The sequence below is a fragment of the Phytobacter sp. genome (assembly GCF_059074235.1).
Genome location: NZ_JCACPZ010000007.1, coordinates 57,672 through 115,342 on the forward strand (window position 1 = coordinate 57,672; position 57,671 = coordinate 115,342).

Annotated in this window: 49 protein-coding genes (2 of these 49 cut by a window edge); 29 read left to right on the plus strand and 20 right to left on the minus strand. The window is 53.0% G+C overall.

The annotated features are described in order from the left end of the window. The 3 genes from AC5JPW_RS17705 to AC5JPW_RS17715 form a co-directional block, all read right to left on the minus strand. Positions 1-1,588 carry the 5' portion of a membrane-bound PQQ-dependent dehydrogenase, glucose/quinate/shikimate family gene (locus AC5JPW_RS17705; protein WP_494242437.1) on the minus strand. The gene continues 794 nt to the left of window position 1, outside the view, so 1,588 of the gene's 2,382 nt are visible here — the first part of the coding sequence; it begins with the start codon at positions 1,586-1,588; its stop codon lies beyond the left edge, outside the window. A gap of 265 nt (positions 1,589-1,853) precedes the next feature. After that, positions 1,854-4,151, minus strand: a complete 2,298-nt coding sequence (locus tag AC5JPW_RS17710; protein ID WP_494242438.1) for an FdhF/YdeP family oxidoreductase — start codon at positions 4,149-4,151, stop codon at positions 1,854-1,856. A gap of 130 nt (positions 4,152-4,281) precedes the next feature. Then, positions 4,282-5,205, minus strand: a complete 924-nt coding sequence (locus AC5JPW_RS17715) for a LysR substrate-binding domain-containing protein (RefSeq protein ID WP_494242439.1) — start codon at positions 5,203-5,205, stop codon at positions 4,282-4,284. Between the two features lie 291 nt (positions 5,206-5,496). Here AC5JPW_RS17715 and hglS point away from each other — a divergent pair, with 291 nt between their 5' ends. Next, positions 5,497-6,840 (plus strand): 2-oxoadipate dioxygenase/decarboxylase HglS, encoded by a 1,344-nt coding sequence (gene hglS / locus AC5JPW_RS17720; RefSeq protein WP_494242440.1) that lies wholly within the window; start codon positions 5,497-5,499, stop codon positions 6,838-6,840. Positions 6,841-6,881: 41 nt separating this feature from the next. Then, the gene (locus AC5JPW_RS17725) at positions 6,882-8,390 is read left to right on the plus strand and encodes a carboxylesterase/lipase family protein (protein ID WP_494242441.1); all 1,509 of its coding nucleotides are present in this window, start codon (positions 6,882-6,884) and stop codon (positions 8,388-8,390) included. Here AC5JPW_RS17725 and AC5JPW_RS17730 read toward each other — a convergent pair. Further along, the gene (locus AC5JPW_RS17730; protein ID WP_494242442.1) at positions 8,387-9,229 is read right to left on the minus strand and encodes a LysR family transcriptional regulator; all 843 of its coding nucleotides are present in this window, start codon (positions 9,227-9,229) and stop codon (positions 8,387-8,389) included. The two genes, AC5JPW_RS17725 and AC5JPW_RS17730, sit on opposite strands and share 4 nt — an antisense overlap. Positions 9,230-9,340: 111 nt before the next feature. Between AC5JPW_RS17730 and AC5JPW_RS17735 the strand changes: the two genes are divergently transcribed. The 4 genes from AC5JPW_RS17735 (at position 9,341) to rimL (ending at position 13,807) form a co-directional block, all read left to right on the plus strand. Next, a complete protein-coding gene (locus tag AC5JPW_RS17735) occupies positions 9,341-10,510 on the plus strand; it encodes a pyridoxal phosphate-dependent aminotransferase (protein ID WP_494242443.1) in 1,170 nt (389 codons plus the stop codon). A 12-nt stretch (positions 10,511-10,522) separates the two neighbouring features. Further along, complete coding sequence (locus AC5JPW_RS17740) at positions 10,523-11,302, plus strand: transporter substrate-binding domain-containing protein (protein ID WP_494242444.1); 780 nt, start codon at positions 10,523-10,525, stop codon at positions 11,300-11,302. Between the two features lie 246 nt (positions 11,303-11,548). Continuing rightward, positions 11,549-13,204, plus strand: coding sequence for a glucan biosynthesis protein D (locus AC5JPW_RS17745; RefSeq protein WP_494242445.1), 1,656 nt, complete (start codon positions 11,549-11,551; stop codon positions 13,202-13,204). A gap of 48 nt (positions 13,205-13,252) precedes the next feature. Next, the gene (rimL, locus tag AC5JPW_RS17750; protein ID WP_494242446.1) at positions 13,253-13,807 is read left to right on the plus strand and encodes a 50S ribosomal protein L7/L12-serine acetyltransferase; all 555 of its coding nucleotides are present in this window, start codon (positions 13,253-13,255) and stop codon (positions 13,805-13,807) included. Here the strand turns inward: rimL and ydcK are convergent. Next, positions 13,799-14,779: a YdcK family protein gene (ydcK, locus tag AC5JPW_RS17755; RefSeq protein WP_494242447.1), complete on the minus strand. Its 981-nt coding sequence runs from the start codon at positions 14,777-14,779 to the stop codon at positions 13,799-13,801. The genes rimL and ydcK overlap by 9 nt on opposite strands. Positions 14,780-14,917: 138 nt before the next feature. On the opposite strand from ydcK, the gene tehB reads away from it, so the two are divergent. Continuing rightward, positions 14,918-15,511, plus strand: a complete 594-nt coding sequence (tehB, locus tag AC5JPW_RS17760; protein ID WP_494242448.1) for a tellurite resistance methyltransferase TehB — start codon at positions 14,918-14,920, stop codon at positions 15,509-15,511. Here the strand turns inward: tehB and pepT are convergent. Further along, positions 15,508-16,737, minus strand: coding sequence for a peptidase T (pepT, locus tag AC5JPW_RS17765; RefSeq protein WP_494242449.1), 1,230 nt, complete (start codon positions 16,735-16,737; stop codon positions 15,508-15,510). The genes tehB and pepT overlap by 4 nt on opposite strands. 118 nt (positions 16,738-16,855) lie before the next feature. On the opposite strand from pepT, the gene AC5JPW_RS17770 reads away from it, so the two are divergent. Continuing rightward, on the plus strand, positions 16,856-18,451 hold the full coding sequence (locus AC5JPW_RS17770; RefSeq protein WP_494242450.1) for an ABC transporter substrate-binding protein: 1,596 nt from the start codon (positions 16,856-16,858) through the stop codon (positions 18,449-18,451). A 172-nt stretch (positions 18,452-18,623) separates the two neighbouring features. Then, on the plus strand, positions 18,624-19,286 hold the full coding sequence (locus AC5JPW_RS17775; protein ID WP_494242451.1) for a DUF3313 domain-containing protein: 663 nt from the start codon (positions 18,624-18,626) through the stop codon (positions 19,284-19,286). Positions 19,287-19,333: 47 nt separating this feature from the next. Here the strand turns inward: AC5JPW_RS17775 and AC5JPW_RS17780 are convergent, their stop codons facing one another. Further along, positions 19,334-20,230 (minus strand): DMT family transporter, encoded by an 897-nt coding sequence (locus AC5JPW_RS17780; RefSeq protein WP_494242452.1) that lies wholly within the window; start codon positions 20,228-20,230, stop codon positions 19,334-19,336. A gap of 172 nt (positions 20,231-20,402) precedes the next feature. Between AC5JPW_RS17780 and AC5JPW_RS17785 the strand changes: the two genes are divergently transcribed. Further along, a complete protein-coding gene (locus tag AC5JPW_RS17785; protein WP_494242453.1) occupies positions 20,403-21,275 on the plus strand; it encodes a helix-turn-helix domain-containing protein in 873 nt (290 codons plus the stop codon). Here the strand turns inward: AC5JPW_RS17785 and AC5JPW_RS17790 are convergent. Then, positions 21,255-22,421: a benzoate/H(+) symporter BenE family transporter gene (locus tag AC5JPW_RS17790; protein WP_494242454.1), complete on the minus strand. Its 1,167-nt coding sequence runs from the start codon at positions 22,419-22,421 to the stop codon at positions 21,255-21,257. The genes AC5JPW_RS17785 and AC5JPW_RS17790 overlap by 21 nt on opposite strands. Before the next feature lie 82 nt (positions 22,422-22,503). Between AC5JPW_RS17790 and AC5JPW_RS17795 the strand changes: the two genes are divergently transcribed. Both AC5JPW_RS17795 and AC5JPW_RS17800 read left to right on the plus strand, forming a co-directional pair. Beyond that, positions 22,504-23,049: a helix-turn-helix domain-containing protein gene (locus tag AC5JPW_RS17795; RefSeq protein ID WP_494242455.1), complete on the plus strand. Its 546-nt coding sequence runs from the start codon at positions 22,504-22,506 to the stop codon at positions 23,047-23,049. 341 nt (positions 23,050-23,390) lie between these two features. After that, a complete protein-coding gene (locus AC5JPW_RS17800) occupies positions 23,391-25,355 on the plus strand; it encodes a peptidase U32 family protein (RefSeq protein WP_494242456.1) in 1,965 nt (654 codons plus the stop codon). Positions 25,356-25,397: 42 nt separating this feature from the next. On the opposite strand, the gene AC5JPW_RS17805 is transcribed toward AC5JPW_RS17800, so the two are convergent. The 4 genes from AC5JPW_RS17805 to AC5JPW_RS17820 form a co-directional block, all read right to left on the minus strand. Further along, the gene (locus AC5JPW_RS17805; protein WP_494242457.1) at positions 25,398-25,664 is read right to left on the minus strand and encodes a hypothetical protein; all 267 of its coding nucleotides are present in this window, start codon (positions 25,662-25,664) and stop codon (positions 25,398-25,400) included. Between the two features lie 102 nt (positions 25,665-25,766). Further along, positions 25,767-25,895 carry a DUF2474 domain-containing protein gene (locus AC5JPW_RS17810; protein WP_494242458.1) on the minus strand — a complete coding sequence of 43 codons (129 nt, stop codon included), beginning with the start codon at positions 25,893-25,895 and terminating at the stop codon, positions 25,767-25,769. Further along, positions 25,895-26,905 carry a cytochrome d ubiquinol oxidase subunit II gene (cydB, locus tag AC5JPW_RS17815; protein WP_494242459.1) on the minus strand — a complete coding sequence of 337 codons (1,011 nt, stop codon included), beginning with the start codon at positions 26,903-26,905 and terminating at the stop codon, positions 25,895-25,897. Before cydB ends, AC5JPW_RS17810 begins: the two co-directional genes overlap by 1 nt. Next, a complete protein-coding gene (locus tag AC5JPW_RS17820) occupies positions 26,905-28,311 on the minus strand; it encodes a cytochrome ubiquinol oxidase subunit I (protein ID WP_494242460.1) in 1,407 nt (468 codons plus the stop codon). Before AC5JPW_RS17820 ends, cydB begins: the two co-directional genes overlap by 1 nt. A 153-nt stretch (positions 28,312-28,464) precedes the next feature. Between AC5JPW_RS17820 and AC5JPW_RS17825 the strand changes: the two genes are divergently transcribed. From AC5JPW_RS17825 to AC5JPW_RS17855, 7 genes are all read left to right on the plus strand, one after another. Beyond that, a complete protein-coding gene (locus tag AC5JPW_RS17825; RefSeq protein ID WP_494242461.1) occupies positions 28,465-29,874 on the plus strand; it encodes an aminotransferase-like domain-containing protein in 1,410 nt (469 codons plus the stop codon). 345 nt (positions 29,875-30,219) lie between these two features. Beyond that, positions 30,220-31,362 carry a putative ABC transporter substrate-binding protein YdcS gene (ydcS, locus tag AC5JPW_RS17830; protein WP_494242462.1) on the plus strand — a complete coding sequence of 381 codons (1,143 nt, stop codon included), beginning with the start codon at positions 30,220-30,222 and terminating at the stop codon, positions 31,360-31,362. A 17-nt stretch (positions 31,363-31,379) separates the two neighbouring features. Then, complete coding sequence (locus AC5JPW_RS17835) at positions 31,380-32,393, plus strand: ABC transporter ATP-binding protein (protein WP_494242463.1); 1,014 nt, start codon at positions 31,380-31,382, stop codon at positions 32,391-32,393. A 1-nt stretch (position 32,394) separates the two neighbouring features. Then, entirely contained in the window at positions 32,395-33,327 is a 933-nt protein-coding gene (locus AC5JPW_RS17840; RefSeq protein WP_494242464.1) for an ABC transporter permease, read from the plus strand. Further along, a complete protein-coding gene (locus AC5JPW_RS17845) occupies positions 33,317-34,123 on the plus strand; it encodes an ABC transporter permease (protein ID WP_494242465.1) in 807 nt (268 codons plus the stop codon). The genes AC5JPW_RS17840 and AC5JPW_RS17845 overlap by 11 nt, the downstream gene beginning before the upstream one ends. A 25-nt stretch (positions 34,124-34,148) precedes the next feature. After that, positions 34,149-35,573: an aminobutyraldehyde dehydrogenase gene (gene patD / locus AC5JPW_RS17850; RefSeq protein ID WP_494242466.1), complete on the plus strand. Its 1,425-nt coding sequence runs from the start codon at positions 34,149-34,151 to the stop codon at positions 35,571-35,573. A 460-nt stretch (positions 35,574-36,033) separates the two neighbouring features. Further along, complete coding sequence (locus AC5JPW_RS17855) at positions 36,034-36,369, plus strand: hypothetical protein (RefSeq protein WP_494242467.1); 336 nt, start codon at positions 36,034-36,036, stop codon at positions 36,367-36,369. A gap of 27 nt (positions 36,370-36,396) precedes the next feature. Here AC5JPW_RS17855 and AC5JPW_RS17860 read toward each other — a convergent pair whose 3' ends face one another. Next, a complete protein-coding gene (locus tag AC5JPW_RS17860) occupies positions 36,397-36,837 on the minus strand; it encodes an ECs1072 family phage-associated protein (RefSeq protein WP_494242468.1) in 441 nt (146 codons plus the stop codon). A gap of 288 nt (positions 36,838-37,125) precedes the next feature. On the opposite strand from AC5JPW_RS17860, the gene AC5JPW_RS17865 reads away from it, so the two are divergent. The 3 genes from AC5JPW_RS17865 to AC5JPW_RS17875 all read left to right on the plus strand — a co-directional run bounded on the left by AC5JPW_RS17865 (position 37,126) and on the right by AC5JPW_RS17875 (position 38,151). Continuing rightward, the gene (locus tag AC5JPW_RS17865; RefSeq protein WP_494242469.1) at positions 37,126-37,416 is read left to right on the plus strand and encodes a hypothetical protein; all 291 of its coding nucleotides are present in this window, start codon (positions 37,126-37,128) and stop codon (positions 37,414-37,416) included. A 283-nt stretch (positions 37,417-37,699) separates the two neighbouring features. Next, a complete protein-coding gene (locus AC5JPW_RS17870) occupies positions 37,700-37,873 on the plus strand; it encodes a GhoT/OrtT family toxin (RefSeq protein ID WP_494242470.1) in 174 nt (57 codons plus the stop codon). 104 nt (positions 37,874-37,977) lie between these two features. Beyond that, positions 37,978-38,151, plus strand: coding sequence for a GhoT/OrtT family toxin (locus tag AC5JPW_RS17875; RefSeq protein ID WP_494242490.1), 174 nt, complete (start codon positions 37,978-37,980; stop codon positions 38,149-38,151). Between the two features lie 52 nt (positions 38,152-38,203). Here AC5JPW_RS17875 and AC5JPW_RS17880 read toward each other — a convergent pair whose 3' ends face one another. From AC5JPW_RS17880 to AC5JPW_RS17890, 3 genes are read right to left on the minus strand one after another with little or no spacing between them, the layout of a single operon-like run. Then, positions 38,204-40,372: a virulence factor SrfC family protein gene (locus AC5JPW_RS17880; protein ID WP_494242471.1), complete on the minus strand. Its 2,169-nt coding sequence runs from the start codon at positions 40,370-40,372 to the stop codon at positions 38,204-38,206. Then, a complete protein-coding gene (locus AC5JPW_RS17885; RefSeq protein ID WP_494242472.1) occupies positions 40,369-43,350 on the minus strand; it encodes a virulence factor SrfB in 2,982 nt (993 codons plus the stop codon). The genes AC5JPW_RS17880 and AC5JPW_RS17885 overlap by 4 nt, the downstream gene beginning before the upstream one ends. Positions 43,351-43,354: 4 nt before the next feature. Beyond that, entirely contained in the window at positions 43,355-44,722 is a 1,368-nt protein-coding gene (locus AC5JPW_RS17890) for an SrfA family protein (protein ID WP_494242473.1), read from the minus strand. A 278-nt stretch (positions 44,723-45,000) separates the two neighbouring features. Here AC5JPW_RS17890 and AC5JPW_RS17895 point away from each other — a divergent pair, with 278 nt between their 5' ends. Continuing rightward, positions 45,001-46,599, plus strand: a complete 1,599-nt coding sequence (locus AC5JPW_RS17895; protein WP_494242474.1) for an ABC transporter substrate-binding protein — start codon at positions 45,001-45,003, stop codon at positions 46,597-46,599. A gap of 11 nt (positions 46,600-46,610) precedes the next feature. Then, positions 46,611-46,844 carry a DUF2526 family protein gene (locus tag AC5JPW_RS17900; RefSeq protein WP_494242475.1) on the plus strand — a complete coding sequence of 78 codons (234 nt, stop codon included), beginning with the start codon at positions 46,611-46,613 and terminating at the stop codon, positions 46,842-46,844. 2 nt (positions 46,845-46,846) lie between these two features. Here the strand turns inward: AC5JPW_RS17900 and AC5JPW_RS17905 are convergent, their stop codons facing one another. Then, on the minus strand, positions 46,847-47,296 hold the full coding sequence (locus AC5JPW_RS17905; RefSeq protein WP_494242476.1) for a DMT family transporter: 450 nt from the start codon (positions 47,294-47,296) through the stop codon (positions 46,847-46,849). Further along, positions 47,296-47,811 (minus strand): GNAT family N-acetyltransferase, encoded by a 516-nt coding sequence (locus tag AC5JPW_RS17910; RefSeq protein ID WP_494242477.1) that lies wholly within the window; start codon positions 47,809-47,811, stop codon positions 47,296-47,298. Before AC5JPW_RS17910 ends, AC5JPW_RS17905 begins: the two co-directional genes overlap by 1 nt. Positions 47,812-47,849: 38 nt before the next feature. Here AC5JPW_RS17910 and AC5JPW_RS17915 point away from each other — a divergent pair, with 38 nt between their 5' ends. From AC5JPW_RS17915 to AC5JPW_RS17930, 4 genes are all read left to right on the plus strand, one after another. Then, positions 47,850-48,425 (plus strand): helix-turn-helix domain-containing protein, encoded by a 576-nt coding sequence (locus tag AC5JPW_RS17915; RefSeq protein ID WP_494242478.1) that lies wholly within the window; start codon positions 47,850-47,852, stop codon positions 48,423-48,425. 127 nt (positions 48,426-48,552) lie between these two features. Continuing rightward, positions 48,553-49,590, plus strand: a complete 1,038-nt coding sequence (gene curA / locus AC5JPW_RS17920) for an NADPH-dependent curcumin/dihydrocurcumin reductase (RefSeq protein WP_494242479.1) — start codon at positions 48,553-48,555, stop codon at positions 49,588-49,590. Between the two features lie 257 nt (positions 49,591-49,847). After that, positions 49,848-50,504 (plus strand): GntR family transcriptional regulator, encoded by a 657-nt coding sequence (locus AC5JPW_RS17925; protein ID WP_494242480.1) that lies wholly within the window; start codon positions 49,848-49,850, stop codon positions 50,502-50,504. Positions 50,505-50,704: 200 nt separating this feature from the next. Next, positions 50,705-52,636, plus strand: a complete 1,932-nt coding sequence (locus AC5JPW_RS17930; RefSeq protein ID WP_494242481.1) for a methyl-accepting chemotaxis protein — start codon at positions 50,705-50,707, stop codon at positions 52,634-52,636. Between the two features lie 791 nt (positions 52,637-53,427). Here AC5JPW_RS17930 and pqqU read toward each other — a convergent pair. Continuing rightward, positions 53,428-55,536 carry a TonB-dependent receptor PqqU gene (gene pqqU, locus AC5JPW_RS17935; RefSeq protein WP_494242482.1) on the minus strand — a complete coding sequence of 703 codons (2,109 nt, stop codon included), beginning with the start codon at positions 55,534-55,536 and terminating at the stop codon, positions 53,428-53,430. 258 nt (positions 55,537-55,794) lie between these two features. On the opposite strand from pqqU, the gene yncE reads away from it, so the two are divergent. Beyond that, the gene (yncE, locus tag AC5JPW_RS17940) at positions 55,795-56,856 is read left to right on the plus strand and encodes a 7-bladed beta-propeller protein YncE (protein WP_494242483.1); all 1,062 of its coding nucleotides are present in this window, start codon (positions 55,795-55,797) and stop codon (positions 56,854-56,856) included. Positions 56,857-56,923: 67 nt separating this feature from the next. On the opposite strand, the gene ansP is transcribed toward yncE, so the two are convergent. Continuing rightward, positions 56,924-57,671: the 3' end of an L-asparagine permease gene (gene ansP, locus AC5JPW_RS17945; protein ID WP_494242484.1), read on the minus strand. The gene runs 749 nt beyond the window's last position; only the last 748 of its 1,497 coding nucleotides appear in the window; its start codon lies beyond the right edge, outside the window; the stop codon is at positions 56,924-56,926.

Below are 57,671 nucleotides of genomic sequence, written 5' to 3' on the forward strand. Positions count from 1 at the left end.
AGTAACGCTCGCCTTTAATATCACCCGCCGGAACCGGGCGCTCTTCGACCTTCGCTACCGGCTCGCCTGTTTCTCGGTTTAGCATAAAGATCATGCCCTGCTTGCTGGTCTGAACCAGAACCGGCGTGGTGCCGCCTTTACCGTTTGGCAGGTCGTACAGCAGCGGTTGCGAAGGTAAGTCAAAGTCCCACAAATCGTGGTGGGTGGTCTGGAAGTGCCAGCGCACATCGCCCGTTGTCGCATCGACTGCAACGATAGAAGAGCTGTATTTATCGTCCAGTGCAGTACGTTCACCCGCATAGAAGTCAGGGGTCGCGTTACCGGTTGGCAGGTAAATCAGGTTCAGTTTGGCGTCATAAGACATCGCGGACCACACGTTAGGCGTGCCGCGCGTGTAAGTTTGTCCTTCCGGTGGCAGGCCTTTGAGATCAGGATTGCCCGGGTCCCACGCCCACGCCAGTTTCCCGGTGTGTACATCGTAAGCACGTACGACCCCCGGAGGCTCGCCGGTGGAGAAGTTATCCGCCACGCGGCCACCGACCACTACCACATTCCCTGCAACAAGCGGAGTCGAGGTTTGCTGGTAGTAGCCCGGTTTGATGTCGCCCATGCCCACGCCCAGATCAACGGTACCGTTGTCACCGAAATCGGCACACAGCTGACCATTATCGGCATTGATGGCAATCAGACGTGCATCGGTGGTCGGCAGGAACAAACGGCGCGGGCAGGCGGCAGGCTGTACGTCAGCGACAGGCGTAGTGACAGCCTGGCTCTCTTCGTAATAGCCGAGGCCACGGCAACGTTGCCAGTTAGGCGCGGTTGCTTTCGCATCGTAACGCCATTTCTCTTTACCGGAATCAACATCCAGTGCCAGCACTTTGCTGTAAGGGGTACAGACGTAAAGCGTGTCGCCAATTTGCAGCGGAGTGTTCTGGTCTTCAGCACCGGAACCGTTGCTCTGCGGGATATCTCCCGTGTGTGCAACCCAGGCAACCTGAAGCTGATTGATGTTGTCTTTATTGATCTGATCAAGTGCGGCAAAACGATCGCCGTGAGTGGTATTGCCCCAGTGCTTCCAGTCCTGCTGCTTATCCGTCGGCGCAACCGGCTTCACGGAGACCGATTCGGTTGGGGCAATCACGTTCCAGGTATGGAACATGCCGCCTGCGCTTGTCAGCAGCAAAACAGCCAGAACGGCAGCGACGCCAAACACCGACTTATTGACCGGTTTCGCCTGATGCTGTGCACGCATGAACGGCCAGACAACGGCAGCCAGGAAGGCCAGCACACCAAAGGTAAACAAACGGGAGAACAGAGGCCAGAATGACCAGCCTGCGTCAGAGACGGCCCAGATAATGGAGCCAATAAATGCCAACGCATAAAGCAGAATGCCGCTGGTTTTATTTCTGATGATGAGCAGCGAGGCAATGAGCATGATAACGCCCATTACCGTAAAGTATGCGCTGCCGCCAAGTGAAATGAGTTTGATGCCAGGAATACCGATTGCCAACCCGATGACTACCATCAGAACGGCGAGAAGCCACCGCAGGACAGTAATTATCCTGGGTGGTGTGTTGCCAGATGCCATGTCCATCTCCTTTAAACCCCTCTCTGATTCGATAAATACATGCGAACCAAATGGATAATATCTGTCGGGGTGAATAGTTATGATGCAGACCTTTTGGTCTGAAATTGATCATTCAGGCTATTATCCCAATGAGGATGCGAACCATTTGGTGAATGTCACGGCTATGATAAAACTGTTAAATTGTTTAACGCAATTGTTAATAAATAATATCGCATTATTTGAGAAGGGCCCGCATTTCGCGGGCTTTTCTCATCGTGTGCGGGTATCAGGCGATACGCAGAGAGTCAGACTGACGTGACGGTGTCACAATGACGGGGATAGATTTTGACGTTGGCGTACCGGTGCCATCACCAAAGCGGGTCAGGGGAACCAGCGGGTTCGTTTCAGGGTAATAGGCTGCCAGGTTGCCGCGAGGAATGGCGTAAGCCACCAGACGGAAGCCTTCAACACGACGTTCAATACCATCGGTGGAGAGCGTTGTGATATCGACGCGATCGCCATCACTGAGGCCTAATGCCTGGATATCGGCTTCATGCATAAAGAGTACATCACGCTGACCGTAAACCCCCCGATAACGATCGTCGAGGCCGTAAATTGTGGTGTTGTATTGATCGTGTGAACGCAGGGTTTGCAGGACAAACGGGGCATCAGCTTCCGGGCAGACGGCAACCGGCAGTGGCGCCGGACTGAATTCCGCTTTGCCCGATGGCGTCGTGAATTTCAGCGCTGCGGCGCTGTTACCCAGCCAGAATCCGCCCGGTTCATCACAACGGACGTTGAAGTTCTGAAAACCGGGAATAGTGGCCGCAATATGATCGCGAATGAGATCGTAATCATCTGCCAGGGCCAGCCAGTCGAGCTGCGTTTTACCGAGCGTTGCGTCGGCAATGCCCGCCACAATGGCGGTTTCTGAGCGTTGTAATTCTGAAAGTGGCTTGCCGATGCCCTCGGAGGCATGAACCATGCTGAAGGAGTCTTCTACCGTCACATACTGGCGACCGCTCGCCTGCATATCTTCTTCCGTACGACCGAGTGTGGGCAGGATTAGTGATTCAGACCCAGGCATCAAGTGGCTACGGTTGAGTTTGGTACTGATATAGACCGTCAGACCGCAGCGGGTCAGGGCTTCACAGGTGAGCGGGGTGTCGGGTGCGGCAGCCGCGAGGTTGCCACCGAGAGCGATGAGCACTTTGACCTCATCACGCAGCATAGCCTGAATGGCTTCAACGGTGTGATGTCCGTGCTCGCGAGGCGGATCGAATTTAAAGTGGCGTGCCAGGCTATCAAGCAGTGCAACAGGCGGTTTCTCATCAATACCCATCGTGCGGTTGCCCTGCACATTACTGTGACCGCGCACCGGGCACAGACCCGCGCCGGGTTTACCTAAATGGCCACCAAGCAGTTGCAGGTTAACAATTTCTCGCACGGTATCGAGCGAATGCTTGTGCTGGGTAATCCCCATCGCCCAGGTAATGATGACCCGTTTGGCGTGCTGCCAGACTTGTGCCGCATCGCGCAGTTGTTGTTCGCGTAATCCCGATTGTGTTTCGATGGTTTCCCAGTCGGTCGCATCGATTTGCGCGAACCAGCCTTCGATACCGTTGGTGTGTTCGGCAATGAAGGCATCATCAAAAATGCCCGGCTCGCCGTTCGCCAGCTTCTGACGCTGGGTTTCCAGCAGTGCCTTTGCCATACCGCGCACAGCGGCCATATCCCCACCGAGATTGGGTTGGTAATAATCCGTACTGATAGTGCCCGCCATCGGGGTAACCACTTCCAGCGGTTTTTGTGGATCGGCAAAACGTTCCAGCCCACGTTCGCGCAGCGTGTTAAAGGTGACGATGCGCGCACCGTGATCGGCTGCGTGACGCAGGCTATGCAGCATACGTGGGTGATTCGTTCCCGGATTTTGACCGAAGACGAAAATGGCATCGGCTTTATCAAAATCGTTAAGATGAATCGTCCCTTTACCGACGCCAATGCTACGCTTCAGACCCGCGCCGCTGGCTTCGTGGCACATGTTGGAACAGTCCGGGAAATTGTTTGTCCCCATCATGCGGCCAAAAAGCTGATAGAGGTAAGAAGATTCGTTACTGGCGCGACCGGAGGTGTAGAGTTCGAGTTGGTTCGGGTTATCCATTGCGTGCAGATGTTGCGCAATCATCGCAAAAGCATCTGACCAGCTAATCGGTTCATAGTGGTCGGTTTGCGGGTTATAGCGTAGCGGTTCGGTCAGACGTCCCTGGTATTCAAGGAAGTAGTCGCTTTGGTGATTTAAAGCTTCCACACTATGTTGCGCAAAGAATTCGGCACCAATCTGGCGGCGTGTCGCCTCCCATGTCACGGCTTTCGCGCCGTTTTCGCAGAAACTGAAGGTGCTTTTATTGTCATCACCCCATGCACAGCCTGGGCAATCGAAGCCACGGGCTTTGTTCATACGCATCAGGTTGCGCATGTTTTTGAGGGCATTCTTACTGTCGATGACGAAACGAGTAGTGGCTTCCAGTGACCCCAGTCCGCCGGCTGCGGCGTGATAAGGTTTGATGGCAGTTTTGAATTTCATGTGGTTTTCCGAACAGCGGATTGCTTACCGTTAAGTGTACGCTTCTTAACAACAACCGTTTATCAATAACCAACATTTATCACACGATTAACAAATTACTTGCGTGTTGCGCAAAGAACGTAGCCGGAGATTAATCCGGCACAGTTTTACGAATGGCGTTAATTAAAGACTGCACGCCAGCAGATAGCGGGGCGTCGACGCGGGTAATAATACCAATAGGATCGCCCACGCCGATGGGCATAATCGGCAATGCGACCAGTGAACCCTGGCGAAGATCGTTTTTTACTGCACCTGAAGGGACAAACCAGACGTAGTCGAAATTAGCGGTCAACTGACGGGACAGCGAGGCGGACAGCGTCTCGATGCACCCTGTTGGCAGCGTACAGCCGTGGCTGTGCAGCAGATCTTCAGCATTCTGGCGCGGCACGGTACCGGTAGGAAGAACCACCACCGGCCATTCCAGCACGCGGCTCAGAGTGATAGTGGTTTGCAATAACGGATGATCCGGGCGCACCACCAGCTTAAGCGACTCAAGGAACAGCATTTCGTAGTTCAGACCACTCATCATTTCCGGGTCAGACATACGACCAATGCCGACATCAAGCTCCCCGGATTTAAGCCCCGCCAGCAACATCGGGTTATTGGTGGTGGCAACCTGAAGCGTCAGGTCGGGTTGTAATTTATGCACCTGGCCAATAACTTCGGGCAAAATTCCGAGTGCCGCCGTCGGCAGAGCACCAATACGAATCACCGCATTGTTTTGCTCGGGCTGATAATTTAGTGACTGACCGGCCGTGTTCAATGCGTCCAGGACCCGAATGGCGTGGGTCAGAAATTGCTCACCGACGAGGGTTAGTTGAGCCCCCAGACGCCCACGGTCGAGAAGGCGGGTCCCCGTTAATTGTTCTAGTTCATTCAGTGTCTTGGACAGAGCTGGTTGACTGAGATTAAGGGTTTCAGCCGCACGCCCCAGGGTACCTTGTTGGGCGACGGCGACAAATGTATGCAGGTGGCGCAAGCGAATGCGCTGAGAGAACAGACCGTTTTTTTCCATAAGATGATGTAAAACGAAGCGATGCCTGTGACAAGTAAAGTTGTTTAATTTTGATAACTTGATAGCAAAATATTTTTAACATTTAATCTTCTTAAGTTACAAACACATTTTGCATGCAGTGTGACCTTACCCGCATCTTTATCAGGGATTATCCATAATTTTTCGTTATGCAAGGCACTGGAATAACCTGCTTTTTTTGATTTACACCGCGATCACAATTTGTAAATTCTCCCTCACGGGCATAGCCGGGCTTTTCTACACTCCTGGTAATACCAACGGAGGCAAAACAACATGGCGAACCCCATCACGGCTGATGATATTCGGGAACAGTTTTCGCAGGCGATGTCGGCGATGTATCAGAAAGAAGTCCCACAGTACGGCACATTGCTGGAGCTGGTAGCGGACGTGAATTTATCAGTGCTGGAGAACAATCCTCGCCTGCACGAACAGCTTGCTAACGCCGATGAGCTGGCGCGTCTGAACGTAGAGCGTCATGGCGCGATTCGTGTGGGTACAGCTGAAGAACTTTCTACATTACGACGTATGTTTGCCATTATGGGGATGTTCCCCGTGAGCTATTACGATCTCTCGCAGGCGGGCGTTCCAGTCCACTCCACTGCGTTTCGCCCTACAGATGACGCTGCGCTGGCGCGCAATCCGTTTCGTATCTTTACCTCCCTGTTGCGCCTTGAGCTGATTGAGGATGCGTCGTTACGCAATAAAGCCGCGTCCATACTGCAACAGCGCGACATCTTTACCCCGATGTGTCGGGAACTGATTGCCTTGTGGGAGCGGGAGGGCGCTTTCACCGGGAAGCAGGCCGCCGATTTCGTCCGTGAAGCGCTGGAAACCTTCCGCTGGCACCGCCAGGCGACAGTGGATGAAGAGACGTATCATGCGCTGCATAATGAGCACCGTCTGATTGCCGATGTTGTCTGCTTCCCTGGCTGTCATATCAACCATCTGACGCCTCGCACGCTGGATATCGACCGGGTACAGGCGCTGATGCCGGAGTACGGTATCGAACCCAAAATCGTGATTGAAGGTCCGCCGCGCCGGGATGTGCCAATTTTATTACGCCAGACCAGTTTTAAAGCGCTGGATGAACCGGTGCAGTTTAAAGGCGAGCACACGGGAACCCATACCGCGCGTTTTGGTGAGATTGAGCAGCGCGGAGTCGCCCTCACGCCCAAAGGGCGGGCACTCTATGACAAGCTACTCACTGCTGCTGGCACCGGTAAAGACAACCTGACGCACCAGTTACATCTTCAGGAAGTTTTCCATGTTTTCCCCGACAGCGAAATGCTGCTCCGCCACCAGCAACTGGCGTATTTCCGCTATCGCTTGACGCCTGCCGGTGATGCTCATCGTCACGCGATTCGACCTGGCGACGATCCGCAGACGTTAATTGAACGCGGGTGGGTGACGGCACAACCGATCATCTACGAGGATTTTCTGCCGGTGAGTGCTGCGGGTATCTTCCAGTCCAATCTGGGCAATGAAACTCAACAGCGTAGCCACGGTAATGCCAGCAAAACACAGTTTGAAACCGCACTGGGATGTCAGGTTCTGGACGAGTTCGACCTGTATCAGCAAGCCGAAACGCGCAGCAAACGACGTTGCGGTCTGTTGTAAAAACGGTACTCTGCACGGATGCTCATCAACAGGACGTTGTTATGGAAAACCCTTGTACGCCGCTCGCTGAAACCCGGCAGGGCACCGTTATTGGTGTCACTGACGCCGGATGTCATGTCTGGTGTGGTCTCCCTTATGCCGAACCGCCTGTCGGCCAGTTGCGCTGGCGTGCGCCACAGCCTGCCAGCACCTGGACGGGCGTTCGCGTTGCCGATACGTTTTCACCTTCAAGCTGGCAAAACAGCGAGATCTGCTCTGAGATCGCTGGCGGCGATCCGGGTCGGTTGTCAGAAGATTGCCTCTATTTAAATATCTGGTCGCCTGCGGATCGTTCTGAACCATTACCGGTGATGGTCTGGATACATGGCGGCGGATTTACCATGGGAGCAGGGGATTTACCGCCTTATGACGGTAAGGCCCTTGCCGCCCGTAAAGTCGTGCTGGTCACGCTCAATTACCGTCTCGGCCACCTGGGATTTTTTGCCCATCCAGCGCTGGAAGCGGAGGCGGGCGAGACAGTCTGTAACTTTGGTTTACTTGATCAAATGGCCGCTTTGCAGTGGGTTCAGGAGAATATTTCTGCCTTCGGTGGTGATGCTGGCAACGTGACGCTGTTTGGGGAGTCTGCTGGCGGGCGCAGCGTGATGTCATTAATGGCCTCGCCGCTCGCGAAAGGACTGTTCCATAAGGGCATTATTCAGAGCAGCTACACTTTACCGGACACCCCTCTCGCAGCGGCCCTGAAAAAAGGCGTTGCGGTGGCCCGCCATTTGGGCCTGGAAAATGCCACGGCGGACGAACTGCGCTCGCTTCCCGCTGAGGCCTTTTGGCCGCTGGTATCGCCGCTGAAAATCGCACCGGCACCGATCAGTGGCGACAGCGTATTACCGCATCCGGTGATGGACGTTTTTTTTGCCGGGCGTCAGCATCCGATACCGGTCATTGTCGGTTCGAACAGTGACGAAGCCAGCGTCATGGCCGAGTTTGGCGTCGATCTGGCCGGGGAAATAGATAAACTGCGGCGTGAACAGCGGCTGGGACTGGGGGTAATCAAACTCCTCTACCATGGCGTAAAAGGGGATCTGGAACTGGGGCGACAGGTTTGCCGCGATATGGCCTTCACCGCGCTGGGTCTGGTGGTGATGCAGGCGCAGCAGCGCGTCGGGCAACCCTGCTGGCGCTACTGGTTCGATTATGTGGCTGAAGCGGAACATGATACCTATGCCAACGGCGCCTGGCACGGTAACGAAGTGCCTTATGTGTTTGACAATCTCATGCTCGCCGAGCCTTCCCGCCAGTATGTTAATGAGCGTGATCGGGCGTTTGCTGCCACGGTTGCCGATTACTGGGCCGGGTTTGCCCACTATGCCAGTTCAACCACGCTTTCACTTGCCGGACCGGTTCAGTGGCAAGCGAGTGCAAACGGACGTGACCGACTGCTGCGGATAGGATTGAATAAACATGCAGGATTCCGCATGGTTAATCGTTTTATGCGGGCGCGATTGAGCTTCTTTAAGCGGGTTATGCGCCACCATGTGAAGCTTGACTAGCGCGTAAGCAAGCCATCGCGGAAGGTTGCCAGTGTAGCGGCATTATTGCGGGATTCACGCATTACCAGTCGGTAGCTGGCGCCTGTCTTCACGCTCTGTTTCCAGGGCCTGAACAGCCTTCCTGCCCGGATATCTTCTTCAACCAGCGTCTCATCGGCAATGGCTACACCCAACCCCTGTATTGCAGCGGTGATGGCCAGATCCATGGTGTCGAAGTGTTGATTTTTTTTCATAACAAGTCGCGCAGACTCTGGCTTAGCAAGCCATAGAGACCAGTCAGTTTTGTCACGGGTCGGATGGAGCAGGGTTAAGTTGTCCAGCGACGTTAATCCTGCAAACATCCCTCCCACGACCGGCGTCAGGGCTTCGTCAAACAGCAGGTCACCCGCGTTGAAATGCGTGCCGAAAACAATGGCTGCATCAAAGGGTTCTGTTTTGAAGTTAACACCATGATCGGTAGTGGTGGTTAACGCTATTTCTAAATCAGGATGGTCACGCTCAAGATCAATCAGGCGTGGGACCAGCCAGCGCATGGCGCAGGTCGGGGCCTTCAGGCGTACCACGGTTTGTTGCGCACGAGCCTGGCTGGCAACTGTCAGTAAATGTTCAAACGCGGTTCGCAGTTCGGGCAACAAAGCGCTGCCCTGAGGTGATAATCGCAGACCGCGGGCATGGCGTTCAAAAAGCGGAAAACCAAACCAGGTTTCCAGACTGGCAATTTTACGGCTGACTGCCCCCTGGGTCAGACAAAGTTCTTTTGCTGCATGGGTCAGATTCAGGTGACGGGCGGTCACCAGAAATGCGTCGATAGCGTTAAGGGGCAGGGTTCGAGGGGACATGAGGGCTCCGGTATGCATTTTTGTCATGGCTATTATGACAACAATTCGATTGTCCACTCAACGCACTTTTGGTTTGAATGGTTATGCACTTTTATTGAGAAAGGAATAAGCATGACTCTGCGTACCCCGGTGAAATCCCGCTCCAAATTGCCTGATGTGGGCACGACCATCTTTACCGTGATTGGGCAGCTTTCCGCACAGCACAATGCCATTAACCTTTCTCAGGGCGCCCCCAATTTCCCCTGTGATCCGCAACTGGTCGCCGCCGTCACCCGCGCTATGCAGGCAGATCACAATCAGTACGCGCCGATGACAGGCCTGCGCCCACTGAAAGAACGTATTGCGCAGAAAATCGAGGAGTTGTACGGCACGCATTACGACGTGGATAACGAAATACTGGTCACCGCCAGCGCCAGTCAGGGACTCTATTCCGCCATCGGTGGTCTGGTGCACCCGGGCGATGAAGTTATCTATTTCGAACCGTCGTTTGACAGCTATGCACCCATTGTGCGACTGCAGGGGGCAACCCCGGTTGCCATTAAACTGACGGTGCCGGATTTTGCAGTCAACTGGGACGAAGTACGCGCGGCTATAACCCCACGCACGCGGATGATCATCATCAATACACCGCATAACCCGAGTGGACAGGTCTTCTCTGCCAGTGATTTAGAGCAGCTTGTTCAAATCACACGCAATACGGACATCGTGATTTTGTCCGATGAAGTTTACGAACATGTGGTGTTCGACGGGCAGCCACATCACGGCATGGCAACCCATCCGCAACTGGCAGAGCGTAGCGTTATCGTCTCGTCGTTCGGCAAGACCTACCATGTGACCGGCTGGCGCGTAGGCTATTGCGTGGCACCCTCTGAGCTGATGGATGAGATAGTCAAAGTCCATCAGTTTTTAATGTTTTCCGCCGACACACCGATGCAGTACGCTTTTGCCGAGCACATGAACGACGAACAAACCTGGCTTTCGCTGGCGGGCTTATACCAGCGTAAGCGCGATTTGATGCAAACACTGCTGGCGGATTCACCGTTCCGTTTATTGCCCAGCGCAGGCTCTTTCTTCCTGCTGGCGGACTACAGTCACTTTAGTGATGAAAGCGACAGTGAGATGGTGAAAAGACTCATTACTGATTACGGCGTGGCGACCATTCCGTTGTCTGCGTTTTACACTGACGGGACCGATAACAAACTGATACGCCTCTCTTTTGCCAAAGATGAGGTCACTTTAAGAGCAGGCGCGCAGGCCCTGTGTCGTGTTAAACCACGCTGAGGAGCGTTTATTGTGAAATTGAAAGCACTCTGTCTGGGCATGGGCATGCTTTGCTCATTATCGTCATTCGCCGCCACGCAACTGCGTTATGGGCTGGAAGCGGAGTATCCGCCGTTTGAAAGCCGCAATGCGTCCGGCGAACTGGAAGGTTTTGATATCGATCTCGGCAATGCCATATGTAAAGCGGCCGAACTGAAGTGCAGTTGGGTCGAGACTTCGTTCGATGCGCTGATTCCGGGGCTGACGGCCAAAAAATATGACGCCATTAACTCGGCAATGAACATTACCGAGCAGCGTCGTCAAAGCATTGACTTTACTCAGCCTATCTACCGCATTCCATCACAACTGGTGGGCAAAGCAGGTGATGGTATGGAAGCGACGGCGGAAGGGCTGAAAGGCAAAACCATCGGCGTGTTACAGGGTTCCATTCAGGAAACCTATGCAAAAGAGCACTGGGAAAAGCACGGTGTCACCGTGGTGTCTTATAAAGATCAGAATATGGCATGGAGCGATCTGCTGAATGGCCGTATTGATGCCTCGCTGGTTATGTCTGCGGCAGGACAGGCGGGTTTCCTCAGTAAGCCGCAGGGCAAAGGATTTGGCTTTATCGGCAAACCGGTATCGGACGATACCATCCTCGGCAGCGGGATCGGTTTTGGACTGCGTAAAGGTGATGAGGCCACCAAAAAGCAGCTTGATGCTGCGATTGATAAAGTACGTGCTGACGGCACCATCAAAACGCTGGCGGAGAAGTACTTCCCTGGCATCGATGTTAGTGTCAGCGCAAAATAATCTGCCTTAATTTTATGGCCCCAGCCGTCGATGTCCGGTTGGGGTCTTTTTATACCAAACTTTACCTTCGATTCAGCCTCATCCCATCGACAAAAATATTTCCCACTTTGCGCAGATAATCGCCATCCAACAATTGGATTCTTAACTGAATTTGTCTACAGTGTGCGGTCATAAAAGTTCAGGTTTGTCGCTGTTTCGCGATGGCGCGAAATGTCATCTCACGACCAAAAGGATATCTTCCAGGGCATGAATCGCAGACGTTTTATTAAATCATCAATGGCGCTGGCAGCCGTGTGCGGAACGACCGGTATCGCTTCTCTCTTCTCCCGCGAAGCCTTTGCTGCGGACTCCAGTATCGCCGATGGTCAGAGTCGTCGTTTTGATTTTTCCGTGTTGCAATCAATGGCACACGATCTTGCACAACAGCCCTGGGGCGGTGCACCGCGTCCGTTACCTGACACCCTCGCTAACCTGACGCCGCAGGCCTATAACAGCATTCAGTACGATGCTGCGCATTCGCTGTGGAACAACGTCGAAGGTCGCCAACTGGATGTGCAGTTCTTCCACGTGGGTATGGGCTTTCGCCGCCGCGTACGCATGTTCTCCCTGGACCCGGCCAGCCACCAGGCGCGTGAAATTCACTTCCGCCCGGAATTGTTCAATTACCACGATGCCGGTGTCGATACGAAGCAACTGGAAGGGCAAAGCGATCTGGGCTTCGCCGGGTTCCGTGCTTTCAAAGCCCCTGAGCTTGCGCGCCGCGATATCGTCTCTTTCCTTGGGGCGAGCTACTTCCGCGCCGTAGACAGCACTTACCAGTACGGGCTTTCTGCCCGCGGTGCGGCGATTGACACCTTTACCGATACGCCGGAAGAGTTCCCGGACTTCACCTCATTCTGGTTTGAAACTGCCAAGGAAACGGACACCAGCTTTACGGTTTACACCCTGCTGGACAGCCCGAGCCTGACCGGTGCCTATAAGTTCGTTATCCACTGCGAGAAGAGCCAGGTGATTATGGAGGTGGATAACCACCTGTATGCCCGTAAAGACATCAAACAGTTGGGTATCGCGCCGATGACCAGCATGTTCAGCTGTGGCAACAACGAGCGCCGCGTCTGCGACACCATTCACCCGCAGATCCACGACTCCGATCGTCTGGCGATGTGGCGGGGTAACGGTGAGTGGATTTGCCGTCCGCTGAACAACCCGCAGAAATTGCAGTTTAATGCTTACCAGGACAACAACCCGAAAGGTTTCGGCTTGCTTCAACTTGACCGCGACTTCACCCACTATCAGGATATTATGGGCTGGTACAACAAGCGCCCAAGCCTGTGGGTTGAGCCGCGTAACAATTGGGGTAAAGGGGCAGTTGGTCTGATGGAAATCCCGACCACCGGTGAAACCCTGGATAACATCGTCTGCTTCTGGCAGCCGGAAAAACCGGTACGTGCTGGCGATGACCTGGCCTTCCAGTACCGTTTGTACTGGAGTGCAATGCCGCCGGTGCGTTCACCCGTCGCCCGTGTTTATGCCACCCGTACAGGGATGGGCGGATTCCCGGAAGGCTGGGCACCGGGCGAGCACTATCCGGAAAAATGGGCGCGCCGTTTTGCCATTGATTTCGTCGGTGGCGACCTGAAAGGGGCAGCGCCACGCGGTATTGAGCCTGTGATCACGCTTTCAAGCGGTGAAGCGAAGCAAATTGAGATCCTGTACGTCGAGCCGTTTGATGGTTACCGTATCCAGTTTGACTGGTACCCGACATCCGCCTCCACAGACACGGTTGATATGCGCATGTTCCTGCGCTGTCAGGGCGAAGCGATCAGCGAAACCTGGCTGTATCATTACTTCCCGCCAGCAGCGGACAAGCGCAATTACGTCGACGATCGTATTATGCGCTAAACCTGAGCCCTCCCTCGGCAGAGGGAGGGCCTGATACACGGAGAGATCATGACATTCACCGACAGTTTGATCGTGGTCGACGAGCACATTGAGTTACAGGCCATTGATGAGCACTTTGTTCACGACCTGCATCAGCTGGTCATCAAGAATAAAGAGTGGCTGCAGCACTTTCTCGACTGGCCCCAGTACGTCACTTCCATTGAACAGAGCCGTCAGACGGCGCAAAGCAATATGATGTTGCACCAGCGCGGCTACGCCAAAATGTTCGTTATTCTCAAAGACAATGTGCTGGTGGGCGTGCTCTCATTTAACTCTATTGAGCCGACAAACAAAACAGGTTACATCGGTTACTGGCTAGACCAGGATTGCCAGGGGAAGGGGATTTTGTCGGCCTCATTGCAGGCGTTTATTGCGTTTTACGCTAAACGTGGCGATGTACGACGTTTTGTCATCAAGTGCCGTGCCGCCAACGCGGCGAGCAACCGCGTGGCACTACGTAATGGTTTTATACTGGAAGGCTGCCTGCGCCAGGCGGAATTCCTGAACGGTGAATACCACGACCAGAATATTTACGGTCGCATCGTTACCGCCGTCTCAAAGTAGTCCGGCCAACGGCGTGCGGGTAATATGCTGCGCGCCGTTTATCACTTTTCTTCCGCGCAATAAAATCGTATCGCCCTCAAGCGCTTCAATGCAGGCATTATCGGTCACTTCAATATGATGCTCGATAATCACATTGCCGCTGATACGAACGTTCCCTTGTACGATAACATCTTCATCCAGCATGAGCGGGCCGCCCTGAAGCCATGCATGACCGCCAACCCGCACATGGTGTTTCAGGAGTACATTCCCTTCGATAACCGCATTCTCAGCCACCTGAGCGCTGTAGCGCAGAGTGGGGATGGCATCGTCGTCGTCACCGGCAACAACACGCGCATTGCCGTAAACTTTCGCACAGTCGCACACCCAGACGTCGTTGAGTTCATTACCTTCGAGAATGGCGAAATCAAATACTTCGGCCCGATGCTCAATGAATGCATACGTCACCATCGCATCGCCGTAGACCTGCGCCTGATGAACCACTTTTGCATGGGTGAGCGTTGCCCGGTCGTAAATTTGCAAAATTTGCTCATGATCGGGTGTTAATCCTTTTGCCGCGATAATTTCGCAGCCATGCAGTAGCCGGGCGTCACCAAATAGGTGACAGGCACCGCGTACCGTCGAGGACTGAACTGTGACGTTGTCACTAATAATGGCGCCGTGGCTAAGCTGTGAGCCGTCAATCCAGGCGTTATTTTCGATTATCACGTCATGGCAAATCACGCAGGGCTGTGTGATACGGGCATCATCCCGCACCTGACAGCCGGCAAAGACCATGCTGTTGGCGTCGTAAATCCAGCAATCACCGGTTTGCGAAAGCACGCTTTCGCTGTCTACCCAACCACCGCTGCTCCCGGTGTTTACATCACTGAAATCCACAAGCGCGATAATCTGCCGAAGCGTCACTGTCTTTTTTTCACCATTGATCTGGTAGCTGAACGCCCGGCGCTCATCACTGAGTCGATATTTATTCATTCTTCGCTTCCGTTATTTGCACACGATAAACGTAGCAAACTTTGCGATACTGGCTATTCAAATAGAAAAACAATAAAATGCATTTTAAATGCAACTTATAAACTATCCGCTCCGATAACGGGCGAGAAAGGACCCACCATGACCACCTTTGATGACAACTACTTCACTGAAAAATATGGTTTAACGCGCACGCACTCCGATGTCCTGAATGCGGTGAAATTCGTGAAACCCGGCAAAACGCTGGATCTGGGCTGTGGCAACGGGCGTAACAGCCTCTTCCTGGCGGCCAATGGCTATGACGTGACCGCGTGGGATAAAAATCCCATGAGCATCGACAATATTGAGCGGATTCGCCAGGCGGAAGGGCTGACACAGCTGGAAGCCGATGTGGTTGATTTGAACACGCTGAGCTTTGACGGCGAGTACGACTTTATTCTCTCCACCGTGGTGCTGATGTTCCTGGAAGCGAAAACCATTCCGGGATTGATCACCAACATGCAGCGCTGTACCAAACCGGGTGGCTACAACCTGATTGTGGCGGCAATGGATACGGCAGACTTCCCGTGTACCGTCGGTTTCCCGTTTGCATTCAAAGAAAACGAGCTGCGCGAGTATTACGCCGGTTGGGAGATTGAGAAATACAACGAAGACGTCGGTGAGTTGCACCGCACCGACGCCAACGGAAACCGCATCAAACTGCGTTTTGCCACTTTACTGGCACGTAAAGCTTAACGCGCCGCCAGCAGGCACAGCTGCCGGGCGACATCATAAGAGGCCTCGAACGACTTCACGGGTAAAAACTCGAACGGCGAGTGGAAATTGTGCGCGCCGGTAAAGAAGTTCGGGGTCAGCAAACCTTTGGCTGACAAAGCGGCACCGTCCGTCCCGCCGCGCATTGGCGTGGGTTTTGGCGTAATGTCCAATGATTCCATCGCTTCAAACAGCAGGTCAACCGCACGGCGATCTTCGCCAATTGCGTTGCTGATGTTGCTGTAAATATCGCTGATGTCTATCTCAACGTGAGCGGTTGGATTTTGCTTCGCCAGCTTCTCTGCCACTTCACGCATTTCCTCTTTGCGCTGTTCAAAGCTCGCCAGGTCGAAGTCACGAATACTGGCGCTCAGTCGCGCATGGCCTTGTACGGCTTCCATTCCGTTAAACCAGATATAACCTTCACGACCTTCGGTGTTTTCCGGCGTCTGCGCTCTGTCGAAGTGGTTGATGTAATCCATCGCCATTAGCAGTGGGTTGACCAGTACGCCCTTGGCGGACATCGGGTGCGCTGTTACGCCTGTGAAATGGACGGTGGCAGAAGCCGCATTGAAGTTTTCAAAAACGATTTCACCTTTTTCACAGCAGTCGATGGTCCAGGCAAAATCGACGTCAAAACGCGCCAGATCCAGCGCTTTTGCTCCACGCAGTCCCACTTCTTCATCCGGTACAAAGGCGACAACGATATCGCCGTGCTTATCTTCAGGTGTCAGGTTTTCCAGCAGTTGCATCACTACCGTGACGGCGGCTTTGTTGTCGGCACCCAGTACGCTGGTACCGTCGCTGAAGATTATCTCTTCACCGGGGTACGCCTTGATTTCCGGATGCTCATTGACCCGCAACCAAATCGCTTTTTCAGCATTGAGACAGAGATCATCGCCTTCAAAACGTAAAATTTGTGGATGGATCTCCGGTGACAATCCGACGTCCACAGTGTCGATATGGGTGATAAAACCGACGCGCGGTGCACCGGATACATTACCGCGTTTGACGGCGGTGACAGTGGCATGTTCATCCAGCACGACCTCCTCTAAACCCAGAGCCTTAAGCTCTTTCGCCAGGGTGCGCGCCATGTCGAACTGACCCTGTGTGGTGGGCAGGGTGGTGGCTCCTGCATCACTTTGACTGGTGATGGCGAGGTAGCGAAAGAAGCGTTGCGTTAATTGTCTGGATAGCGGCGCTGTCATAGTGAATCCTTCTTTATTTGACTTATCAGGTGCTTGCAATATTACTTAAATGTTATTTATAGATGCGTAAACAACAAGCACTATTTGGCGCATGGACTGAAAAACAACAGGAAAAACGATGACTCGCAAACAGACAACAGTTGCATTGGCCTTAATGGCACTGGCGGTAAGTTCCTCTGTGGCAGCGAAAACACTGGTCTACTGCTCAGAAGGAAGCCCGGAAAACTTCAATCCACAGCTTTACACATCGGGCACCAGCGTGGATGCCAGTGCGGTACCGGTCTATAACCGGCTCGTTGATTTCAAAGCGGGCACAACGGAATTACAGCCCAGCCTGGCAGAAAGCTGGGACGTCAGCGAAGACGGTAAGGTTTATACCTTCCATCTGCGCAAAGGCGTGAAATTCCAGAGCAATAAATTCTTCACGCCGACACGGGATTTTAATGCTGACGACGTGATTTTCTCCTTCATGCGCCAGAAAGATCCCAAACACCCTTATCACAACGTCTCTAACGGTAATTACTCCAACTTTGAAAGCCTCGAGTTCGGGAAATTAATTACCGCAATCGATAAAGTTGACGACAATACCGTGCGCTTCACTCTGGCCCATCCTGAAGCACCATTTGTGCCGGATCTGGCCTGGTATTTTGCCTCGATTCTCTCCGCCGAATATGCCGATGCTATGCTGAAAGCCGGTACGCCGGAAAAGGTGGATATGGAGCCCATTGGTACAGGTCCGTTTAAGCTCGCGCAGTACCAGAAAGATTCACGTATTCTCTTTACCGCGTTCCCGGAGTACTGGCAGGGCAAAGCGAAAATTGACCGTCTGGTGTTCAGTATCACTCCGGATGCCTCTGTTCGCGTGGCGAAGCTTGAGAAAAATGAGTGTCAGGTGATGCCGTTCCCGAACCCGGCAGATTTGCCACGGCTCAAAGAGAACAAAGACATTACGCTCATGAGCAAAGCGGGGTTGAATACCGGTTTCCTGGCGTTCAACACGCAGAAAGCGCCGCTGGATAACGTCAAAGTGCGTCAGGCACTGGCGCTGGCCATTAATAAACCGGCGATTATCAGCGCCGTTTTCCAGGGCACCGGAACGGAAGCGAAAAACCTTCTGCCACCGGGTGTATGGAGCGCGGACAGCGAACTGAAGGATTATCCTTATGACCCGGAAAAAGCCAAAACTCTGTTGAAAGAAGCTGGTTTGCCTGAAGGGACAACCATAGACCTGTGGGCGATGCCGGTTCAGCGTCCGTATAACCCAAACGCAAAACGCATGGCAGAGATGATTCAGGCGGACTGGGCGAAAGTGGGGGTCAATGCCAAAATCGTCACGTACGAATGGGGTGAATACCTGAAACGCGTGAAGGGTGGCGAACACCAGGCGGCGCTGATGGGCTGGACCACGGCTACAGGTGACCCGGATAACTTCTTCGGTCCGCTCTTTACCTGCCAGTCAGCGCAAGGCGGTTCCAATTCGGCGAAATGGTGTAATCAGTCCTTCGATAAGATCATCGCTGAAGCGAAGTCCATTACCGATCATGATAAACGTGAAGCCCTATACAAACAGGCCCAGCAACTGATGCATGATGAAATGCCTGCGGTGATGATTGCCCACTCCACCATTTTTGAGCCGGTGCGCAAAGAGGTGAAAGGGTATGAAGTGGATCCGTTCGGTAAACATATTTTCTATCAGGTCGATTTAAATAAATAACCGGAAGGGTGTCGGTACCGGATACTGTACCGACACCTTTTATTTTTAATAATTGACGTCATAAAAATTATATTTTTCTGAAAGTTGACGGTGGCAACTTATTTTAACCTGCATGGTACCCGACTGTTTGCTATAACTTTTATGGCATCTACACACTAAAAAAGGACCTTCCATGCGTACTGTATTTAAAGTTGCAGTGCTTGCCGGGCTGCTGGCGGTAGCAGGCTGTTCGTCAAAAGTGACTCAGCCGGAAAAATACTCCGGTTTCTTAAAGGATTATTCAGGATTACAACAAACCACCTCTGCCAGCGGCAAACCGGTATTACGCTGGGTCGATCCATCATTTGATGAGAGCAAATACGACAGCATAGTTTACCACCCTGTAACCTATTACCCGGTGGCTAAACCGACCAGCCAGGTTAACCAACAGACTCTCGATGGGCTTCTGACTTACACCAATACCAAACTTAAAGCTGCCGCCGCGCAGCGCAAACCACTGGTGACGTCGCCGGGTGCGCATAGCCTGATTTTCCGTGGTGCTATCACGGGTGTAGACAGCAGCAAACAAGGTTTGCAGTTCTATGAAGTGATCCCGGTGGCCATGGTGATTGCTGGTACTCAGGCTGCAACGGGCCACCGTACGATGGACACCCATCTCTATTTTGAAGGTGAACTCATTGACGCACAGACCAACAAACCGGTCATTAAAGTGGTTCGTCAGGGTGAAGGTAAAACTGTGAGCAATGAGAATGCCCCGTTGACCGTCGATACGCTCAAGCAGGTCATTGATAACATGGCGACGGACGCCACCATGTTTGATGTCTCTAAAAAGTAATTTCTTTAATTAATTGAATACGCCATCCAATTGGATGGCGTATTTATTTACGCCGTCCGGCGGCGCAGTAATATATTTCCTGGCTTTGCAAACATCACCAGGTTTCCGGTCAATATGAGCATCAACCCTATAATGCCATTACTATGCCAGACGTATCCCTCATAAATTGTCGAAAAACTCAGCGCGACCAGAGGGAACAGCAGAGTGCTATAAGCTGCATTGCTCGCACCGATTCTGCCCACCAGGGTGAAATAGGCACCGAAAGCAATCACAGATCCAAAAATAGCGAGGTACACCAGCGCCCCCAGATAGCTGAAGGTCCATTCCGGGGTAAAATTATCCCCGCGTACCAGTGCAATGCATCCCATGATAAGTGTGCCGTACAGCATGGCCCAGGCGTTGGTGGTCATGGTTTCCAGACCTTTACGCTGATGTCGCATACTGAGCATATTGCCCAGTGAGAAACCAAAGGTTCCCAATACGGACAGACCGATGCCCATCAGCAAGTGCGTGTTAATGCCGCTGGCAAGAAGGTCATCCCAGAAGAGGGTGATAATGCCAATAAGACCAAGGGCGGCGGCAGGGTAAAAACGCGCGGGCGGCTTCTGGCCAAAAAACAGAAAACTGTTTACGGCGTTGAACAGCACCGCCATAGAGAAGATAACCGACTCCAGCCCTGTGTTGATCCACGCGGCAGCGGTATAAAAACAGAGGAAGTTGAAGCCAAAAACACAGCAGCCCTGTAACAGGCAAAACAGGTGATCCTGAAAGGCGAGTTTACGCAGTCGGCGCAGGGCAATGAGCACCACCATGATGGTGGCCGTCGCCAGCGCAAAACGCCAGAAAATGGAGACCGGTGCGGGAACCGTCCCCTGTTGTAAGAAGATCGCAATCCACGTTGTGCCCCAAATCACCACCACCAGACAATATAAAAAAGCGTTCATTGTTATTCCTGTTAAGCCATACCAGCCATCAGTCTCGTGGCAATCGGGCGCCCGGGCTTGCATAAACCCCACAACCACTTGCAAATTCTTGCGCTTTTTTAGTGAAAGGCTGGCATCCGTGTGAGGGAATTCATAGACTGGGGTTCTGGTTACTTATTTGTTACGTGCCGTTATGCAACCGACCTATCAAGCCTTTGAAAACCTGAAACATCATAATGCCGTCCTGCACGACTCGGTGGCATTGCATTCGGGTATCCAACTGGCGGCCTGGTCGAATAAGCGCGATAACATCACCCAGTATTGTGACCATCACACGCTGAGTCTCTACGTGGCAGACGGTTACGAGAGTTACCACAAAACCGCATCGGGCTGGAAAAACGGCGGCGGGCCAGACAGATTCTGCCTGTTGCCCCAGGAGAGTGAATCCAGTTGGGATATCCGCGATGACCTGTCGTTTGTGCATCTGTATTGCACCGATGCCCATCTTCGGGAGATTGGTGAACGCATCTGGGACCGCAGCCCGGCCTCATTTACGCTTGATGAGAAAACCTTCGCTCAGGATGAACGCATCACGCTGTTGTATCGTCAGTTTTTACTCGGCAGCGACTGGCACCAGAGAGCGAACCAACTAACCTTCAGCACGGCCTCAACGCTGCTGTTAACTCATTTAATTCAGCATTACAGCAGCGTGCAATGGCAGTTGCCGACGGTGAAAGGCGGGCTGGCACCGGCGGTATTACGCCAGGTGCTGGACTGGATCGAAGCCCATCTTGCGCAGCCTCTTTTATTGGCTGATTTGGCAGAGCAGGCCGCACTCAGCGAATACCACTTTGCGCGTATGTTCCGCCAGTCCATGGGGCTTGCCCCGCACCAGTACGTGATGCAACGGCGAATGGCACAAGCAAAAAACCAGCTACTGAACAGCGAACTCTCCCTGACGGCCATTGCTATGGGTTGCGGCTTCAGTTCGCCAAGCCACTTCAGTAACCGCTTCCGTGCGGTTTATGGTCTGACGCCTTCGCAGTTACGCGCGTCGCGTCCGTGACAGAGCGGCATAACAGATGCCGCCAGCGACCAGTCCCCAGAATGCAGAACCCACACCCAGTAGCGTCAGGCCGCTTGCTGTCACCAGAAAGGTGACCACCGCAGCATCACGCTCTTTTTCATGTGTCAGCGCCTGGAATAAGCTGCCGCCAATGGTCCCCAGCAGAGCCAGCCCCGCGAGGGTCTGGATCCAGCTCAGCGGCAGTGCCGCCAGCAGTGACGTGATCGAGCCGCCAAAAATGCCCGCCAGCAGATAAAACAGACCCGCCGCGACGGACGCTTTCCAACGCTGCCGGGCATCGGGATGAGCATCCGGACTCTGGCAAATCGCAGCAGTAATGGCCGCGATGCAGATGGAGTAAACCCCAAAGGGGGAGAGTACCAATGCAAGTCCACCGGTAAAAATGATTAGCGGCGAAACCGCAATTCCGTAACCTGAGGCCTGCATAGTCGCAAAGCCGGGGGCATTTTGTGAGGCCATGGTGGCGAGGAAAAAGGGAACGCCAATACTGATAAGCGCCGTAGGATTAAATACCGGGCGCGTAAATTCCGGCATCACCATCGCAAAGGTGAGTTTGTCGGTCGCCACGTCACCATTTAACCCGGCAACCAGTGCGCCAATAACCAGTGTTGCGACAATAGCATAGCGTGGCGCGAGGGCTTTACAGATAAGCCAGGCCAGTAGCATACTGCCGCACAACACCACATGGCCTTGCACATTGCTGAAGGCCTGAAGGCCGAAACGCAGCAGGATCCCGGCCAGCATTGCGGCGGCAAGTGTATGCGGGATAACCTTCATCAGTCGGGCAAAAAGTCCGGTTACGCCGCACAGGACGATCAGCGCATTGGCGAAAATAAACACGCCGACCGCCTCGCCAAGGGATAAACCCTCCAGGCTGGTCGCCAGTAACGCAGCGCCAGGTGTGGACCAGGCCGTAAGAACGGGCATGCGGTACCAAAGGGACAACGCAATCGTGCTGACTCCCATGCCGAGGCCGAGAGCGGTCATCCAGCCAGCAATTTGCGCTGGAGTGGCCCCGGCAGCGGCAGCGGCCTGCCAGATAATGGCAGCAGAACTGGCGTAGCCAACGAGGACGGCGACAAAACCAGCCAGAAGAGTGGTAAAAGGCAATGACGAAACACGCATACTGCAATCCTTGTGCGTTATAGCATCCGGAAAAAATACCATTGTGCGCTTTAGCGCACAAGCAGGTCTAAGAGGAGAGAAAATGGAAGCCACACAATATCTGGCAACTACCCTTAAAACGTTGCGCCAGGCGCGTGGCTGGAGTCTCTCGAAGTTGGCCGAGGAGACCGGGGTGTCGAAAGCGATGCTCGGGCAGATTGAACGCAATGAATCGAGCCCGACGGTTGCCACGTTGTGGAAAATCGCCACCGGACTCAACGTACCGTTTTCGACCTTTATTGCACCACCGGAAAACGACACCCCCACGACCTACGATCCGGATCAGCAGGCGATGGTCATTACGCCCATTTTCCCCTGGGACGAGGTGCTGCATTTTGATCACTTCTCCATTACCCTGGCACCAGGTGCACTAAGCGAATCCACGCCTCACGAACAAGGGGTGATTGAGCATGTGGTCGTGATTGGCGGGGAACTGGATATGTGTATTGAAGGAGAGTGGAAAACGTTAAAAACGGGAATGGGTATGCGTTTTGCCGGGGATAAAGCCCATGCGTATCGCAACAGTTCGGCCCATACCGTGCATTTTCATTCGCTTATCCATTATCCAAAAGAAAAAGCCGCAAGCTGACTTGCGGCAAAGAACGACGACGATTAACAACAACGTACAACGTGACGAGGAAATGTCCGAATTACGCTTCATCTTTCAAACGGCCTCTTTGCTGGCGGCCTCTGGTCACCCCCGTCACTTACTCCAGTAAGCTCCAGGGATGCCCCTCGTTGCCACCGCGATGCCATTCGAAAGCTCTCGCGTAATGTGGTTACATTACGTTTAACCATCGCTGCTGGAAAATACCAATTTCTTCAATGCTTTGCCGCCCTACAGAAAATGCCTTATGGCGCAGGTGGTGAAACGCCGGGGAACTGACTACAATAGCCGCCATTTTGCACATAATGGATAACGACGACTGTATGCGCCTGCAAACCCATCATCTTGAACTTTTAAGCCCAGCCCGTGACGCCGCGATCGCTCGCGAAGCCATTTTGCACGGGGCGGACGCGGTCTACATCGGTGGACCGGGGTTCGGTGCCCGCCATAACGCCAGCAACAGCCTGCAGGACATTGCGGCGCTGGTGCCTTTTGCCCATCGCTATGGCGCGAAAGTGTTCATCACCCTGAACACCATTCTGCACGATGATGAACTGGAACCGGCGCAAAAAATGATCACCTCCCTGTACGAGACGGGCGTGGATGCGCTGATTGTGCAGGATATGGGCGTCATGCAACTGGATATTCCACCGATTGAACTGCATGCCAGTACGCAGTGTGATATTCGTAGTGTCGAAAAAGCCAAATTCCTCTCAGATGCCGGATTTAGCCAGATTGTGCTGGCACGTGAGCTGAACCTGAATCAGATCCGTGAAATCCATCAAGTTACTGATGCCACTATTGAATTCTTCATTCATGGCGCGTTGTGCGTGGCCTATTCGGGGCAGTGTAATATTTCTCACGCGCAGACCGGGCGCAGCGCCAACCGTGGTGATTGCTCTCAGGCCTGTCGTCTTCCTTACACCCTGAAAGATGACCAGGGCCGCGTGGTGTCGTATGAAAAACACCTGCTGTCGATGAAAGATAACGATCAGACTGAAAATCTGGCAGCACTGATCGATGCGGGCGTGCGCTCCTTCAAGATTGAAGGGCGTTACAAAGACATGAGCTACGTGAAAAACATCACCGCGCATTACCGCCAGATGCTGGACGCCATTATTGAAGATCGCGGTGACCTGGCCCGTTCTTCTGCCGGACGTACCGAACACTTCTTCGTGCCGTCGACGGATAAAACCTTCCACCGTGGCAGTACCGACTACTTTGTGAATGCGCGTAAAGGCGACATCGGTGCCTTTGATTCGCCGAAATTTATCGGGCTGCCGGTGGGCGAAGTCCTGAAAGTCACCAAAGACCACCTCGATGTGGAAGTCACTGAGCCGCTGGCCAACGGTGATGGTCTTAACGTCCTGATCAAACGTGAAGTCGTGGGTTTCCGTGCCAATACCGTTGAAAAGACCGGTGAGAATCGTTACCGCGTGTGGCCAAACGAAATGCCTGCAGACATGTATAAAGTGCGTCCGCATCATCCGCTCAACCGTAACCTCGACCATAACTGGCAGCAGGCGCTGACCAAAACCTCCAGCGAGCGCCGTATTGCCCTGGACATTACCCTCAGTGGCTGGCAGGAGCAGTTAATCCTCACGCTCACCAGCGAAGATGGCGTCTCCATAACGCATACGCTCGATGGCCAGTTTGATGAGGCGACCAACGCGGAAAAAGCGCGGAACAGCCTGCATGATGGCCTGGCAAAACTGGGACAAACCATCTTCTACCCACGCCAGATCGACATCAACCTGCCGGGTGCGCTCTTTGTGCCGAACAGCCTGTTGAATCAGTTCCGTCGTGAAGCGGTTGAGATGCTGGATGAGGCCCGTCTGGCGAACTACCCGCGTGGCACCCGTAAACCGGTTTCCGTACCGGCTCCAGTCTACCCGGACACGCATTTAACGTTTTTGGCTAACGTCTACAACCATAAAGCGCGTGAGTTTTATCAGCAGTACGGTGTGAAGCTGATTGATGCTGCCTTTGAGATGCACGAAGAGAAGGGTGACGTGCCGGTGATGATCACCAAGCACTGTTTGCGCTTTGCTTTTAACCTCTGTCCAAAGCAGGCAAAAGGCAACATCAAGAGCTGGAAAGCGACACCAATGCAACTGGTGCACGGCGATGAAGTGCTGACGCTGAAATTTGACTGCCGCCCATGTGAGATGCACGTCGTCGGGAAGATCAAAAATCACATTCTGAAGATGCCGCTGCCAGGCAGTGTGGTGGCGTCGGTAAGCCCGGAAGAACTGATGAAAACGCTGCCCAAACGTAAGGGCGCGTAACCCAATAAAAACGGCAGCTTCGGCTGCCGTTTCTTTTACAACTTAACGTTTATCTTCTGGCGGCAGCGGCGGTTTTTTCCCGTCGTGCTTCTGAGCTTTACCATCGTGCTTTGGTGGCGCATCCCGGTGGTCTTTCTTGTCGTTCTTCCACTCTTTGCCGTCTTTTTTCTGATGGTCATCGCGATGCTGCGGATTTTTGCCATCATGCGTCACCGGGTGTTTTGGCGGTGGCGGTACATCGTCGGCCGCGAAAACAAAAGAAGACAAACTCATGGCCAGAATAGCGGATAACATCACACTCTTTTTCATACTCACACTCCTCTCATTTCGCTCTGTTGGCTGCATTTCAGCAACAAATCGTGGAGAGAGTGTGGAGGCAATTTCAATTAAGAGTATTCTGCAGAGTCTGAGTTAATGCGCCTTAAACCCTGCCGATGCCATGAGCACGCGAAAGAACATCCCGACCAGTGCGAGCGCCATTACGCTGCCGCCCCAGATAATGACCAACCATAACAGACGTGACCAGATAGAGTGTTGCATCAGTGATAACCCTCCCCGGGTTGTACTTTGCCGCGAAAGACGTAATAGCTCCAGAAGGTGTAGACCAGAATGATGGGGATGATCAGCAGCGCCCCGACCAGCATAAAGCCCTGACTTTGCGCGGGAGCCGCCGCCTGCCAAAGGGTGATGGCCGGTGGGATAATATGTGGCCAGATACTGATCCCAAGCCCCGCGAAACCGAGAAAAATCAGCCCTAACGTCAGGATGAATGCCAGATGGTGACTGTCTGGTTTCTCAAGCGTTCGCCACTGCCACAGACTCAGCAGGCCAACGAATACCGGAACCGGCAACAGGTAAAAGAGATTCGGCAGACTAAACCAGCGGTCAGCAATGGACGGATGCGCCAGAGGCGTCCACAAGCTGATAACGGCGATAATCACCAGCAATGTGATGAGTAACTTTTTAGCAAGACGGCGCATGGTCGACTGCAGTGGGTTTTCACTCTTCATCACCAGCCAGGTTGCGCCGAGCAACGCATAGGCCACCACCAGCCCCAGACCACAAAACAGACTGAAGGGAGTTAGCCAGTCAAACGGACCACCGGCATAACTGCGGCCAACCACCGGGAATCCGTTAATTACGGCACCGACCACCACGCCCTGAGTAAAGGTCGCCAGCAGTGAACCACCGATAAACGCTTTGTCCCAGAAAGGGCGATGAGCAGGAGTGGCTTTAAAGCGGAATTCAAAGGCCACACCGCGGAAAATAAGCCCAATCAGCATCAGAGTAAGCGGCGTGGTCAGTGCGTCGACAATCACCGCATAGGCCAGAGGAAACGCGCCAAACAGCGCCGCGCCGCCGAGCACCAGCCAGGTCTCATTGCCATCCCACACCGGGGCAACACTGTTAACCATCACGTCGCGATCGTCGGCGTTTTTCACCGCCGGAAAAAGTATGCCAATCCCGAGGTCAAAGCCGTCCATGACGATATACATCAGGGTGGCGAAGACGATGATGACAAACCAGATAAGTGAAAGATCGATACCCATTACGGCTTCTCCTGGGTCATAAATTCAGTGCTGGCGGCAGAAAGCGGACGAGCAGGGCGGCCATCGTGTTCATCAGGATACGTCTCGTGTTCCTGCGGCCCCTTTTTAATCAGCCGCACCATGTAGCTATAGCCAACACCGAACACCGAGGTGTAGACGACGATAAAGCCCAGCAGACTCACGCTCATGTGCATATCACCATGAGCTGAAACGGCCTCTGACGTGCGCTGCAAGCCATAAACCACCCACGGCTGACGTCCTACTTCGGTGGTCACCCAACCCGCCAGAATCGCAATCAACCCCGATGGTCCCATTAGCAGGGCAAACCACAAAAAAGGGCGTGAGGTATAGACGCGTTGTTTATAACGTAGCCAGAGCGCAACGACGCCAAGCAGCAGCATCAGCATGCCGAGCCCGGCCATAATGCGGAATGACCAGAAGACGATAGCGGAATTAGGTCTGTCTTCTTTGGCAAATTCTTTTAAAGCCGGGACCTGTTTATCCAGACTATGCGTGAGGATCAGACTGCCAAGCGCAGGGATCTCCAGCCCATAGCGGGTACGTTCCTGCTCCATGTCCGGCAGACCAAACAACAGCAGCGGCGTGGGTTCACCCGGTACATTTTCCCAGTGGCCTTCGATAGCGGCAATTTTCGCCGGTTGATGCTTGAGGGTGTTCAGGCCGTGCATATCGCCGACCATCGCCTGAATGGGCGCAACGATAAGCGTCATCCACAATGCCATTGAAAACATGGTGCGAATGCCCTGAGTATTATTGCCGCGCAGTAAGTGCCAGGCGGCAGAGGCACCGACAAACAGTGCGCTGCTCAGAAACGCGGCAATCGACATGTGAAACAAGCGATACGGGAATGATGGATTAAAGACTACCGCGAACCAGTCCACGGGGACGACCTGTCCGTTAACAATCTCGTAGCCCTGCGGGGTTTGCATCCAGCTGTTGGACGCGAGGATCCAGAAAGTGGAAATGATCGTGCCCAGCGCGACCATACAGGTGGCAAAAAAGTGCAATCCCGGCCCGACCTTACGCCAGCCAAAGAGCATCACGCCAAGAAAACCGGCTTCCAGGAAGAAGGCGGTAAGCACTTCGTAAGTCAGCAGCGGGCCGGTGATGCTGCCTGCAAACTGCGAAAAACCGCTCCAGTTGGTGCCAAACTGATAGGCCATTACCAGGCCCGACACCACACCCATGCCGAAGTTAACGGCGAAGATTTTCGACCAGAAGTGATAGAGAGAGCGCCAGACGGGATTGCGGGTTTTAAGCCACAATCCTTCGAGTACCGCCAGATAACTGGCGAGACCAATGGTGATCGCCGGGAAAATAATGTGGAAGGAAACCGTAAACGCAAACTGGATCCTCGCCAGGTGAAACGCATCAAGACCAAACATGCACAACCTCAAAGTCAATCGTTGTGCCTGTTATGGTAAAGCGACAAAAAATGAACTATCAGACGCAATATTGTGAAATTTAACCATAACAGTTACATTTTTTCTGCTATTTTGTTACATCTGATATACCCGTTATGGGGCAGGGAGTAGGTGATGAAAAAGTACCAGCGGCTGGCAAAGCAAATAATTGAACAAATTGAACTGGGCGCGTGGCGACCCGGTGAGCGATTGCCTTCGCTGCGCGAACAGGTGGCAAGCAGTGGTTTTAGCTTTATGACCGTCGGTCATGCCTACCAGTTGCTGGAAAGTCAGGGCTATATTACCGCCCGCCCGCAGTCGGGTTATTACGTCGCCCCACGTTCGCACCGCTCACAGCCTGTCCCGGTTGCCCTGGTGCAGCGCGATGAAACAGTCGACATCAACACCTATATTTTCGACATTCTCCAGGCGAGCCGTGATGCGTCCATTCTGCCGTTCGGTTCGGCGTTTCCCGATCCGCGCCTCTTTCCGCTGCAACAGCTCAACCGCTCGCTGGCGAACGTCAGCAAAAGTGCCACCGCCGTTAGCATCATTGAAAACCTGCCGCCGGGGAATGCTGCGTTGCGCCAGGCCATCTCACGCCGCTATGCCCAGCAAGGCATGAAGATCTCTGCTGATGAGATTGTCATTACTGCAGGCGCACTGGAAGCCCTGAACCTCAGCTTACAGGCGGTCACAGAACCGGGTGACTGGGTGATCGTCGAAACCCCCTGTTTTTACGGTGCATTACAGGCGCTGGAACGCCTGCGTCTGAAAGCGCTGAGCGTGCCTACAGATGTGCATGACGGTATTGATATGGTTGCACTGGAAGAGGCGCTGAAAACCTATCCAGTGAAAGCTTGCTGGTTGATGCCAAACAGCCAGAATCCGCTGGGTTTCACCCTGAGCGCGGAAAAGAAAGCCCGCCTGATTGCATTACTCACTAAGCACCAGGTCACGCTCATTGAAGACGATGTGTACAGCGAGCTCTACTATGGGCGAGAAAAACCACTGCCTGCCAAAGCCTGGGATACCCAGGATATGACGCTCCACTGCTCTTCTTTTTCAAAATGCTTGGTAGCCGGGTTTCGCATTGGCTGGGTGGCTGCCGGTAAACATGCGCACCGTATCCAGCAATTGCAACTGATGAGCACGCTCTCCACCAGTTCGCCTATCCAGATGGCACTGGTGGATTATCTTGGCACCCAACGTTATGACGCGCACCTGCGGCGTTTGCGGCGTGTTCTTGCCGAACGCAAGCAGCAGGCTTGGCAGGCGTTGTTACGCCACCTCCCGGCGGAAGTAAAGATTCATCGCAACGAGAGTGGCTACTTTTTGTGGTTGGAACTGCCCGCACCGCTGGATGCCGGGGAGCTGAGCGAACGCGCGCTTATTCACCACGTGAGTATCGCGCCAGGTAAGATGTTTTCGACTGCCCGGGAACCGACGCCTTTCTTTCGCCTTAATGCGTCCTGGCAATGGGGTGAACGCGAAGAGCGGGGCGTTATTTTATTAGCCAGTCTTATTCGTGAGATGCTGGAATAAATAAAGGCTCGGTTATTCTTATTTTCTGAACACGTTCTTCTTTATTCAGAAATAACCCGGATAAAAAATAAAGAAGAGCTTCATTATTTTCTGCACTTTCCCCACGCGCACTCATACGAAATACGCATAGCTTCTGCGGATTTCTGTTGCTTGCTAAGCCCTTGTCTATACTCCAAAAGACGGGTTTCTGGCCTGCCATTGATTATTACAGTGCGCTGTCGGTCACAACATCGTGAAATTTCTCACGGCTGGGGTTCGACCCGGCAGGCTGCCGTCTATTTTTAAAAAAGGAGATATTTTTACGGCAGGGCGGCCGCTCATTTCATTGCGACAGGAGTAAACCGTATGAGCAAGAAATTTGCCCTGAGCTGCCTTGGTGCGCTGGGCATGACCATCGCGACTGCGCACGCCGCTGAACCGACTGAAATCGGTAAAGGAGAAGGGCGGCTGGATATCATTGCCTGGCCTGGCTACATCGAGCGTGGACAAACCGACAAAGCCTATGACTGGGTGACTGCGTTTGAAAAAGAGAGCGGTTGTGCGGTGAACGTCAAAACCGCGGCGACCTCGGATGAGATGGTGAGTTTGATGGCAAAAGGTGGCTATGACCTGGTGACCGCCTCAGGCGACGCCTCACTGCGCCTGATCATGGGTAAACGCGTTCAACCGATCAACACTGCCCTGATTCCGAACTGGAAAACCCTGGATCCGCGTATTGAGAAAGGGGAATGGTTTAACGTCGGCGGTAAGGTATACGGTACACCCTATCAGTGGGGGCCGAACTTGCTGATGTACAACACCAAAACCTTCCCGACACCGCCGGATAGCTGGGCTGTCATTTTTGTGAAGCAGGATCTGCCGGATGGCAAGAGTAACCAGGGGCGTGTACAAGCCTATGACGGACCTATCTATATTGCGGATGCCGCGCTCTTTGTGAAAGCGACACAGCCTCAGTTAGGCATTGAAGACCCCTACCAGCTCACCGAAGCCCAGTATCAGGCAGTACTCAAAGTGCTACGTGAACAGCATGGCCTGATTCATCGTTACTGGCATGACACCACCGTCCAGATGAGTGATTTCAAAAACGAAGGTGTGGTAGCTTCCAGTGCATGGCCGTATCAGGCCAACGCCCTGAAAGGGGAAAGCCAGCCGATAGCGACCGTTTTCCCGAAAGAGGGGGTGACCGGTTGGGCGGATACCACCATGCTCCATTCGCAGGCCAAACACCCCAACTGTGCATATAAGTGGATGAACTGGTCGCTGACCCCGAAAGTCCAGGGTGATGTGGCGGCCTGGTTTGGTTCGTTGCCGGTGGTGCCACAGGGTTGTAAAGCCAGTGAGCTGCTGGGTGATAAAGGCTGTGAGACCAACGGTTACAGCTTCTTTGACAAGATTGCCTTCTGGAAAACCCCGATTGCTGAGGGTGGCAAGTATGTTCCGTACAGCCGCTGGACGCAGGATTACATTGCCATCATGGGTGGACGTTAATCGGTCGGGAGTAAAGCATGACTTACGCTGTAGAATTTCAGGATGTCTCGCGTCTGTACGGTGATGTACGCGCAGTGGACGGCGTCAGTCTGGTGGTTAATGACGGGGAGTTTTTCTCCATGCTGGGGCCATCTGGCTCCGGCAAAACCACCTGCCTGCGACTGGTTGCCGGGTTTGAACAATTGAGTGGCGGGACTATCCGCATCTTCGGCCAGGAAGCCAGCGAGCTTCCGCCGTGGGAGCGCGACGTAAACACCGTGTTTCAGGATTATGCGCTCTTTCCACACATGTCGATTCTCGATAATGTTGCCTACGGATTAATGGTCAAAGGCGTGGACAAAAAAACGCGCCACACCAGCGCACGTCAGGCGCTGGAGAAAGTCGCGCTGGATTTCGTTCATGCCCGTAAACCCTCACAACTCTCCGGTGGTCAGCGTCAGCGAGTGGCCATCGCCCGTGCGCTTGTCAACCAACCCCGCGTGCTGCTACTGGATGAACCGCTGGGTGCATTGGACTTAAAACTGCGTGAACAGATGCAGTTTGAGCTGAAGAAACTCCAGCAGGATCTGGGGATCACCTTTATTTTTGTCACCCACGATCAGGGTGAAGCGCTGTCGATGTCTGACCGCGTGGCAGTATTCAACAACGGGAAAATTGAACAAGTGGATACGCCCCGTGAGCTCTATCTACGCCCGAGAACCCCGTTTGTTGCCGGATTTGTGGGCACTTCGAATGTCTTTGATGAAACCCTTGCCGGGAAACTCTGTGCCATGCATGGCGCATTCTCGCTGCGCCCGGAACATATTCGGCTGAACCAGCCGGGTGAGGTTCAGGTACAGGGGGTGGTACAGGCGGTGCAGTATCAGGGAGCGGCCACGCGCTTTGAGCTGAAACTGGCGGACGGTGAAAAGCTGCTGGTCACCCAGGCCAACCTCTCTGATGCGCTGTTGCCCGAATCGCTGGGGCCAGGGCAAACGGTGCTGATCTCGTGGTCGCGGGATGCGATGGTGCGGCTGCAGGGAGCGAGCTGATATGGACGCGCGCGTATATGCTCAACCCAAACCCAGTCGTCTGAGCCGTTTTTTCTGGCGTAAGCCCTCATTGGGTTTGTTCCTGCTGTTGCTCGGACCGCTGATGTGGTTTGGTATCGTCTATTTGGGGTCACTGCTCACGCTTCTCTGGCAAGGGTTTTATACCTTTGACGACTTCACCATGTCGGTGACGCCGGATCTCACGCTGGCAAATATCTGGGCGCTGTTTAATCCGGCCAACTACGACATCATTGTGCGCACACTGTTAATGGCGATTTCAGTTACCATCGCCAGCGCAATTCTGGCCTTCCCGATGGCCTGGTTTATGGCGAGATATACCCGTGGGAAATGGAAAGCATTTTTCTATATCGCGGTAATGTTGCCGATGTGGGCGAGCTACATCGTTAAGGCCTATGCCTGGACATTGCTGCTGGCAAAAGATGGCGTTGCGCAGTGGTTTTTGAGTCACATGGGGCTTGAACCGATATTAGCGGCGGTACTCACGGTGCCCGGTATCGGCGGGAATACGTTGTCAACATCGGGACTGGGACGTTTTCTGGTGTTCGTCTACATCTGGCTACCGTTCATGATCCTGCCCGTGCAGGCTGCGCTTGAACGCCTGCCACCGTCGCTGTTACAGGCATCTGCCGATCTGGGGGCTAACCCTAAGCAAACCTTCCGCCACGTGATACTCCCGCTGGCTATCCCTGGCATTGCCGCCGGTTCGATTTTTACCTTCTCTCTGACGCTGGGCGATTTTATCGTCCCGCAACTGGTGGGGCCTCCGGGCTTCTTCATTGGCAACATGGTCTATTCCCAGCAGGGGGCGATTGGCAATATGCCAATGGCAGCGGCTTTCACTCTGGTGCCCATCTTGTTGATTGCACTCTATTTGTCGTTCGTGAAACGTCTGGGAGCATTCGATGCACTCTGAAAGAGCACCCTGGTATTTGAAAGTAGCTGCATGGGGAGGCGTCGTCTTTCTCCATTTCCCGTTATTGATAATCGCCATCTATGCTTTCAATACTGAAGATGCGGCATTTAGCTTTCCCCCGCAGGGGCTGACGCTCAAGTGGTTTAGCGTGGCAGCATCGAGAGGGGATATTCTCGATTCAGTGACATTGTCACTTCAGATAGCCGCTCTGGCAACGTTGATTGCCCTCGTGCTTGGCACGCTTGCTGCAATGGCTCTCTGGCGAAGCGAGTTTTTCGGCAGAAATGCCATTTCTCTGTTGCTGCTGTTGCCCATTGCATTGCCCGGCATTGTGACAGGTCTGGCGCTGCTGACGGCTTTCAAGACGGTCAATCTGGAGCCGGGATTTTTTACTATCGTGGTCGGGCACGCCACCTTCTGCGTGGTGGTGGTCTTCAATAATGTGATTGCCCGTTTTCGCCGTACGTCCTGGAGTCTCGTGGAAGCGTCGATGGATCTGGGCGCGAACACCTGGCAGACCTTTCGTTATGTGGTACTGCCAAACCTGGGTTCAGCACTGCTGGCCGGTGGCATGCTGGCGTTTGCTTTATCGTTTGATGAAATCATCGTGACCACCTTTACCGCCGGCCACGAACGCACCTTGCCTCTCTGGCTGTTAAACCAGTTGGGTCGCCCGCGTGATGTTCCGGTGACCAATGTGGTGGCTTTGCTGGTGATGCTGGCGACTGCGCTGCCCATTTTGGGCGCATGGTGGCTGACACGCGACGGTGAAACCGTGGCGGGCTCCGGCAAATAACTGAAAACTTAATAAGGATAGCGCTATGCAACATCAATTATTTATCAATGGCGAACTGGTCAACGGCGAAGGAGAAAAGCAGGCCGTTTACAATCCGGCCACCGGCGAGGTGTTGCTGGAAATTGCTGAGGCGTCCCACGCGCAGGTCAACGCTGCCGTACTCGCAGCGGATGAGGCGTTCAAATCCTGGGGACTGACCACCCCAAAAGCACGGGCCGAGTGCTTGCTCCTGCTGGCCCAGGTCATTGAGGACAACGCAGAAACCCTGGCGAAACTCGAATCCCTTAACTGCGGCAAGCCGCTGCACTGTGTGCTCAACGATGAAATTCCGGCGGTGGTGGATGTGTTCCGCTTCTTTGCCGGCGCTGCGCGCTGCCTGAATGGTCTGGCTGCGGGGGAATACCTGGAAGGGCACACCTCCATGATTCGCCGCGATCCGGTGGGTGTGGTTGCATCTATTGCTCCCTGGAACTACCCGTTGATGATGGCAGCCTGGAAACTTGGCCCAGCGCTGGCGGCCGGGAACTGCGTGGTGATCAAACCGTCGGAAATTACGCCGCTGACCGCCCTGAAACTGGCTGAACTGGCGAAAGATATCTTCCCGGCGGGTGTCCTTAATGTACTTTTTGGTCGCGGAAAAACCGTTGGCGATCCGCTGACCGGTCATGAAAAAGTGCGTATGGTGTCGCTGACAGGCTCTATTGCTACCGGCGAACACATTATCAGCCATACCGCGCCATCGATTAAACGAACTCATATGGAGCTGGGCGGGAAAGCCCCGGTTATTGTCTTCGATGATGCGGATCTTGATGCTGTGGTTGAAGGTGTCAGAACCTTCGGTTTTTATAACGCTGGCCAGGATTGTACTGCTGCCTGTCGCATTTATGCTCAGAAGGGGATTTATGACGCGCTGGTTAAGAAGCTCGGTGCGGCAGTGGCCAGCCTGAAAATGGGCGCACCGGAAGATACTTCAACCGAGCTGGGGCCGTTAAGTTCAAAAGCACATTTAGCGCGGGTGACTAAGGCAGTGGATGATGCAAAAGCGCTGGCACACATCGACGTCATCACGGGCGGTAAAAAACGCGATGGAGCAGGTTACTACTTTGAGCCAACGCTGCTGGCAGGGGCAAAACAAGAGGACGCGATTGTCCAACGTGAAGTTTTTGGTCCGGTGGTGAGTGTAACCGTATTCGATGACGAGGAGCAGGTGCTGGGCTGGGCCAACGATTCGCTGTACGGCCTGGCCTCTTCCGTATGGACCAAAGATGTTGGCCGTGCGCACCGGCTGAGCGCGCGACTGCAATACGGCTGCACGTGGGTCAATACACACTTTATGCTGGTCAGTGAGATGCCACACGGTGGGCAGAAATTGTCGGGCTACGGCAAAGACATGTCAGTTTACGGGCTGGAGGATTACACCGTCATTCGGCACGTGATGATAAAGCATTAAACTGGAGTAAGTGTCTGGCAATATTGATTATTCAGGGCCAGACACTTTTTTCATAAGTAAACCGTATCAGCCAGTTTCACTCCCCATGCTGTAAAGTGAATCTGTAGAGTCAGATTCTGCGCACAATAATTTCTCTTTAAATCTGCAGAAAAGTACAGGTGCGGAATGTAAGCAGGGCGTTATCGGCATTGTTGCAGAATTTGAATAACGATATAAATATTGCGGTAATACTCACGATTTATACTTTTCTCTCTGTCAATAAACGTAAATATCGTTTATCTCTGATGGTACGTTGAACGCGGTGTTAACGTGTCAGGATTTTAAAAAATATAAAACTCTACAAACCGCGGAAAGACATCATCAGTCAGGCTTGTCATATTAAGTTAATTAATTCGACAACGAATCGTCATGTCCTGCCACTGATAATGTTGCGTTTTTTCTTCAGGCTGGGGATATTGAAATGAGCAAATTGGTTGTAGTACTGCTGCCCGGCGGTACACCTGAGTATTTGACTGTTGATGACAACCAAACGACGGTTACGTGGTACCGTAGCCCAGAGGTAGCGGGGGATACAGGTCAAACACTGCCTATTGAAACCTACTTTTGCGAAGGCGAAGAATTCTATTTTGCCCGGCTTGAAAAGCGGCCTGAAGAGGATGTGTCTTCTTCAATTTCTTATTTGACTGCCCAAAAAGCGGACTCATTTATTGGGCTAATGTCTGGTTTTCGGCAGGTATTTTCATTTCTGACACAATTTGTGAATATGAATATACCAAAAAAAATAAGGGCCAAATAAGCCCTTGCGGTTTGAATAATTTGCAGGCTATCTTTTCAGAATGTTTTCATTATCACGGGGAGCCCAATCTTTTTCTGAGAAATCATATACAGAATAAGGCTGATCGCGTAAACCATTCGCGCGCAAAATGCCGCGCACATCGGCGGGTAAATTCTCTTCGCGGAACAACTCTGCAATGACGAACATGGCATCACTAAAGGAAAGTTGTTTAACTTCAAAGGGCTTCCACCCAGTGCGCTTGAAAATAAGATGGTAGAGTGCTTCTTCACCCGAAAGTGATACATAAGGACTCGCATACTTTTCCCGGTGGCGAGAAAGCAAAACTTCCAGAATGAAAATATGTGCAATGCGCTGTTTGGCAGCGTTACCCCTCACGCTGTCTTCATTGGTCATATCCTGGTGTGTTATATCGTTGTTTTCACACACACGTACTTCTATGGCCTGCCATAGATCGTCAAACTTTTGCATAGCATCAACCCTGTAAAAAATGTTATCTGACCTGCTAACAATATCAGAGAAGCGGGCTACGTGCCAAAGGTGACAAGGCGTTCAGAGCGACTTGTTTTGCTGTTTTTTTATTTAGGAATGCATTTCAGTCTGAATGGTTGATTGAGCTAATTCTTAAGCCAAATTTATCAATTGGTCCCTTGCTCTAAAAAGATTATGTTTGATTTGCTGCCGATGTTTGTCGGCGATCAACACTGTGGAGGGACAAGATAAATAGAGTGATTATTCCCTCCCCGGAGAACCATACCAATGAGACTTCATACTCTTGTTGTAAGCTGCGTTATGGTAATGAGTGTTTTTGCCACCAATAGCAGTCAGGCCAAAACCGCGATTAGCGATGCGCAGGTCAAACAAAGAATTATTGAAGAGTCGATAGCGGAATACCCCGGCACGTGCGCCTGTCCATTTAATCATGCGAGAAATGGCAGTAGCTGTGGCAAACGCAGCGCCTGGAGTAAAGCTGGAGGCTATTCTCCCATCTGTTACGCCAATGAAGTCACACCTCAGATGATCAAAGACTGGCGCAAACAAAATCAGTAATAGCCCGTGTTGGATTGCCCGATGGCGCAAGCTTATCGGGCCTACGGATAACCCTCAGAGCCGCATATTCCCCCCTCACCCTGGCCCTCTCCCCAAAGCGGTTAGGGGACCGATCGTGCTCGCATTTTTATCTGGGGATTCCTCAGCCCTCAAGGGAGAGGGGACTTACCGTGCTCGCTTGACCAGAGGGTGCCAAATCGCACGTTATGTGAATAAAACTTGATGTGAGTCAATAAAACAAGCATATTGCGGCTGTTTTGTTTTCACAGAGTTAGTGTGGACTATGTCGCTATATCAAAAAATGTTGGTTTTTTATGCAATTATGTCGTTCATTTGCGCCGTCATTACCTGGTTCCTGACAAGAGAGCGTAAACGCATTCGCTTTTTAAGTGCGTTTCTGGTGGGGTCAACCTGGCCCATGAGTTTCCCCGTCGCGTTACTGATCTCAATATTCTGATCTTTTGTCTTTTTTCTGCCAATGCGTGACGGTTGAGACAAAAATAGCCTGAAAGAGTGTGCAACATAGGTCTGCGTATGTTTTCCATGGAAAGGAGGCAGATGATGGACCTGTATCTGAAAATGCTCGTTTTTTACGCAATAATGTCTGTTCTGGCTGGCGTGGTCACATGGTTTCTCTCGAAAGAAACCCGCAGCATGAAAGCGCTGAGCGCGTTTTTGGTTGGCGCAACGTGGCCGATAAGTTTTCCGGTGGCCCTCGCGTTTTCTCTGTTGTAGAGACGTCGCGCAAAATAAATGACCCGACGCACTCAGGTGGCCGGGTCATTTTTTATGGCAGTAACGTCTTCAGTTTCTTACGAGCCGCAGCCGACACATCCAGCGGATGACTGTATCCCATATTTTCTACCGCCCGACTGTACAGTGCGACTAACCAGTCGTAAACGTAGCGGGTAGCCGCATGCACGGGTTGCTCACCTAACCGCGTCAGACGTTCACCAGCAATAATCGGTGCGGAAACGAAAATGGCGGTTCCTTTGACCACGCGGCTGCCAGGGCGCTGCGACTCGCTCATCGCGGCATAACCCAGCCAGGCGACAAAATTACCGGTTTCAGCGTACAACTGAGCAGCGCAGGCGGTATCACGTTGCATGAGTTTTTGTAACTGCTCGGCTAAACCTAAGCGGTAGCTGGCGACGATCACAATCTCGGCCATTTGCCGCAAGGTGGCGGGAGAAAGTCCGAGACGGGACGCATTATCGTCATTACGGCTCCACTGGCGAACGTGGTTTACCCACATTGCATGTGCCTGCTGACCCACATCGCGAGCAGCCTGCGTTTGCTCAACCACGGGAGCTTCAGCAAAGAGATCGATCGCTTCGTTAAACAGACCGCTAACCTGTTCTTCTCGCGGCTGCTGGACCTTCCACAAGTTATCAAACTGCTGCATATCCGGCATCATGCCTTCGAGCAATTCCCCGTGGCGGGAAGCATGAGCCTGAAGCTCTCGCACCACGGCCTCCGCACGCGCTTTTTGCGCCGCATTCTCTTTAGCCGGCGTTGTCACCCAGGCCAGCATCAGTTCATGCAACGCTGCCTGATGGCGCTCACGCAGCGCTTTAAAACGATTCAGCCTGAGTGCAGGAGCCGTAGCCTGAGCCAACCATTCGAGCACGCGCTGCAAGCTGCTGGCATCCAGCGCCTGCAGGGTACCCCAGTGCTGACCGGGTTTCCCGACCAGTTGCTGAATCACTTCATCCAGATTCTGCCCACTGGTGAAGCGGGCATCATGAGGGGTGATCGTCCAGACCAGACCCGGCAGCGCGGCTTCCTGACCAGACTGTGTCTCTTTTACCCAATGCAGCAGCGCTCTCGCGGTCGTTGCGGTCGAGGCGCGCTGTGAGGTGGCATTACAAATAAGCAGCACGTCCGGCTGTAAGCGTTGGCGGTAACTCTCCAGCAACCAACGGCATTTGCTGTTCCACAACGGATTCCCGTCTTCAAGAGCCGGTGTCGGAATGTCGAGGATATCGACGTTATCCAGCACGCTCTCTTCGACCGGTAACACCAGTTCTTTGGTCAGCAGTGACAGAGTGGAGAGCGGGATGCTAACTGCGTTCTGTAGTTGTGCCTGTGACCACGGATGAACAACCACTTCGCCCGCGACTTCTTCTAATGCGGAGTTGGCTGGCGTCAGGAAACCTTCAGTAGGCAACGCAAAGTTATCAACCAGCAGACTCAGGGGCGCAGCCAGTTCAGCGGCGTTTCCCGTCTGATGCAGTGTATGCGCCAGCGACAGCCAAAGCTGCGTCAGTTCCTGATGTTCACCCCACAACAGGGACCAGGCACTGGCACGAGCGCTTAAATCCAGCGACGGCAACAGACAGGAAAGCTGGTACCACAGCGCATCATCAAGGTGTTGTTGCGATGAGGGCACGCAAGCGCGCCAGAAGCGACCTATCGCGCCGACTTCTTCGGCAACCAGACCCGGTACAGGGTTTGGCTGACGCAGGGCACGCCATTTCGCAATACGGCTTTCAATCACCGACTTTTCAACGTTGCGCAGATCGGGTAGCGTCTGGGCATGGGCGATAAAGATTTGCACCAGATCCGCTTCGCTGATCAGGCGCAAGCGTAAAGGGAAATTCTCATCCACTACGTCACTGTTACGGCTAAACCGCAGTGCCATGCGAGTCAGCATATGACCGGGATTGAGATGGGTGAAATAATCCAGCGTTTTCTCGCCGAGTTGCACATTCAGTCGTCCACTGCCACTGTTGCAGAGTGCACCCAACAGATGGGCTTTTGCGGCCTGAGAATGGCCATAAAGACCGACGGTGCAGGGGGCTCGCACGGCAGCCTCTAATGCGCTCTCTTCTGCTGCAAAGGTAGTCAGTCGAGCCAGCAACGCATCAGCATCATCTTCCAGCAGGGGCGAAAGCTGACGGTTATCATTGATCCATGCACTGAGCGCCTGGGTTGTATTCATGCTTGCACTCATTTCAGATACACACTCCCGCTGTCGATCCAGTAGTGGCTGCCGCTATGGCGGCGGTCGGCCAGCGTATTCAATTTAAAGGTTAACGCATCGGCGGGCACCGGTGTGCCATCCTGTAACCAGGCTTCGCTCAGAACAAACGATTCCGGCCCGTGATGTTTATTGCCGCCGCTAAACTGCAAACGCACGTTAAGTACGCCATCACCGGCGATAGTTTTTGCCAGCTCTGATGAGTTGATACTCAATGTATAGAGCGGTGTGGCAGGCCAACGGGCGTTTGCCAGTTGACGGAAACCGAGAGTGATGTTGCCGCGCAACGGAAAGTGCAGGCGGGCATCCAGTTTGGCGTTGGGTTTATCCAGATCGATATCGTGATACCAGATATTCTCATCGCGCAATGTATTGACCACATTGTCCAGTACACCGAGATAGCGCACGGTGGAGTAGGCACCAATATCGGCCGCTTTAAAGTTAAAGCGTGGCAGACGTAAATCGAGCGCCAGGCTGCACAGCATTGCGCCGACGGCGGCCGTCGATTTCGGGTTGCCGATCTTGCCCTGCTGACTGAACGGATACCATTCATGTACCCGATATTTATCCAGCCAGATCATGCGGTTAACCGGCACCGGTTGCAGGTGGCGAATCAGCGCCTGAACGCCAGGCAGACAGCCCGGTCGACCCATGATCAACAGCACATCGCAACTGTAGTGGCTAATGGCTTCGCAGACGGCGTGTAACGGGGCTGTCAGGGTAAACTGCCCGGCGAGCATGGCGTCCTGCAACTCACGGAAATTCACCTGCAAAGGCACTGACAGCACATCGAATTCCGGTGAGCCAGATGGCAGCGCATGATCAATCGCCTGTTTGAGGTAGTTCATCACGTTGCGCGTCGGCAACTGCGTGAGCAGCTCGCCAAAGGTGGCATGAAGGCCTGCCAGCGGATCGTTGATATCGCTCTCTTCCCATGCTGCGAGAATGCCATGTCCGATGGGCATAAACAGCTGCAATGTGGTTTGCTGGCGCAGGACCGCCTGGGTATCAATACGTCCGGAATCGCCAAACAGCGTTGCCATCAGCGACGCCGCGTCCGTGATCCCCGCTTTTTGCAAATGCGTTTGCATCGCGGGCAGTACGCAGCGCTGAATGATGTCCAGAAGAATGTCATCACCCGCCACTTTAAAACCTTCGCGGAACAGCAACTGTGGGGTGATTTTGACGTTACTTCCGGTACCGTCATCCAGTTGATAGTGGGTGATGGCCATATCGGTGGTGCCGCCACCAATATCGAGTGACGCAACGCGCAGTGAACGGCCAGGGCGCGTGCCTTCGGGTTCTACTCTGTCCGGGCGCGCCTGAGCGGCAAAGAAGGTTTCTGTCTGACCTGAATAACGTGAAATCGCTTCGTTATAGAGCCAGACCAGTTGACCGCAGCTGGCTTCGTCCCACTCCATCTGGATGCGCGGGACCGGGACCACACTTTTATCCTGCTGTTTGCGGTTAGCGAAGTCGTCATCCTGCGGGTGCCAGCCCATTGCTTTCCAGACAATCGCAATCGCTTCAAACATCCGGCGGCGGAAGATCTCACGTTCCTGTTTCGGCATCGCGGAGGGCAGGGTCAGGATCAGCGTACGCAACTGACGTGGTGACGCCGGGAAGCCCAGACGCAGACGTGTCGCTACGCTGTTCATTTGACCAAGCGCCTGTGCCAGCAACTCACAGAGCATATGCGTCATCAGCGTGCTGCGGCTGTACTGCGGTGAGAAAACCGGCAGGCGTTCGTCCAGCGGCAGAGTATACAGCGGCTGACCTTCATCGTTCATCAGGTTCATCAGCGGGAATGCTGTCGCCAGCGGTTCGCGCTGGGTTTTACTGTTCATCTGGCTGAAGCGCCAGTCCTGCAACACTGGGGTTTCATCCCACAGATAACGACGCGGACTGGAGATGCCGCTGTTGCCTTCAGTACCCAGGCGCTGCATGGCAAGCTTACGGGCTTCATCGCCAACACGCACAATCGATGGCCAGACAAACGCGTCCTCGCGACCACTTTCCACAGAGAAGTGCTGTTTACCAAAGCGGGCTTCAGAGAACTCAAGGCGGCTGGTAAACAGAGGCTCATTAAGGAACTGCGGTTCGCTCAGGGAGCGAACCTGTAACTCTGCAGTCTGGCGCAAACCATCGTTGGCATCGCCATGATCTTCGATGATCACGCCGCAGGTATGGGTGTTGCCGACATCCAGAATCAGATCCACCGGAATCGCTGGGGTACTGAGTGTATGGGTGACAATTTTCACTTCCGGCACCTGAAGCTGGGTGCCGAGCAGAGTAAGCAGGTTCAGCCAGTGAGACTGGTACTCAAAACTGCGCATCGCCAGGGTAATGTCGCGTTCACTGCGCACATCGTTTTGGCTGGCGTATTGCAAAAAGGCTTCACGCAACCAGCCATCGACCCAGGTCTGATCAAGAAAATCAGCGACTTCATCGTCACGCCAGGCCAGGGAGAAACGCGTTCCGTTGAGAATATCGTTTTCTTGCGGTGCAAGCGCTGACGGCGAGTTTTCGTTTATTTGGCTGTCGAGCGCAAGCGTAACCCGGTGGGTATTACCAGCACTATCAGGCTCATTGAGCTTGCGAATCTGCACGCGCGCCCAGTTGTCCGGGCCTTCCACGAAGGTGCGCGGCGGGTTAAAACGCAGGAACGGAATGGGAAGCCAGACACCGTCAAGGATCGACAGCGAGGTATGTAGCGACTGCGTGCTTTCGGGTTTGACCACTTCTGGCTGGCTGCCGTTACGCCCGGGCAGGGTGTAACGCTCATTAACCAGGTCGTAATCCAGTCGCAGCAGGGGGCCATTGGCGGTTTTACGCACGAAACGCCCGCTTTGTGCCGATTCCTGCGGGGTCAGTCCAAAATCAAGAAACTGTACGCCGCTGTTGGCAATCAGCGTCACGCTCTGTTTGTAATCGCAAAGATTAACCAGCATAGAATCAGGCACCTGTTTTTCTGAACGTCACGGAGACGGGATTGTTGGCACCAAACTGCGCGCTACATTCTGCTACGTCATTATTGCCTGCCTTACAGGCGATTTCTGGCATCGGGTAACGTGACCCGTCGCTGCAACGTGCAGTGCTGCGACTTTTAATCATCAGGACCCCCGTTTCATGTAAGCCAGAGTAGAGGTCTGCACGACAGGAGACATTATTTCCCTGAACAATTCGTGCAGTGCCTTTGTTGTTCTGGATTTGATAACGAATAGTCGGCGCTTTACCCGTGACTTCGTCCTTCACATCCATCATGACGCGCCAGGTGCCATTGAGAAAACGGGTGGATCCCGTTTTGACCTGCAGCGCTTCCATCACCATCGCATCTTTCGGGATAGCCCCAATCACCACCGGTTTGGCGACGTGTTCCACTTTCTCAATTACCGGTTCCGGCGGGGCCACGACTTCGGCTGGATGCAATGGCAGCTGTGCAGTCAGAAGAGGCCGTGCTGGGGCAGGAAGCTCGACAGGTGCTGGGGGCGGCGTGCTGGCAGCCGTGTGCTCTGCTTTTGCGGGTGCTGGCGGGGTGCTGCTTTGTTGGTTAAGCAACAGTGGCGCAGCCACCGCGACGACCACCGCCGCTGCAATCGGCAGTGCCCATAAGCCGTATCGACGACGTTTTACCGGAACAGGTTCAGTGCCAGGGGTTACTGCGACAGGTGGCGGTGTGACAGGTTCAGCAACCGTCACTGGCGGCTCTTCCTGCGGCACGGTATTAACGGCAGGCATCGCTGTCAATAGAGGTTCGTCTGCATGATTGAAGGTGACGACGGTGGAAGCTTCTTCTTCCGGTTCCAGCTCAGGCTCAGCAATCACGATGGGCTCAGGAATGTCTTCCTTGCGCAAGCACTCCAGTACATCATCACGGGCGCTTTCGTTCAGGTTCACGAAGCCCCAGAAGGTAATCACGGGTTTGCCATCAACAAGAAAGACGTGGTTCTCGCCAGGGAATTGCAGGGCTTTTTCCAGCAAGGAACCAAATAACTGCTGCGCCGTTTTTGGCGATTGCAGGCACTTACGGCTTAGTGCACTGGCGCTGTCCAGGGTGCTGTCGAGGAAACGCAGAGCGCGGAAACGCGCCTCTTCTTCCGCTGCTTTCCAGGCAACAGAACTGCCTTCAATCGGGGAATACCAGTCAACCCGATCGCCTTCGTCATTGACCTGCGGTATGGCCAGACAGTCAACCAGTGCCTGCTGCTTACGCAGACGCAGGGCTTCACGAATTTGCAGTGCCGAATCGAAGACGGCCTGACCACCACCACCAACAGCCTGGAAATCATCCAGATCGCCGCTGCGTAAGAGAGTTTTTGCCACGTTTTCATCCCATAGACTTTTTCACGCGTCTACTGTACGCAATGTCCCAACAAGCAAACGGTAGAAGAGAGCGCAAAACCGTTGAATTCTCGACGCATTGCTCGCGCATGGAATTCTTGACGGCGCGAAGTTTGCTTAAGTTGAATTTTTAATTTAATTCTGGTGAAGAATTCAGCAAAAACAACTGGTTTAGAATAACCTGATAGTGAATCGTTATTTGCCAGTTCACTTCTGCTGTGCTGAGATTAATGCTTCAAATAAAAATAAGGTTTCAGACTATGATCGCAAGGAAAACACTGCTCGCCCTGGCGCTGAGTACATTACTCCCGGCTGGTGCTACATGGGCCGCCAACAATGACACCATTGTTTACTGCTCAGAAGCCTCTCCCGAGTCCTTCAACCCGCAAATCGCCAGCTCTGGTCCGTCGTTTGTTGCCAGCTCCCAGGTGCTTTATAACCGACTGGTGAATTTTGATCCGGTAAAAAATACACCGGTACCTTCTCTTGCGACAGACTGGACCATTTCCCCGGATGGCAAAACCTATACCTTTACGTTGCGCCAGGGCGTGAAATTCAACAGCAATAAATTCTTTAAACCGACGCGCGATTTTAACGCGGATGACGTTATTTTTTCCGTCATGCGTCAGAAAGATCTGAACCACCCTTATCATAATGTTTCGAAAGGAAATTACGAATATTTCAGTGATGTTGGCTTAGATAAACTGATTCAGGAAGTTAAAAAAGTCGACGACTATCACGTTCAGTTTGTACTGAGTGAGCCAAATGCAGCCTTCCTGGCTGACTGGGGGATGGATTTTGCCTCTATTCTCTCTGCGGAATACGCCGATGCGATGCTGAAAAAAGGCACACCAGAAAACGTCGACAACTGGCCAATTGGCACCGGGCCGTATGTCCTGCAACAGTACAAAGCGGATGCGCAGATTCGTTATCTGGCAAATCCCAACTACTGGGACGGCGCAGTGCCAACCAAGCATCTGATTTTTGCTATCACCCCGGATGTACAAACCCGTCTGGCAAAACTGCAAACCAACGAATGTCAGATTATCCCGGCACCTGCTCCAGTACAATTTGACCAGATTAAGGGCAACAAAGACCTGACGCTGCACACCGTGGACGCGCTTAACGTTGGTTACCTGGCATTCAACACCGAGAAGAAACCGTTTGATAACGCGCTGGTGCGTCAGGCACTGAACTACGCAACCGACAAAAAAGCGATTATCGATGCAGTCTTCCTGGGTTCCGCGACCGTGGCAAAATCGCCGCTGCCGCCAAATATGCTTGGCTACAAAAAAGACCTGAAAGACTACAGTTACGATCCGGAAAAAGCCAAAGCGTTGCTGAAGCAGGCCGGGCTGGAAAAAGGCTTTGAAACTACCCTGTGGTCCATGCCGGTACAGCGTCCGTATAACCCGAATTCCCGTCGCATTGCAGAGATGATTCAAAGTGACTGGGCGAAAGTGGGCGTCAAAGCGAAGATTGTCTCTTACGAATGGGGCGAATATCTGGCCGGTATGCGTCGTGGTGAACATGATACGGCGCTCTTTGGCTGGATGTCCGATAACGGTGATCCGGATAACTTTGCCGACACCTTGCTGGGGTGCAACAGCGTTAAGAGTGGTTCTAATGCCGCACGCTGGTGCGATAAAGCGTATGATGGCCCGGTACAACAGGCCAAACTGACCAGCGATCCGGCAAAACGCGCTGCACTCTATGGTCAGGCACAAGAGGTGTTCTACCAGCAGGCGCCGTGGATCCCACTGGCTAACGGTAAAACCTTCTACGCCACCCGCAGCAACGTTAGCGGTTACAGCGTCAGTTTGATGGGCAGTGATTTTTCAAAAGCAAAACTGAATTAACAGGAGTTGGCATGTCACATCTGGATGAGGTTGTCGCCCGCGTGGATAGCACCATTGAGGAGAGCGTCATTACCCACATGAATGAATTGCTGGTGGAGTTAAGCAATGATGAAGCGCTGAGCCGGGACGATCGTTACGCCCAGCAACAGCGCCTGCGCCAGGCGATTTTTCATAAGGGGCGTCATCATAAGGAAGAGCTTGAAGCCCGCCATGAGCAGCTCACCAAAGGTGGCACCATTCTGTAAGTTCAAAACTGGCGTCTGGCGACCAGCCAGGCGCCAATTACCAGCAAGACCGCACCACATACTGGCCCTACCAGCGCTTTTAGTGCCACGCCCTGACTTCTTACCACATCCATCACCAACCCGCCGATCAACTGACTGGCGACCAGCACAGCGATAGTGGTGGCGGCCCCAACATATTGATAACCGCTGATGCTGGCAAACACAAAGAACGAGCCGAGCAGACCGGGAATTATAGTCCACCAGTGCACGGTCGAGGCCAGTTCGCTAAACCCGGCAGTACCGTGCTTAATCAGCAAAATGCTGACGAACAGGACAATACCGACCAGTGAGTTCAGTAGCATGGCGATAAGAATAGTGGAGGCGGACTGGGTGATGCGCACCATCAGCATATTTTGCACCACCAGACCAATGCCCGCGGCAACAAGAAAGCAGACTGTCAGGGTTTGGTTCATCAGATAGCGTCCGGATCCTGGCGGTCATCCAGCTGTAGTTGCAGGAAGGTGAGATCCAGCCAGCGCCCGAATTTGGTTCCCACCTGCGGCATCTGCGCCGTCAGTTTGAAACCCAGTTTTTCGTGCAGGTGGATAGATGCGCCATTCTGTGACTCGATCCCCGCCACCATCACGTGTTTGCCAATTTTTTTCGCTTCTTCAATCAGTCTCACCATCAGAGTCTGACCGATTTTTTTGCCCTGGTAGTCCGGGTGTACGTAGACGGAATGTTCAACGGTATGTCGAAAACCGTCAAATGCACGCCAGTCACCAAAGGAAGCGTAACCGGTCACAACGCCATTCTCTTCACTCACCAGTACCGGGTAGCCCAGGAGCGCACGGGCTTCAAACCAGGCAATGCGGTTATCCACATCAACCGTTTTATCATTCCAGATGGCGGCGGTATGCAGAACGGCATGGTTGTAGATCTCTGCGATTGCCGCGCAGTCTTCTTTTAAGGCATAACGAATGTTCATGGTTGAACCTCAGTGGTTGTTCACTATAGTATTACGATATGAATACTATCTCAGACAATATAAATCAACGGATCAGTGCGCGAATTCGCGTTGAGCGTGAGTCAAGAGGCTGGTCGCTGAGCGACCTGGCTGAGCGAGCAGGGGTATCCCGTGCCATGATCCACAAAATTGAACGCGCCGAGAGCAGCCCGACGGCGGCGCTGCTCGCGCGTCTCTCCGGTGCCTTTGGCATTAGCATGTCCACGCTGATTGCCCGTGCAGAAATGCAGGAAGGGAAATTATTGCGTTTTGCCGACCAGCCTGTCTGGCGTGATCCGCAAAGTCACTATCTGCGCCGTCATCTTTCACCGAAGGGCGATATTCCTGTCGATTTGGTACAAATCGAGTTGCCCGCCGAAAGCGATATTCCTATGCCAGCATCGGCCTATCTGCATGCCCGACAGCTCATCTGGCTGCAAGAAGGAGAGTTGGTCTTTGTTGAAGGTGATGTTCGCCATGAAATGAAAGCGGGCGATTGCCTGGAACTGGGCCCGCCGAATGATTGTCGTTTTATCAACGAAACGCCCGAAAGCTGCCGTTACCTCATTGTGCGTTTAAATCCCGGTAGCGCGTAAAGCCAACCATTTTCTGAGTGCCCTGGTTTAGGCTGTCACCCCCCAATGTTTGTGAGTGCAAATAACGCGCAGACGTGGAGGATACATCCTATTATCTATAGATATTTTTCTGGCACTGGAGAGCTGTATGACGCAAGAACGCGAACACAACCGCCGCTGGGTACTGGCATCACGGCCACAAGGTGCGCCGGTAACTGAAAATTTCCGACTGGAAAAGGACGCCGTCGCCGTGCCTGAAGAAGGCCAGGTGTTGCTCCGTACTGTTTTTTTGTCGCTTGACCCTTATATGCGCGGTCGCATGAGTGATGCGCCGTCCTATTCGCCACCCATTGCGATTGGTGAGGTGATGTGCGGTGGCACGGTCAGCCGTGTCGTGCACTCCCGCCATTCTGATTTCCAGGAGGGTGACTGGGTATTGGGTTACAGCGGCTGGCAGGACTATGAGATTTCCAACGGTGACGGTCTGGTGAAATTGGGCGACAAGCCAGCGCACCCGTCGTGGGCGCTCGGTATCCTGGGGATGCCAGGTTTTACTGCCTATATGGGACTGCTGGACATTGGTCAGCCGAAAGCAGGTGAAACACTGGTGGTTGCTGCGGCAACTGGCCCGGTCGGCGCAACGGTAGGCCAGATTGGCAAGCTCAAAGGCTGCCGGGTTGTTGGCGTTGCCGGTGGGGCAGAGAAATGCCGTCATGCCGTTGATGTTCTTGGGTTTGATGCCTGTCTGGATCACCGTGCGGACGATTTTGCTGCGCAACTTGCTGCGGCCTGCCCGAAAGGTATCGATGTCTATTTTGAAAACGTCGGCGGTGCCGTATTCGATGCTGTTCTGCCGTTGTTGAATACTTCAGCACGAATTCCATTATGCGGCCTGGTCAGCGGTTATAATGCAACAGAATTGCCGGCGGGTCCTGACAGGGTTCCGTTATTAATGGCAACCTTATTGAAAAAACGCATACGATTGCAGGGCTTTATTATCAGCCAGGATTATGGTCACCGTATTAACGAATTCCAGAGAGATATGACGCAATGGATCGCAGACGGCAAGATTCAATATCGTGAGCAGATAACTGAAGGTTTGAAAAGTGCACCTGATTCATTTATAGGTATGCTTGCGGGTAAAAACTTCGGTAAAGTCGTGATTCAGATTGGTTCTGAAGACTAAAGTGATGATGACGGTGAAAACCGTCATCATATTTCGTGCAAAATTTTTAAAAACAGCTTTAATTAACCATGCATAAGGAATCGATGACCTTAAGGCAACGGTTTCTGGTAGTTGTGCATAATAAATAACTAATTGTTCTAACATTCACGTGACAATCCAATACCAGGCATGCTTTTGCATAATCTATCCTAGAGACATTATGATCTCGGACACGCTACCAGGCTGATAATTAATAAGAATTTTTACAGGATACTCACATGCTTGACTTGGAAAAAGCGCAGCGAACGAGCCTTACTATGCAAGTAGAGGCAAGTTTGAAAAGTGCGCTTATTATTGGTGCGCTTAAACCAGGCGCACGACTCATTACGAAAGAAATTGCGGATCAGCTCGGCACCAGTATTACTCCGGTAAGAGAAGCATTACTTCGTCTTGTTTCTGCGGGTGCACTTCACGCTACCCCAGCGCAGGCTTTTTTAGTGCCTGAAGTAAATCTTGAACGCTACAGTGAAATTAATCATATTCGTAAAAATCTGGAAGGAATGGCGGTACGTGCTGCGAGTCAAAATATGACCACAGCAATACTCCATGAATTACGAAGCCTTGCGGATGTTTTCCATGAAGCGGTTAAAAGCGGGAATACAGAACTCTCTTTACAGACTAATCGTGTATTCCGTTTTGCGGTATATCATTATGCCGGTATGCCAACGCTAATGGCTATTATTGAACAATTATGGGTTCGTATTGGCCCATGCTTTAATTACCTTTATCCTTCATCCCATGAGTTAATGCGTGGACATGATTACGGTGATTTATTAGCCGCACTGGAAAGAGGCGATGGAGCCGCCTGCGAGAAAGCACTGTGCCGAGCTATTGATGATGGCGCTATCATTCTGCGTAAGCAGTTTTATAGCTGACAGATAATCAGCTATCGAAACAATGCAATAAAATTTCACGATCTCTTTCATGCTCCTCACTGATAATTTGTCATAGAGGAGCATCGATATCACGTTTTTGCCACAAAATTTGCCTTCGCCCTGAAAAACCACCCCCCTATGCCGATAACTCAATGGTGCGCAGTCAGGCGCTAACATTGATGTGAAGCAAGGAGTCCCGGATGTCTTTCAGCCAAGGGTTGAGCAATATAAATATCAGTAAAAAACTGTCGGTAGGGTTTGGTGTCGTTCTGTTTCTGGTCGCCATTGCTACCGTTCTGAGCGTGCTACGATTTAAAGAAATCCGCGATGTCTACGAAAAAACAAATCTGATTTATAACGTCAATATTGAGGTCTTCCAGGCCAAAATTAACCGTCTTAAGTACCTCTATGGCGATGATAAAGCCGGGCAATTGATGTCGGGTTTTGTGAAACATGCCTCGGAGTTAACGGCCAGCGCTGAAGAGATGAGCTGGACCGAGAAAGAGAAGGGCTATCTGACCGCACTGAATGGTCACCTGGCCAAGTTCCAGAGTAGTGCCACAGAAATGCAGCAGGCAACGAATACCCTCAATACCGTACGTGCGTCACTTGACCAACTTGCAGCGCAGGATCAAAAGCCTAAATTTACGACCTTAATCCGAACGCCAGTCTCAGACAGCACGGTTTCCGGGCAAATTTTCGATCAGTTGATCAATATCAGCAGCGTGCGTGATGCCGCACTGGTATTGCGCTTTAGCCCGACCAAAGAAGCGCGAGATTTACTGGATAAGCGTTTCAATGAGACAAAAACCTCAGTGCAGACGCTTTCATCGCAGCTGCCAGGTGACATTCAGGATCCGTTGCAGGCTTTGTGGGCAGATACCAGCAAATATTACGATCTCAGTGCCAGTTATTATGCTGCGGTACAGGGGCTGAAAGTCGCGGAAGATAAAGTAAAAGTGGGTGGTGATGAAAGCAGCGCCGACATCAAACAGTTACTGGGTCTGGTGAAAACGCATAATGATGCACTGGCTAATACCTCCAGTACCATTGCGGCGATTATTGGTCTGATTGCCATCCTGATTGGTGTGTTGGTCTCCTGGTGGATTATCCGTCAGATTACCCGTCCGGTGGTGCACAACCTGGCACTCGCCGAGCGTATTGCCAGCGGTGACCTCAGTTCAGAAATTACGGCTCACAGCCAGGATGAACTGGGTAAACTGACCGGTGCGATGGGGCGTATGAACAGCAAACTGCGCGAGATGATTTTTGAAGTGCGCAACAGCGTGTCGCAGGTTTCTCGTGCGGCAACGGAAATTGCCGAAGGCAATACCGACTTGTCTTCCCGTACCGAGCAGCAGGCAGCCGCGGTGGTTGAAACCGCAGCCAGCATGGAAGAGTTAACGGCAACAGTGAAAAACAATGCCGATAACGCCCGTAATGCCAGTCGTCTCGCCGCTCAGGCCTCCACGACGGCCAGTGAAGGTGGTCAGGTGATGCGTGAAGTGGTCAATACCATGAACGACATCAATACCAGCTCCAGCAAGATTGCCGATATCACCGCCGTTATTAACAGCATTGCTTTCCAGACCAATATTCTGGCGCTGAATGCCGCAGTGGAAGCCGCACGTGCGGGTGAGCAGGGGCGTGGCTTTGCGGTCGTTGCCAGCGAAGTCCGTAACCTGTCGCAACGCAGTTCGCAGGCAGCAAAAGATATTGAACACTTGATCAGTGAGTCTGTGTCACGCATCACCAGAGGCAGCGATCTGGTGGTGAAAGCCGGTGCGACCATGGATGAAGTGGTGCAGTCTGTAACCCGCGTAAATGACATTATGGGTGAGATCTCTTCGGCTTCTGAAGAGCAGAGCCGTGGTATTGAGCAGATTGCGCGTGCGGTCAGTGAGCTCGACAGCACTACGCAGCAGAATGCGTCGCTGGTGAGCGAGTCGTCAACAGCGGCAGGGTCGCTGGAAGAGCAGGCACGGCTTCTGGAGCAACTGGTGGCGACGTTCCGTCTGGACGCGGGTGGGGCACCTGTCTCTTCCTCTCAACCGTTGCTGCGTCCTGTGTTGAAGTCGACGCCGCGCGCGAAAGCGCCGGAGAGTAATGATGACGGTTGGACGACGTTCTGATTGAGGTTTCGGGGTTCAGATAACTTTGGGGTGAGGTGAAACAGGCAGCACCGAGGTTTGTCTCCCTCTGCCTTTGGGAGAAGGCCGGGGTGAGGGCAAGCAGGCGGCACTGAAGTTTGTTCCGTTCACCTCCAGACCTGCTGAATATACAACGTTCGTCACCCGTGAACGTGCAAAGGGGGCTTGCCGCCGCCCCCTTTGCCATCCCCGCGGCCCCGCCCGGAAACCGGTGCTGCGCACTGCGCTCACCTCCCGACCGTCAGCCTGCGGTCGGTTTGACTCGCTGTCCTGGCTCGACAAACCTCTGCCCGCCCTCCCTGGCGGCCAGCCCTTGTCTTCCGGTCTCCGGCTCGCCGATTTCAGCGGGGACACAACCCCCTCGCGGCAAGCCCGAAACGAAAATGAAAATGGAATGGCTGTAGCGTTTCTTCAGGGAAACAGCGAAACCAGTTTTTCTTTGTTGCAGTGACATGCAGCGAGGGTTTTCTGGTCCGGCTGAAAATCGATGAGGCGTTGGCGGCTGACCGGGGCCGTCCACATGGATGTGGACGGAGGGGATAGCCTACAAGGATGTAGGCTGGTCCCCGACCCGATAGTCAGACGGAAAAAGACGAGTGGACCGCGAAGCGGCGATTTTCCTGGCCGGGAGCCTGGGTTGCGAGGGAGGCGGCGGCGAGCCTCACTCGCACGTTCACGAGTGCAGTTGTTTCAGAGAAGCAATGCATTTACAGTGAACGGAACCATTCCACTTACCGAAAAGATATCCATTCACCAGTAATCACTGACAACTATCACTCAAACCGATACGCCACTGACAACCCCACACCATAATTCCGACCCGGTGCCGGCTCGTAATAACGACCATTCGACTCGTTAACAATCACCGAACCCACATATTCCCGATCGAAAAGATTGTCCACACGACCAAACACATCCATTCCCCAGTTACCGTAATTAAACTTATATCCGGTATTCAGACCCACCACGGTCCAGGAGGGCGCAACCGCCGTATTTTCATCATCGGCGGCAATATTACTCAGATAGCGAATGTCGGCTCCTGCATACCAGCCTTCCTCCGGCACATAACCTAAAGAGGCGAAGCCCATATTGCGGGCGATCCCCGGAATGCGATTGCCATTACAGTTGCTGTCAGAGCACACATCATCGCTACGGTAGGTCGCATCAAGATAGGTCCACGCCACTTTTGCCCGCCAGTTCCCGGCGAACTGCTGATCGAGCGACAGCTCCGCGCCCTGACGGCGGGTTTTACCCGCATTTTTATAAGTCGTGCGGCCGCCGCTACTGGTGTCGGTCACGATCTCATTATCCGTATCGGTACGGAAGAGTGCCGCACTCAGTAACCCATTGCCCAGGCGTGTCTTACTGCCAATTTCGACCGTGTCACTGGTTGCTGGTTTCAGGCCAAAGTTAAGCCCGGACTGATTACCGGAACGGTAAGAGAGTTCGTTAATGGTCGGCGTTTCAAAGCCACGTCCGGCGGCGGCATCGAGATTCCAGCCATCGGTCACGGCGTACTTCAGCGAGCCCACCGGCAGCCATTTATGGTAATTAGCGTCGCCGCTGTCATCGCCATTGCTGGCAGTAATATAGTGGTCGTTGGAATCAAACCAGACATTGCTGTAACGCACGCCTGCATCCAAAGACAATTTCGACGTCAACTGCCAGCTCGTTTGCAGATAAGGATCGACGTTCCACATCAGATTACGTTCGTTACGGCGCAAATTACCTTCACGACCATAATCCGGCGCACCGTTTACCATCACGAAGTTTTCGTAACCCTTGCGATCTTCGCTCATGTTTTCGTAATTCAGACCACCGGTCACCGTTACCGGGATAAACAGTTCACCACGGTGGGTCCAGCGAGTATCAATACCCTGATAGTGACGCGTCAGATCGATTACCCCACCCGCATGTTTTGCATTTAACTGCGGCGCACGGGGAATAGACTGGAACTGGGTGGTTTCACGCTCACCGGCATACATCGTGACGCTAAAATCATCCTGCTCACTGAACTGACGATCGTAACGCAGCCCGGCCTGAGTTTGTTTCACTGTTTTACGTGTGTTGTACTGCTCGGCACGAGGCGACTGGCGGGGATTATCGCGCCATTCATCACGTGTTAACCCGCCCGGATCATTGGCTTTGATATCCACACTATTAAACATCAGCGTTAATTTGCTGACATCATCGATGCGTACGCCGAGTTTGGCGTTTGCCAGATTTTTACGTGCGTCACTGCGATCACGATAACCGTGGGTAGTGAAGCGGGTGGTTGAAACCGTGTAATCCACATCGCCAGGCTGAGTGCCATCACCGACAGCCTCTGTCGCTTTCGTACCGTAGCGCCAGCTTCCATAGCTACCGTAATAACTGCTGGCTTCAACTGTGGTGGGCTGGCGGCCGGTTTCTGTTTTCACATTAATCACACCGCCGGAGGCATTGCCATACAGGGCTGAGAACGGGCCTCGCAGCACTTCCACGCTGTCCACGCTATTAAGATCGATATTCGACGTCTGCCCCTGACCGTCAGGCATTGTCGCCGGAATACCATCGACATACAGGCGAATACCTCGCACGCCATATGTCGAGCGAGACCCAAACCCACGGATGGAGAGCTGGAGATCTTGTGCGTAATTCTGCCGATTTTGTACCTGCAATCCTGGTACGCTTGCCAGTGATTCCGAGAGGTTAATTTGCGGTGTAGCCTGGCGAATATCATCTCCAGTGACAACGCTCACCGCGGCGGGTGTATCCAGTTCAGAAACCCCATCGGGCGTAGCGCTGACGATCATGGTTTGTTCGTTTTCAGCAGCCCATACGGCAGGTGCGAGTAAGACAGGCAAAAGAAGCGCAATTCTTGACAGTGCGAATGTGTTCATGTGTAGACCAAAATGAGAGACGAACCAAATGGAACATGTCCGCAATGTTAATATTTTTGACAAATTATGAAAACCTTAACGGCACATTACGTTAATGCATAGTGTAGAAAAAAAGGAGAAGGGTAAAGGAAGTGTAATTTACTCTCTACATTGCTACTCATAATGATTACTATTCTCAGTTGAAAAGGCGATGCCATGACGTCGCCGAAAGGACAGCATGTGAAGCAGTTATAAACGTAATTATCAAAGGGAGTCGTCATGTCTTTACGTCATTTATGCACACCGCGTCTGCGTGGTTCTCTGTTACTCGGCTCATTACTGTTGGCGGGCGCATTCAATACCCAGGCGGCAGACGAGATGCTGCGCAAGGCTGTGGGCAAAGGTGCTTACGAGATGGCCTACAGCCAACAGGAAAATGCGTTGTGGGTGGCTACCTCACAAAGCCGCAAACTGGACAAGGGTGGGGTGGTTTACCGTCTGGATCCGGTTTCTCTGGAAGTGACACAGGTCATTCATAACGATCTGAAACCGTTTGGTGCCACCATCAATAACCGTACCCAGACGCTGTGGTTTGGTAACACCACCAATAGCGCAGTGACGGCGGTGGATGCCAAAACCGGTGAAGTGAAGGGTCGCCTGGTGCTGGATGATCGTAAACGCAGCGAAACCGTACGCCCACTGCAACCGCGCCAGTTGACCGTAGATGAAGCGACTAACACCGTGTATATCACCGGCATTGGTAAAGAGAGCGTCATTTGGGCCGTCGACGGTGAGACAGTGAAACTGAAAGCCACTATTGCAAACACCGGCACTTTCAGTACGGGTCTGGCGATCGACTCAGCGGCAAAACGCCTGTACAGCACCAATGCGGATGGCGAACTGGTGACTATCGATACCGCTTCCAACAAAGTGCTGAGCCGTAAAAAGCTGCAGGATGATGGCAAAGAACACTTCTATCTGAACCTGAGTCTGGACACCGCAGGTCACCGTGCCTTTATCACCGATTCTAAAGAGCCAGAAGTGCTGGTTGTAGATATCCGTGACGGCAAAGTGCTGCAGAAAGTTGCTGCACCTGAGTCACTGGCGGTGCTGTTCAACCCAACCCGCAATGAAGCTTATGTGACCCATCGCAAAGCGGGTAAAGTGAGCGTAATCGACGGGAAAACCTATAAAGTGGTTAAGACGTTTGAAACGCCAACCTACCCGAACAGCATGGTACTCTCCCCGGACGGCAAAACGCTGTACGTCAGCGTGAAACAAGCCTCCACCAAAGAGAAAGAAGCGACCGATCCGGATGATGTGATTCGCATCGCGCTTTAATCCGCACCCATAAAAAAGCCAGCCGGTGTAAACCTGGCTGGCTTTTTTGTGAACCTACCGCAGTTGATTACTTCGCGGATTGTTCCACAAGCGGAGCATCAGTAGTGGCTGCATCCTGGGCGACCGGCGCGGTGCTATGGATAGCAGCAACACGCTTACGTACGCCGAACCAGCCCACAACCAGCAGGATAACCAGCAGCGGAATAGAACCGATAGTCAGGGTGCCGTTCGGGTAGTCGAATGCCATCAGGACCAGAACGCTGAAGAGGAACAACAGTGTCAGCCATGAGGTGAACGGGGCACCCGGCATCTTAAAGCTGACTTCTGCGGCACGACCTTCTTTGATCGCTTTACGCAGGCACATCTGGCACACCACAATGAATGCCCAGGAAGCAATGATGCCTACAGACGCCTGGTTCAGAACGATTTCAAACACTTGAGCAGGAACCAGATAGTTCAGGAACACGCCCACCACATACACGGCCAACGTAGCGAGAATGCCCGCGTATGGTACGTGCTGCTTGCTCATTTTGGACATGAACTGCGGTGCAGAACCGCCCATCGACATGGAGCGCAGAATACGGCCGGTGCAGTACAAGCCAGAGTTCAGGCTCGACAGCGCAGCAGTCAGGACCACGATGTTCATCACATCGCCCATGTACGGCACGCCCAGTTTGGAGAAGAAGGTCACGAACGGGCTCTGACCAGGCTGGTAAGCAAACCATGGCAGCAACAGAACCAACAACACAACGGAACCCACGTAGAACAGACCAATACGCCAGATGACGCTGTTGATCGCTTTCGGCACGGTTTTT

Bases quoted from the DNA above. Each gene is read 5' to 3' on its own strand.
- AC5JPW_RS17710 (WP_494242438.1), bottom strand. From the start codon at position 4,151: ATGAAATTCAAAACTGCCATCAAACCTTATCACGCCGCAGCCGGCGGA.
- AC5JPW_RS17715 (WP_494242439.1), bottom strand. From the start codon at position 5,205: ATGGAAAAAAACGGTCTGTTCTCTCAGCGCATTCGCTTGCGCCACCTG.
- hglS (WP_494242440.1), top strand. From the start codon at position 5,497: ATGGCGAACCCCATCACGGCTGATGATATTCGGGAACAGTTTTCGCAG.
- AC5JPW_RS17725 (WP_494242441.1), top strand. From the start codon at position 6,882: ATGGAAAACCCTTGTACGCCGCTCGCTGAAACCCGGCAGGGCACCGTT.
- AC5JPW_RS17730 (WP_494242442.1), bottom strand. From the start codon at position 9,229: ATGTCCCCTCGAACCCTGCCCCTTAACGCTATCGACGCATTTCTGGTG.
- AC5JPW_RS17735 (WP_494242443.1), top strand. From the start codon at position 9,341: ATGACTCTGCGTACCCCGGTGAAATCCCGCTCCAAATTGCCTGATGTG.
- AC5JPW_RS17745 (WP_494242445.1), top strand. From the start codon at position 11,549: ATGAATCGCAGACGTTTTATTAAATCATCAATGGCGCTGGCAGCCGTG.
- rimL (WP_494242446.1), top strand. From the start codon at position 13,253: ATGACATTCACCGACAGTTTGATCGTGGTCGACGAGCACATTGAGTTA.
- ydcK (WP_494242447.1), bottom strand. From the start codon at position 14,779: ATGAATAAATATCGACTCAGTGATGAGCGCCGGGCGTTCAGCTACCAG.
- tehB (WP_494242448.1), top strand. From the start codon at position 14,918: ATGACCACCTTTGATGACAACTACTTCACTGAAAAATATGGTTTAACG.
- pepT (WP_494242449.1), bottom strand. From the start codon at position 16,737: ATGACAGCGCCGCTATCCAGACAATTAACGCAACGCTTCTTTCGCTAC.
- AC5JPW_RS17770 (WP_494242450.1), top strand. From the start codon at position 16,856: ATGACTCGCAAACAGACAACAGTTGCATTGGCCTTAATGGCACTGGCG.
- AC5JPW_RS17775 (WP_494242451.1), top strand. From the start codon at position 18,624: ATGCGTACTGTATTTAAAGTTGCAGTGCTTGCCGGGCTGCTGGCGGTA.
- AC5JPW_RS17780 (WP_494242452.1), bottom strand. From the start codon at position 20,230: ATGAACGCTTTTTTATATTGTCTGGTGGTGGTGATTTGGGGCACAACG.
- AC5JPW_RS17785 (WP_494242453.1), top strand. From the start codon at position 20,403: ATGCAACCGACCTATCAAGCCTTTGAAAACCTGAAACATCATAATGCC.
- AC5JPW_RS17790 (WP_494242454.1), bottom strand. From the start codon at position 22,421: ATGCGTGTTTCGTCATTGCCTTTTACCACTCTTCTGGCTGGTTTTGTC.
- AC5JPW_RS17795 (WP_494242455.1), top strand. From the start codon at position 22,504: ATGGAAGCCACACAATATCTGGCAACTACCCTTAAAACGTTGCGCCAG.
- AC5JPW_RS17800 (WP_494242456.1), top strand. From the start codon at position 23,391: ATGCGCCTGCAAACCCATCATCTTGAACTTTTAAGCCCAGCCCGTGAC.
- AC5JPW_RS17805 (WP_494242457.1), bottom strand. From the start codon at position 25,664: ATGAAAAAGAGTGTGATGTTATCCGCTATTCTGGCCATGAGTTTGTCT.
- AC5JPW_RS17810 (WP_494242458.1), bottom strand. From the start codon at position 25,895: ATGCAACACTCTATCTGGTCACGTCTGTTATGGTTGGTCATTATCTGG.
- cydB (WP_494242459.1), bottom strand. From the start codon at position 26,905: ATGGGTATCGATCTTTCACTTATCTGGTTTGTCATCATCGTCTTCGCC.
- AC5JPW_RS17820 (WP_494242460.1), bottom strand. From the start codon at position 28,311: ATGTTTGGTCTTGATGCGTTTCACCTGGCGAGGATCCAGTTTGCGTTT.
- AC5JPW_RS17825 (WP_494242461.1), top strand. From the start codon at position 28,465: ATGAAAAAGTACCAGCGGCTGGCAAAGCAAATAATTGAACAAATTGAA.
- ydcS (WP_494242462.1), top strand. From the start codon at position 30,220: ATGAGCAAGAAATTTGCCCTGAGCTGCCTTGGTGCGCTGGGCATGACC.
- AC5JPW_RS17835 (WP_494242463.1), top strand. From the start codon at position 31,380: ATGACTTACGCTGTAGAATTTCAGGATGTCTCGCGTCTGTACGGTGAT.
- AC5JPW_RS17840 (WP_494242464.1), top strand. From the start codon at position 32,395: ATGGACGCGCGCGTATATGCTCAACCCAAACCCAGTCGTCTGAGCCGT.
- AC5JPW_RS17845 (WP_494242465.1), top strand. From the start codon at position 33,317: ATGCACTCTGAAAGAGCACCCTGGTATTTGAAAGTAGCTGCATGGGGA.
- patD (WP_494242466.1), top strand. From the start codon at position 34,149: ATGCAACATCAATTATTTATCAATGGCGAACTGGTCAACGGCGAAGGA.
- AC5JPW_RS17855 (WP_494242467.1), top strand. From the start codon at position 36,034: ATGAGCAAATTGGTTGTAGTACTGCTGCCCGGCGGTACACCTGAGTAT.
- AC5JPW_RS17860 (WP_494242468.1), bottom strand. From the start codon at position 36,837: ATGCAAAAGTTTGACGATCTATGGCAGGCCATAGAAGTACGTGTGTGT.
- AC5JPW_RS17865 (WP_494242469.1), top strand. From the start codon at position 37,126: ATGAGACTTCATACTCTTGTTGTAAGCTGCGTTATGGTAATGAGTGTT.
- AC5JPW_RS17870 (WP_494242470.1), top strand. From the start codon at position 37,700: ATGTCGCTATATCAAAAAATGTTGGTTTTTTATGCAATTATGTCGTTC.
- AC5JPW_RS17875 (WP_494242490.1), top strand. From the start codon at position 37,978: ATGGACCTGTATCTGAAAATGCTCGTTTTTTACGCAATAATGTCTGTT.
- AC5JPW_RS17880 (WP_494242471.1), bottom strand. From the start codon at position 40,372: ATGAGTGCAAGCATGAATACAACCCAGGCGCTCAGTGCATGGATCAAT.
- AC5JPW_RS17885 (WP_494242472.1), bottom strand. From the start codon at position 43,350: ATGCTGGTTAATCTTTGCGATTACAAACAGAGCGTGACGCTGATTGCC.
- AC5JPW_RS17895 (WP_494242474.1), top strand. From the start codon at position 45,001: ATGATCGCAAGGAAAACACTGCTCGCCCTGGCGCTGAGTACATTACTC.
- AC5JPW_RS17900 (WP_494242475.1), top strand. From the start codon at position 46,611: ATGTCACATCTGGATGAGGTTGTCGCCCGCGTGGATAGCACCATTGAG.
- AC5JPW_RS17905 (WP_494242476.1), bottom strand. From the start codon at position 47,296: ATGAACCAAACCCTGACAGTCTGCTTTCTTGTTGCCGCGGGCATTGGT.
- AC5JPW_RS17910 (WP_494242477.1), bottom strand. From the start codon at position 47,811: ATGAACATTCGTTATGCCTTAAAAGAAGACTGCGCGGCAATCGCAGAG.
- AC5JPW_RS17915 (WP_494242478.1), top strand. From the start codon at position 47,850: ATGAATACTATCTCAGACAATATAAATCAACGGATCAGTGCGCGAATT.
- curA (WP_494242479.1), top strand. From the start codon at position 48,553: ATGACGCAAGAACGCGAACACAACCGCCGCTGGGTACTGGCATCACGG.
- AC5JPW_RS17925 (WP_494242480.1), top strand. From the start codon at position 49,848: ATGCTTGACTTGGAAAAAGCGCAGCGAACGAGCCTTACTATGCAAGTA.
- AC5JPW_RS17930 (WP_494242481.1), top strand. From the start codon at position 50,705: ATGTCTTTCAGCCAAGGGTTGAGCAATATAAATATCAGTAAAAAACTG.
- pqqU (WP_494242482.1), bottom strand. From the start codon at position 55,536: ATGAACACATTCGCACTGTCAAGAATTGCGCTTCTTTTGCCTGTCTTA.
- yncE (WP_494242483.1), top strand. From the start codon at position 55,795: ATGTCTTTACGTCATTTATGCACACCGCGTCTGCGTGGTTCTCTGTTA.